This window comes from Micromonospora sp. GCM10011542 (genome assembly GCF_042650685.1).
Classification (GTDB): domain Bacteria; phylum Actinomycetota; class Actinomycetes; order Mycobacteriales; family Micromonosporaceae; genus Micromonospora.
The window spans coordinates 1-53,340 of record NZ_JBHSBO010000011.1; the positions used below are offsets into that span (position 1 = coordinate 1).

Here is a 53,340-nt window from a genome sequence, read left to right on the forward strand (position 1 = left end):
CGCTCGGGCAGGCCGGCCTTCTTCGTCGCCGCGATGATCGCCTTGACATTGGCCGTCTGCTCATCGTTCAGGTCGATGCGCGACTGCTTGCCCTGGGTGCCGTGCGGGATCAGCTTGCCGGCATCGGGCTTGTCGGACTTGTCGGCCTGCACCACCGCGACCGGCTTGGCATCCACCACCGGGGTGGCGGCGTGCGCGGCGACGGGGCCGGCGAAGATCCCACCGGCGAAGGCGAGACCAGCAACGGACAGCATGCCCTTACGGATGATCGTGTTCATGGGGGTAGCTCCTTCGGGGGTAGGAAACACCATGGCCGGGGGAACGGCTCGTGGTGTCAGCACCTCGTCGGGCGCCATACACAAGTTCAAGGGGAAGTTTGTGACCTGCGGGCCACGGGCCGGGGGGCCTCTCGTGGCGCCGGGTCTGTGTGTAACGACCGCCGGGCCGGAGTCATTCCGGGGGCGGGCCCATCCGCGAACACCCCGGTGAGGCGGGTGCTGGTGCGGTCGTTCGGGGATGTGTAACGGCCGGGCGGCGGCTGGCATTCCGGCCGGAGGGCCGGGTGCGGCGGGCCGGCTGGGGGGCCGGCGGTGCTGCGATCGTCAGGGTATGTAACGACGGCGAGCCGGCCCCGATTCCGCCACGGGGATGCCGCCGGTCACAGGTCAGACCACCCTAAATCCGACAACCGTCACCACACCGGCCGCGCCGCGAGGCGTCAGTCGGCCACGAACCGCATGATCCACTCGACATCGCCGATATCGGGGTATCCGCACGGCCCGGGACACGCCGACATCGCCGATACCGAGTGGATCACCCGAACTCCACGGGCCTGGGACGCCACAGCGACGGCTTTCCGCGCGTTCCGGGCGGCGCTCAGCCACCGACAGGGGTGGGGCCCGCCGTGCCCGGCGCAGGGATCAAGCCTGACCGCCCGGAGCCGGGCACGGCGGGCCCCACCCCACCCACCACGCACCGCAACCACTCGGGCGAAACGACAGGCCCACCCACCCACGAAAACAGCGCAACCGACGAACGACCGACCCAGGCACATGGGCGCCCGGCATTCAACCCGGCAAGCCCGGCAAACGGGACCGGACCTTGGTCGCGCACCCCTCCAGCACCAACCGCGCATCCAGCCCCAGACTCTCGATGGCGACCAGCGCGGTGAAGGCGACGTCGGCCAACTCCGCCGCGACGTCCTCGCGGGTGTGGGTGACGCCCTTGCGCGGGTTCTGCCCGAGCAGGCCGATCCAGGCGGCGGATGCCTCCCCCGCCTCCTCGGTCAGCTTGAGGATTCGGCAGGTCAGTTCCGTCTGCCCGGTGCCGTTGGCGGCGTCCAGCCAGCCTCGGGAGGCCCGGGCCGCCGCCCAGATCGACTCGTCCACGGCGACCAGTCAACCCCACCGGGTTGGCGAGCGGTGAACCGGACGGGCGCGACCGCCCGTACTCAGGGTCGTCCTGGCGGCAACGGTGCCGCCGGGAGACGGAAGGGACGTGCCGGCATGTCGGGGACCGTCGAGACGGTGTTCGCTGATGTGGTTGCCCGCAATCCGGGTGAGCCGGAGTTCCACCAGGCAGTGCGGGAGGTGCTGGAGAGCATCGGGCCGGCGCTGGCCCGGCACCCCGAGTACGCCGAGACGCGGATCGTCGAGCGGATCTGCGAACCGGAACGGCAGGTGATCTTCCGGGTGCCGTGGGAGGACGACCGCGGTCGGGTACGGGTGAACCGCGGCTTCCGGGTGGAGTTCAACAGCGCGCTCGGGCCGTTCAAGGGTGGGCTGCGCTTCCACCCGTCGGTGTACCTGGGCATCGTGAAGTTCCTCGGGTTCGAGCAGATCTTCAAGAACGCGTTGACCGGGCTGCCCATCGGTGGCGGCAAGGGCGGCGCCGACTTCGACCCGAAGGGGTGCTCGGAGCGGGAGGTGATGCGCTTCTGTCAGAGCTTCATGACGGAGCTGTACCGGCACATCGGCGCGCAGACGGACGTGCCGGCCGGGGACATCGGTGTGGGTGGTCGGGAAATCGGCTACCTGTTCGGGCAGTACAAGCGGATCACCAACCGGTACGAGTCGGGGGTACTGACCGGCAAGGGCCTGGCGTACGGGGGTGCGCAGGCACGACGGGAGGCGACCGGGTACGGGGCGGTGTTCTTCGCCGAGGAGATGCTGCGGCAGACCGGCGACAGCCTGGAGGGCAAGCGGGTGGTCGTCTCCGGCTCGGGCAACGTGGCGATCTACGCGATCGAGAAGGCGCACCAGCTCGGCGGGACGGTGGTGGCCTGCTCCGACTCGGACGGATACGTGCTGGACGAGAAGGGCATCGACCTGGCGCTGCTACGGGAGTTGAAGGAGGAGCGGCGGGGTCGGCTGGACGACTACCCGCGGCATCTGCCGCACGCGGTGGCGGTGTCCGGTCGTACCGTCTGGGAGGTGCCGTGCGACCTGGCGCTGCCGTGCGCGACGCAGAACGAGATCGGCGGCGCGGAGGCCGCGGCGTTGGTGGCCGGCGGCTGCGTCGCGGTGGTGGAGGGGGCGAACATGCCGACGACGCCGGAGGCGGTGCGGATCCTCGGCCGGGCCGGGGTGCGGTTCGCGCCGGGCAAGGCGGCCAACGCCGGCGGGGTGGCGGTAAGCGCGCTGGAGATGCAGCAGAACGCCAGCCGCGACTCGTGGACGTTCGCCCAGTCGGAGCAGCGGCTGCGGGAAACCATGCGCGACATCCACGCCCGCTGCTGGACGACGGCCGAGGAGTACGGGCTGCCCGGCGACTACGTGGCCGGGGCGAACATCAACGGGTTCCGCCGGGTGGCGGAGGCGATGCTGGCACACGGTCTGGTCTGACCGGCAGGTCAGCCACCACCTGACCGACCGGTCAGCCGACCCATTGACACTGGTCGACGGCAGTCCTAGGTTCAGGACGCTACCGGCCGGTAGGCATCCGTCCCGCCTGGTCGCCCCCGATGGGGTGACATCCGTCCGAGGGGGAGCATCGATGCTGTCCTCACCCGCCCGTACCCTGCGCCGGCTGCTCGCCGCCACGTCGGCCCTGACCCTCGCGGTCGGGCTGACCGCCGCGCCGGCTGCCGCCGCCGACCGCGACCCGGGCGGCGGCCAGCCGCTTCCCGGGTACACCATCGACAATCCGCCGCTGGCGCCGCTGCTGGTCGGCGGCAAGCCCACGACGGTACGCCAGGGCGTGCACCGCCACGCCGGGTACATCATCGAGACGCCGCCCCGGTGGAACGGTGAGCTGGTGATGTGGGCCCATGGCTACCGGGGCCAGGGCACGGTGCTGTCGCCGGAGCCGCCCGGCTTCGGGCTGCGCCAGCGACTGTTGGAGCAGGGGTACGCCTGGGCGTCCTCGTCGTACGACCGCAACGGCTTCGACATCCGCTCCGGCGTGCTGGGCACCAAGGATCTGGCCGACCACTTCGGCCGGACGGTGCGCCGACCGCACCGCACCTATCTGGCCGGGGTGTCGATGGGCGGCTACATCATCGCCCGTTCACTGGAGCAGTATCCCGGCTACTACGACGGCGCGCTGCCGATGTGCGGGGTGCTCGGCGACCAGACGCTGCTGGACTTCTACCTGGACTACAACCTGGTCGCGCAGGCGCTGGCCGGGGTGCGGGCCTATCCGACGCCGGCCGACTACCTGACCAACGCGGTGCCCCGGATCCAGGTGGCGCTCGGCCTGGCCGGTCTCACCCCCACCGGTCCGGACACCACGAACGAGCGCGGCAAGCAGCTGCGCGAGATCACCATCAACCGTTCCGGCGGGCCCCGGCCGGGCGCGAACGCGGCCTTCGCGGTCTGGAAGGACTTCCTCTTCTCGATCAGCACCACCAGCGGCGGCGACTCCCCCGCCCAGCGGCCCGGCCAGCTCGCGACAAACCTGTTCACCCGCTACAGCCCGAACAGCCCAGTGAACGTCAACGCCGCCGTGCAGCGGGTGGCACCGGAGAACATCTGGCAGCGGATCTCGCCGACGCTGACCGAGGTGCCGCGGATCGCCGGGCGCCCCACCGCGCCGGTGGTCAGCCTGCACGATCTGGGTGACCTGTTCGTGCCGTTCAGCATGGAGCAGGCGTACGCCACCGACGTGGCCCGGCACGGCCGCAGCCGGCTGGTGGTGCAGCGGGCGATCCGGGCGGCGCAGCACTGCGAGTTCAGCGCGGGCGAGGCCGGCGCCGCCTGGGACGATCTGGTGTCGTGGGTACGCACCGGAGCCCGCCCGGCCGGCGACACGGTCACCGATCCGAAGGTCGTGGCCGCCGCCGACTACGGCTGCCGGTTCAGCGACCCGGCCGCGTACGCCGTGGGCACCGGCACCCGCCGCCTCTACCCGGCCTGCTGACGTAACCCGGACAGAACGAAACGGCCGGCCCCGCGCGGGGCCGGCCGTTCGTCATGGTGTCACCAGAGCTGCTGGACGATGTCCGCCGCCTGCTCCTCCCACTGCGCGTACGCGTACGGGTAGGCGGAGACCTGGACGGTCTGCGCGGCGGTGGTCAGCGGCAGGTCCTGCCAGCCGCCGATGTTCTTGAGTGCGTTGAAGAACGCCGTGGCGGCGTACTCCGGGTCGGTGATCTGCTCGGGGGTGCCCCAACCCGACGACGGACGCTGCTGGAACAGGCCCTGCGAGTCGTGGTCGTTGTAGGCGCCGAGGTGGCCGAGGTTGTACAGCTTCGACTCCTGCAGCGAGGTGGCGACGCCGATCACCGCGCCACGGTCACCGACGCCGGTCTTCTTGGCGGCGTCGACGATGGCCCGGGCGTTGGCGAGCTGCGCGTCGTCGAGCGGGATGCGCGACTGGGCGCCCTCGATGCCGTGCGGGATCAGCTCGTCGCGGCTCGGCTTGCCGGCCGGCGGCTTGCCCGTGCGGGAGCCGGTGGTCAGGCCGGATTCGACCGGCTGCGGCTTGTCCGAGTCGGCCCTGGCCTTGCCGGTGGCGAGGTCGATGGCGGCGACTGCGCCCTCGTGCGGGCCGGTCGTGACCGGCGCGGCGACCGCGCTCGGCCCGAATGCGAGGCCGCCGAGCGCGACCACACCCACCGCGCTCAGCACGGTCTTGCGGTACGAGTCCTTCGCGATGGCGGGGAGCCATCGAGTGAAGTCGACCTTCACGATGGTTGCCCTTTCGATCGTGCGAAGCGCTCCGGGGTGAGCACTCCTCGGGAGATGTCCGCGGAAAAAGGTTTGGAGTCCGGCGGTACGGGGGACACAACCAGCTTGGCGTGTCGGGCATTCCGGAAATGCCCGGACCCCGGCGAGCTGCGGTCCCGGTCACCCGGCGGCCCGGACAGTCAATGTCCGCCCGGTACGAACCGGGCAATCGACACGAACGGCCGACAGGTCAGGCGGGCCAGCAGTCGGCATGAGCGCGACAGCTGGCACGAAACCGGATGGTCGGCACGATCCGGGGGACACGACGTGCCGTTGTACCGAGGCCGGCCCTGCGTGCGAACCCCTCGGTGGGCGGGCGCGCGTCGTCGGGGTGGAACGACGCGGCGGCCCGCGATCATTCCGGGGGGGGCTGACGGCGCGCCCGCCCTCGGCGGGATGGTTGCGGGGTCAGGCTGAGCGTGGTGCGCCGAAGTGCACCAGGACGTGCCAAAGCTGCTTGAGGTGCTGAAGGGTGTCGGCCGTCGGACCCCGGTCCGCCCAGCGGTCCGGTTCGGCGACGACCGAGGCGGCCGCCCGGCCGATCAGGGCGGCGTCGACCGGCTCGCCGGGCCGGGCGAACTCGGCGTGCACCCGGGCGGCCAGCTCGGGGATCGCCGGGCCGCGGAATTCCGGGTCGATCCGGTCCGGCGGTAGGGCGAAGCCGCCGTGGCGCAGCAGCGGAAAGCCGTACCGACGGGCGATGCGCTCCAGCGACGCGCCGACCGGCGTACCGACGAAGGACGGGTCGATGACCAGCGCCTCGACGTCCCGGGACAGGTCGAGTGTGCCGTGGACCTGCGCTTCGACGTAGTCGTCCAGTGCCCGACCCGCCCCTGAGGCCGGAACGGGCGACAGCAGGGCCTCCGCGAGGGCGGCGATGTCCGTGCCGGCTCGGCCGAGGCAGACGCCGGTGGTGGCGGTGCCGGCCAGCAGGCCGGCGAGCACCGCCTCGAACGCGTCGATGGTGCCGACGACCTGAGGGCCCAGGTGGCTGTCGCCGAGGCAGAACGTCGCGCGGGCCAGCACCGACGGGCGCAGCCGCAGGTGGCACGAACCGAAGCGGGGGCAGGCGCCGTCCGGGTGGTCGAGCAGGTTCAGGCCGCCGTAGGTGGGCCGGTCCGCCGGCAGCACCTCCGGACGCTGGTAGGCACCGCCGAACAGTCGCCCCTCCCAGCGATCCCGGTCGCCTCCGGGGTACGGCGTGAGTTTCCCGTTGGAGATGCCGGTGACGAACTGACTGCGGTACACGCCGTCTTCGGCGAGGGCATCCGCGACGGTCCGTCCGTCGGCGCACGGCCGGTCGGGGTGGAAGTTGACGGTGAGCCGGCCGTGCCGGGCGATCGCGGCGAGCAGCCCGTGCGGCGGGTGCTCGACTCCGGCCGCGGCCAGCGCGCCGCTGATGGAGGCGAGTGCGGCGGGACGCTCAGCGAGCGCCACCGACCGGACGTGCGCCACCGCCGCCGCCTGCGCCGGGCGGAGCCGTGCGGTCAACTCAGCCTGCACCGTCATCTCCGGTACCCGGATCCGTCCCGCGTGGCCCGTTCGTCCGGCGTGCGCAGTTCCTCGAAGATGGTGATCTGGAGGTCGGCCGGCGCGTCCAGGCGGGAGTTGAGCGACTGCCAGGGGGTGTGCGTGGGCGGCGCGATCTCGGCCGCCCCGGCGGCGACCAGCCGGGCGGTGGTGGCTCGGGCGTCGTCCACCTCGAAGGCCACCCGGATCCGCGGGGCGACCTGCCGGCCCCACCTCGACCTCGTCGATCATCCGCTTCTGCGCCGGATTGGCGATCTCCAGCGTGGCGCGGCCGGCGTCCAGGATCACCACCCCGGGCGTCGCCGTCGCCGGAGAACGCCGCCTGTTCGGGCAGGCCGAGCGCGTCCCGGAAGAACGCGACGGCGGCCTCGTGGTCCTCCGCCTCCACCACGAGGCGGAGCTGACGGACGACAGGTGCGTGATCCTCGGCGGTCATGCGCGGGAGGATGCTAACGCGATCCGGCCGCGTGCCGCGCCCGGGTTTAGAGTCGGACGGTCCAGAGGGGAGTGATTGTGGTCGACGCACATGACGGGTACCTGCTGCGCCCGGTCGGGCGGGTCGCCTCGCCGCTGACCGACGCGGCCACCGCGCCACGGCAGGGAGACGAGGGCGCACCGGACGCCTGGCTGGTCTTCGATCCGGAGGTCGAGCCGGCGCTGCGCGACCTGCGGGTCGGTGCGGAGCTGCTGGTGCTGACCTGGCTGGACCGCGCCCGGCGGGACGTGCTGGTGGTGCACCCGCGCGGCGAGCTGTCCCAGCCGGAGACCGGCGTGTTCAACACCCGCTCCCCGCACCGGCCCAACCCGATCGGGTTGCACCGGGTGCGGGTACTGGCGGTGGACGGAGTGCGGGTCCGGGTGGCCGACCTGGAGGCGCTCGACGGCACCCCGGTGCTGGACGTCAAGCCGGTGCTGGGCGGGCCCGGGGAACGCTGACCCGCGCGGGTTCAGTGCCCGCGGGCGATCCACTCGTCGAGGTGCGGGGCCTCCGCGCCGATGGTCGTGTCGTCGCCGTGCCCGGTGTGCACCACCGTCTCCGGCGGCAGGGTGAGCAGCCGGGTGCGGATGGACCTGACGATGGTGTCGAAGTCGCTGTACGAGCGCCCGGTGGCGCCCGGCCCGCCGGCGAAGAGGGTGTCGCCGGTGAACACCACGCCCAACTCGGGCGCGGAGAAGCTGCACGCACCGGGGCTGTGCCCGGGGGTGTGCAGCACCAACAGTTCGGTGCCGGCCACCTCGATGCGCTGCCCGTCGTGCAGCTCACCGTTGGGCGGCAACTCGGGGTGCACCAGGTCCCAGAGCACCCGGTCGGCGGCGTGCAGCAGCACCGGTGCTCCGGTGGCCCGGGCCAGCGCGGGCGCCACCCGGACGTGGTCGTCGTGGGCGTGGGTGGCCAGGATCGCCCGGACCCGGCGCTCGCCCACGACAGCCAGGATCGCGTCCACGTCGTGCGGCGCGTCCAGCACCACACACTCGTGGTCGTCACCGACCACCCAGACGTTGTTGTCGACGTCGAAGGTCTGTCCGTCCAGCGAGAACGTGCCGGAGGTGACGGCGTGGTCGACCCGGGCGGTCACGGGAACACCACCACCGAGCGGAGCACGTCGCCGCGGTGCATCCGGGCGAACGCCTCCTCCACCTGGTCCAGCGCGATCTCCTCGGTGACGAACGCGTCCAGGTCCAGCCGACCCTGCAGGTAGAGCTCGGTCAGCATGGGGAAGTCGCGGCTGGGCAGGCAGTCGCCGTACCAGCTGGACTTGAGCGCGCCACCGCGACCGAAGACGTCCAGCAGCGGCAGCTCGACGGTCATCTCCGGCGTCGGCACGCCCACCAGCACCACGGTGCCGGCCAGGTCACGGGCGTAGAACGCCTGCTTCCACGTCTCCGGCCGACCCACGGCGTCGATCACCACGTCGGCGCCGAAGCCACCCGTGGCGGCGCGGATCGCCTCGACCGGGTCCGCATCGGAGGCGTTCACCGTGTGGGTGGCGCCGAAGCGGCGGGCCCAGTCCAGCTTGCGGGAGTCGGTGTCCACCGCGATGATCGTCGTCGCCCCGGCCAGGGCCGCACCGGCGACCGCGGCGTCCCCGACCCCGCCGCAGCCGATCACCGCGACCGAGTCGCCCCGGGTGACGCCGCCGGTGTTCATGGCCGCGCCCAGGCCGGCCATCACCCCGCAGCCCAGCAGCCCCACGGCGGCCGGCCGGGCGGCCGGGTCGACCTTGGTGCACTGTCCGGCGTGGACGAGTGTCTTCTCCGCGAACGCGCCGATGCCCAGCGCCGGAGCAAGCTCCGTGCCGTCGGTGAGGGTCATCTTCTGCGCGGCGTTGTGCGTGGCGAAGCAGTACCAGGGACGACCGCGCCGGCAGGCCCGGCAGACGCCGCAGACGGCCCGCCAGTTGAGCACCACGAAGTCGCCCGGTGCGACACCGGTGACGCCCTCGCCCACCTGCTCGACGATGCCCGCGGCCTCGTGCCCGAGCAGGAACGGGTAGTCGTCGTTGATGCCGCCCTCGCGGTAGTGCAGGTCGGTGTGGCAGACCCCGCACGACTGGATCCGGACGATCGCCTCACCCGGACCCGGATCGGGCACCACGATGGTCGTCAGCTCGACCGGCGCGCCCTTGCTGCGGGAGATGACTCCCCGGACTTCCTGGCTCACGATCGCCTCCTGCTTCACGTCCCACTGCGGCCGGGGCGCGGCCGGGCGGCGCGAGCGACCCGGCGGACGCCCCCGGCGAACCTACCGCGATCACCAGCGCCGGCCCAGTCGGGCGGATGGCGGGTTAGCACCGGCGTTGGCGGGTACCCGGGCCGTCCGACCACCGTCCACCGGGAGTGATCATGAAACTCGCGCACCTTCCGCTGCGGGTCAGCATCGGCGCGTTCTTCCTGAACTCGGGTCTGAGCAAACGGAACCTGGAGGGCGAGGCGGCGCAGGGCATGCACGGGATGGCCGTCGGCGCCATGCCGCAGCTCAGTCAGCTGGACCCGGCGCGCTTCGCCAAGCTGCTGTCGTACTCCGAGATCGCCATCGGGGCGGCGCTGCTGGTTCCGTTCGTTCCGGCCACGGTGGCCGGGCTCGGCCTGGCCGCCTTCGGCGCCGGCCTGGTGCAGCTGTACGTGAAGACGCCGGGGATGCGTGAGGCGGGCAGCCTGCGTCCGACCCAGCAGGGCGTCGGGCTGGCCAAGGACGTCTGGCTGCTCGGCGCGGGGCTGACCCTGGTCCTGGAGGGTCTCACCCACGGACGCCGGCTGGGCTGAGCCCCCCGACGCTCGCACGATCACCGCGGCAGGCGTACGGAGGCGCTGCCGGGGTAGCAGGCCGCCATGAGTGACGTGACCGTGGTGGTGGCCACCCGCAACCGACGCGAGCAGCTGCTGAGCACGCTGGGCCGGCACACCGCCCCGGTGATCCTGGTGGACAACGGCTCCGACGACGGCACCCCGGCGGCGGTGGCCCGGGCCTTCCCGGCCGTACGGGTGGTGCGGCTGGGCGGGAACGCCGGCGCGGGCGCGGCCCGCAACATCGGCGTGCACCTGGCCGAGACGCCGTTCGTGGCGTTCGCCGACGACGACTCGTACTGGGCGCCGGGCGCGCTGGACCGGGCCGTGGCACTCCTGCGCCGCCACCCGCGCACCGGGCTGCTGGCCGGGCGGGTGCTCGTCGGGCGTGAGCAGCGGCTGGACCCGACCTCCGCCGCGATGGCCGGCGCTCCGCTGGGCACTGCGCCCGGCGCGCCGGGCCCCGCGGTGCTGGGCTTTCTGGCCTGCGCGGTGGTGCTGCGCCGACGGGCGTTCGAGGAGGTGGGCGGCTTCGCCGAGCGGCTGCGCACGTACGGCGAGGAGGCGCTGCTGGCGATGGACCTGGCGGCGGCGGGCTGGCTGCTGGCGTACGTCGACGAGGTGGTGGCCCACCACCTGCCGCTGCCCACGGGGCGGGACCGGCGGGCCCGGCAGCGGATGGAGGCGCGCAACCGGCTGCTCACCGCGCTGCTGCGCCGCCCGGCCGGGGTGGTGCTGCGCACGGCGGCCGACGCGGTGCGCGACGGCGCGGGCCGCGGCGGGCTGCTCGACGCCGGCCGGGAGCTCAGGTGGGCGCTGCGCCAGCGGCGTCGGCTGCCGGCCGAGGTGGAGGCGGCCCTGCGTACCCTGGCCCGCCACGACGACGACCTGTTTGTCGCGTCGTCGGGCCCGGCCCGGGTGGCCGCCGCCCGCTGACCGGCCACACCGCGCGACGATCATCCGCGGAACGGGCATCGGGGTCGTTATCGTGTGGGCGACCCGAGGAGCAGCGTTGACCCAGTCCCGTTCCGTGCGGCCCTTCTATCGGCGGATGATCGCCCGCCGTCGTGACGAGCCGCACCGTGGGGCCACCTCCCTGGAGCTCTTCTTCGACCTGTGCTTCGTGGTCGCGGTGGCGCAGGCGGCCGGCAACCTGCACCACGACGTCTCCGAGGGCCACCTCGGGCACGCGGTGACCAGCTACCTGACGGTGTTCTTCGCCATCTGGTGGTCGTGGATGAACTTCACCTGGTTCTCCTCGGCGTACGACACCGACGACGACGTCTACCGCATCACCACGCTGGTGCAGATCGCCGGAGCGCTGATCATCGCGGCCGGGGTGCCGCGGGCGTTCACCGAGGCCGACTTCGGCGTGATCACCTACGGGTACGTGGTGATGCGGCTTGCGACGGTCGCGAACTGGAGCCGGGCCGCCGCCGGCGACCCGGCGCACCGCTCGGCGGCCCGCCGCTATGCGATCGGCGTCGCCGTGGTGCAGCTCGGCTGGCTGCTGCGGCTGACCCTGCCCGAGGGCTGGGGCACCGCGGCGTTGCCACTGCTGATCGTGGCCGACCTGCTGGTGCCGGCGGTCGCCGAGCGGCCGGGCATGACCCCGTGGCACCCCGGGCACATCGCCGAGCGGTACGGGCTGTTCACCCTCATCGTGCTGGGCGAGGCGGTGCTGGCCACGTCGGTGGCGATCCAGACCGGGGTGGACGCCGGTGACCGGGGGCTCTGGTCGCTCGCGGCGGCCGGCCTGGTGATCGTCTTCGCGCTCTGGTGGCTCTACTTCGACCGACCGATCGAGGCGCCGAACGGGCTGCGCCACGCGCTGATCTGGGGCTACGGGCACTACCTGATCTTCGCGGGGATCGCCGCGCTGGGCGCCGGCCTGGTCGTGCAGGTGGACCACGAACGGCACACCGGGCACATCTCCGGGGTGACCGCCGGCTACGCGGTGGCCGTCCCGCTCGCCGTCTTCCTGCTCGCCGTCTGGGTGCTGCAGGTGAGCCACCAGCAGCGCGGCGCGGTGGTCGTCGCCTTCCCGGTGGTGGCGGCGCTGACGCTGCTCGCCCCGCTCGGCCCGGTGCCGGTGCATCTGATCGCGCTGCTGCTCTTCGCCCTGGTGACCCTCACCGTGCTGCGGCGCCGGCGCGACATCCGTCAGCCGGCCGGTCCCCAGCAGACGCGCGGCACGTCCACCGGCCGGCCCTGAGCCCGGGGGTTCCGCCTTACGCCAGGGTCCGGAACCGGACCCGACGAGCCGGCCTGCCGCTGGGCGGAACGCCGCCGGAGTCGGCAGAATTGGGCCATGCATCGCCGCCGCTGGCTGCTCGCCGATCAGCTCGGGCCGCACTTCCTCGACGACCCCGATCAGCCGGTGCTGCTGGTGGAGACCCGGGAGTGGTTCCGGCAGCGGCCGATGCACCGGCAGAAGGCCCACCTGATCCTCTCCGCGCTGCGACACCGGGCAGTCGAGTTGGGTGACCGGGCGCTGCTGCTGCGCACCGCGACGTTCCGGGAAGCGCTGGCGCAGGTCGCCGAGCCGGTGGAGGTCTGCCACCCACCGTCGCGGGCTGCGCTGCGGTTCGCCCGGTCTGTGCCCGGGCTGACCGTGCTGCCACCGCGCGGCTTCATCACCGACCACGCCGACTTCGCCGCCTGGGCCGACCGCACCCGGCGTGGTCCACTGCGGATGAACGACTTCTACCGTCACGCCCGCCGCCAGCACGGGGTGCTGGTGACCTCGTCGGGTGGGGTCGCCCCGCCGCGCCGGCCCGCCGCCGCAGCGCCGACGGCGCCACCTGCTCCCCCGGCGATCGTCGAGGACGACATCGACGCCGAGGTGCGCCTCGACCTGGACCGGTGGGCGGCCGACGGGGTGCGGTTCGTGGGCCGGGACGGCCCCCGGCGGTACCCGGCCACGCACGCCGAGGCGCAGGCTCGGCTGACCCACTTCCTGACCCACCGGCTGCCCGAGTACGGCCGGTACGCCGACGTGATGAGTGCCGACGACCCGCTGCTCGCGCACGGGGTGCTCTCCTCGTCGTTCAACCTCGGCCTGCTCGACCCGGAGCCCGCCGTGCGCGCCGCCGAGCAGGCGTGGCGCACCGGCGCGGCGCCGCGTACGGCGGTGGAGCCGTTCGTCCGGGGGCTGCTCGGCTGGCGGGAGTTCCTCTGGCAGCTGTACTGGTACTTCGAGCCGCGGTTCCGGGGGGCGAACTGGCTGGCCGCCAACGAGCCGATGCCGGAATGGTTCGCCGAGCTGGACGCGGACGCGGTCGAGGCCCATTGCCTGGCCGACGTGCTCGCCGCCGTCCGGGATCGGGCGTGGACGCACCACACCCCCCGACTGCTGGTGCTGGGCAACTACGGGTTGCAGCGCGGTTGGCGTCCGGCCGAGCTGGCGGACTGGTTCCAGCGGTGCTTCGTCGACGGCACCGACTGGGTGATGAACGCGACGGTCATCGGGATGAGCCAGTACGCCGACCTGGGCCGGGTGGACACGCGGCCGTACGCGGTGGACGGCGCCGACATCGACGAGATCAGCGACTACTGCACCGGCTGCCGCTACTCGCCGGAGCGGGCGCTGGGCGACCTGGCCTGCCCGTACACCGGGGGGTTCGAAAGTTTCCTGTACCGCAACCGGGAGCGGCTGGTGGCCGACCCTCGGCTCGCCGCCGAGCTGACCCGCCGCGACGAGCCGGAGCACCGGGAGGCGGTGCTGGCCCAGGAGGAGAAGCGGGGCAGCACCGCGCCCTGATCGCTAGCCGGCGGCGGTGGGGGTCGACCAGAAGTCGCGCAGCAGCCGGTCGAACTCCTCGACCCGCTCCACCTGCGGTAGGTGGCCGCAGTCGCGGAACAGGTGGGTGCGGGCGCGGGGCAGCCGCGCGCGGGCCGCGTCCAGGTGCACCGCCGGCAGGATCAGGTCCCGGTCGCCCCAGACGATTAGCGTGGGCAGCTCCAACCGGGCCACCTCGGCGAGCAGGTCCTCGCGCCACCCGGCGGCGACCCCGCGAAAGGTGCCGAGGTTGCGCGCGGTCTCCAGCATGACCCGGGCCGCGTGCGGCTGGCGGGCCACGGCGAGGGCGTGGGTGATCCGCTCGGCGGTGACGTACGCCGGGTCGTGGAACAACGCCCGCTCGACGCGACGGGCCCTGGCCCGGCTGGGCCGCAGCATGAGCCGACCCAGCGGGCGCAGTGTGAGCAGCCGCAGCGCGATGGTCACCTCGCGGCCGAACCCGGCGCTGTTGACCAGTGCGAGGCTGGCCACCCGGTGCGGCGCGCGCGCGGCGTAGCGCATCGCGATCGCGCCGCCGAGTGAGTTGCCGACCAGGTGCACGGGCGCGTCGACGCCGACCGCGTCGAGGTAGTGCCCGACGAAGTCACCCAGCGCCGGCAGCGTGTGCGGCGCCGCCATGGGTAGCGAGCCGCCGTAGCCGGGCAGGTCGACGCTGTGCACGCGGAACCGGTCGGCGAGCCGGTCGTGCAGCTCGGTGAAGTCGCGCAGGGTCCGGCCGATGCCGTGCAACAGCAGCACGGGCGGCCCGTCGCCGTCGACCCGGTGGTGCACCCGCCGGCCGCCGACGGTCACGTGCCGCCGACCGGGCGGCGCGCTCATGCCGCCTCCCGCGCCCCGTCGATGGTCGGGACGGCGACGCCCGGCACGGTGCTGGGCGGCACCGGCTGCACGACGCCCCGGTTCAGACCGGTGACCAGCAGCCGGTTGTACGAGGCCGGCACGACCCGGGCGAGCAGGTCGGGCAGCTTCGCCGACCAGCCGATCAGCACCCGGCCGCGACGCCGGTGCACGCCGCGCAGGATCACCTCGGCGGCGCGGGTCGGCGGGATGGTGAGCAGCTTCTCGAACTGGGCCCGGCCGGCCTCGTACTCCTCGCGGGAGACGCCGCTGCCCACCCGGGCGTTCTCGGTGATCCGGGTGCGGATGCCACCGGGGTGCACCGAGGTGACTCCGATGCCGTCGTCGACCAACTCGTGGCGCAGCGCCTCGGTGAAGCCGCGCACGGCGAACTTGCTCGCCGAGTACGCGGTCTGCCCGGCCGGCGCGATCAGGCCGAAGAGGCTGGAGAGGTTGACCAGGTGCGCGCCCGGCTCGGCCTTCAGGTTGGGCAGCAGCGCGTGGGTCAGCTGCACCACGGCCCGGAAGTTGACGTCGATGACCCAGCTGAACTCGTCGAGCGTGACCTGGTCGAACCGGCCGCCCAGGCCGACGCCGGCGTTGTTGACCAGCAGCCGGATCCGCGGGTGCCGCTGGCCGATCTCGGCGGCGACCCGGGCGGTCGCCGCCGCGTCGGCGAGGTCGACCACGTGGCTGTGCAGGTGCCGGTCGGGGTGCGCGGCGCGGATGGCGGCGGTGACGGTGTCCAGCCGGGCGGCGTCGCGGTCCAGCAGGACCAGGTGGCTGCCCCGGCGGGCCAGCGCGTGCGCCAGCGCCTCGCCGATGCCGCTGGCTGCGCCGGTGACCACGGCCGTCCCGCCGACGAAGTCGAATCTCTGCACGATGGGTGCTCCTTTCCAGGCGGGTCGTCGGGGGGTGGGTCGGGTGCGACGGGTCAGCCGACCGGGGTGTCGGCCGGCCGGTCGGGCACACCCGCCGCCGTCCCGACCGGCGGCGGAGCGCCGGCGCGGGAGAAGCGCACGCCCTCGTCGGTGAGCCGGCCGTGCCGCATCAGCAGCACGTCGCGGGCGTAGTTCTGGTACAGCCGCCACGGTGCCCGGGCGCCCTGCTTGGGCAGCGCGTCGACGCTGCGCAGCACGTACCCGGACTTGAGGTCGATGATCGGCACCAGCTCGCCGGACGGCGGCGGTTGCGGCGTGACGATCTGCGCTCCGGTGCGGTCGAGGTGGCGCAGCAGCCGGCAGACGTACGTGGCCACCAGGTCTGCCTTGAGCGTCCACGAGGCGTTGGTGTAGCCGATCGTCATGGCGAAGTTCGGCACCCCGGAGAGCATCATGCCCTTGTAGGCGACCGTGCCGGCCAGGTCGACCTCGGCGCCGTCGACGGTCAGCGTCATCCCGCCCAGAGCCAGCAGGTTGAGGCCGGTGGCGGTGACCACGATGTCGGCCGGCAGTTCGTCGCCGGAGGTCAGCCGGATGCCGTGCTCGGTGAAGGTGTCGATGGTGTCGGTGACCACCGAGGCGCGGCCCGCCTGCACGGCGGTGAAGAGGTCACCGTCGGGCACCACGCAGAGCCGCTGGTCCCACGGGTCGTAGCGGGGCGAGAAGTGCCGGTCGATGTCGTAGCCGACGGGCAGCCGGCCCTGGGCGGCGCGGCGCAGCAGCCGGCGGACCAGGCCGGGCGCGCGGCGGCTGAGCTGGAAGTTGAGGGTGGACAGCAGCACGTTCTTCCACCGGACCACGGGATACGCGGCCTTCGTCGGCAGCCAGCGCCGCAACGCGTCGGCCAGCACGTCGCGCGAGGGCAGCGCCATGACGTACGTGGGTGAGCGCTGCAGCATGGTCACGTGGGCGGCCCGCTCGGCCATCGCCGGGACGAGGGTGACCGCCGTGGCGCCACTGCCGATGACCACGACCCGCTTGCCGGTGTGGTCGAGGTCCGCCGGCCAGTGCTGCGGGTGCACCAGCCGACCGGCGAAGTCCTCGACGCCGGGGAACTGCGGGGTGTAGCCCTCGTCGTAGCGGTAGTAGCCGGAGCAGACGAAGAGGAAGGAGCAGGTCAGCACCACGGTCTCGGCGGTGTCGCCGCGCCGGGCGTGCACCGTCCAGCGCGCGGTGGCGCTGTCCCATTCGGCGGCGACGACCCGGTGGTGGAAACAGATGTGCCGCTCGACGTCGTACTCGCGGGCGGTCTCCCGGACGTACGCGCGGATGGCGTCGCCGTCGGCGATGGCCTTCGCGTCGGTCCACGGCTTGAAGGAGTAGCCGAGGGTGAACATGTCGGAGTCGGAGCGCACCCCGGGATAGCGGAACAGGTCCCAGGTGCCACCGATGGCGTCGCGCGCCTCCAGCACCGCGTACGTCGTGCCGGGGCGCTCGCGTTGCAGGTGGCAGGCGGCGCCGATGCCGGACAGCCCGGCCCCGACGATGAGCACGTCGACGTGGTCGCCGGCCATGGCAATCCTCCATCCCGGGGCGGTGGACGGACACTATCCATCGCCGTCGAGGTCAGTCAACACCCTGTCGACTGACCTCGACACACTGTCGAGCTCGGGTAGCATCAGCGTCCATGACGAGCGCCCGTACCGGCACCGGAAGCGCGACCCCGCGCGGACGGCGGGCCGCGCGCTCCACCGGCGACGACCGGGAGCTGGCGATCCTGACCACCGCGGAGGGGCTGCTCCAGCGGCGGGCGTTCGCTGACATCTCGATCGACGACCTGGCCCGCGGTGCGGGCATCTCCCGGCCGACGTTCTACTTCTACTTCCCGTCCAAGGACGCGGTGCTGCTGACCCTGCTGGACCGGGTCACCGAGGAGGCCGACGCGGCCGCCGGCGACGTGCTGGAACGGCTCGCCGAGGACCCGCGGGCCCGGTGGCGGGAGCTGATCGACCGGTTCCACCGCACGTTCGGCGCGCACCGGGCGGTGGTGCTCGCCTGCGCCCAGGTGCGCGGCACCAACGCGGAGGTCCGCCGGCTCTGGGCGGCGGTGCTGGAACGCTGGGTGCAGGCCATCGAGACGGCGATCGAGGCGGAACGGCGGCGCGGCGCGGCCCCGGACGGCCTGCCCGCCCGGGACCTCGCCATCGCACTCAACTCGATGAACGAGCGCGTCTGGTACGCCACCTTCGCCGGCGACGGGCCGGCGGTCGCCGAACGCGACGTGGTGGACGTGCTGCTCGACCTCTGGCTGGCCGGCATCTACCGCGACACCACTCCTCCACCCTCGACCTGACCGGCGGCCCGCCGGCGCGCGGCGGCCAACTCGGCGGTGAGCCGTTCGACCATCCGGTCGAAGTCCACCCTGGACAGCACCGGCCCATTCTCCTTCCGGAGACCCATCGTCCGGGACCGCAACTGCACCGGCGTCTCCACCCGGCCGTCGAGCGTGCGCACCCAGCAGGCCGCACGCACCGTGGGCCCGCCCAGGAGGCGGGCGGCGCGTACCTCGAACCCGGTCACCTCGGCCCAGGGCAGGGTGCGGGTCCGGAAGACGTGCCGCAGCCTGACACCGCGATCGTTGACGTACACGCCGGTCAGGTGCAGCCGGACGACGAAGGTCAGCCACACCGCCAGGAAGCCCAGCCCGGCGGCGATCTGCGCCGCGTCACGGAGACCAGGCGCTCCCGCACCCAGCCTCTGCACGATCACGGCGACCAGTGTCACGGCGAACGCCCCGCCGACGGCGAGCATGAAGGCGGTGAACACCTGGCGGAACTGCCAAGGGTCCACCCGCCACGATCTCCGCACGTGCGCCAGGCTAGTCGGCGGATGCTCGCGTGAACGTCATGATCCAGTTGGTCTCCCAGGTGCGCTCCCCGTCGACCGAGAACGCCTGCTCCCAGCGGGCCGTGGTCGCGCTGATGTCCGACCAGATGAACCGGCACCGGACCGGACGCCCCTCGTGCTGGTCGTCGGCGTAGAAGCGGCCGACGCCGTCGACGAAGCGGCCCACCATCGGCGGCTGCTCCAGCTCGCCGCGATCGCTGTTCATCCAGTAGATCGACCACTCCTGGCGGGTCGGGTCGAAGATCCTTATCGTGGCGCCGGCCGAGCCCTTCGTCGGAAAGGTGATCTCGTCGAAGTGGCCGCCACCGCCGAAGAAGCCGTGCGCGGTCGACACCCCCGGAAACTCCTCCCACTCGTCGGAGCCGACCAACCGCTCGCGCAGCCGCCGGTTGACCACGTTCCAGGTGCCCACAAAGAAGTCGAAGTCGCCCATCAGCGGCCCACCGGCCCTTCCGCTCGCGTGTCCGTCAGGTAACCGCTCAGGTCCGGTCGCTCCGGGGCGAGCACGTGCTCGACCCAGGCGGCCCGCTCGTGCTCCAGCACCGCCAACTCCCAGACGCACCCGGCCCACGGCCGGTCCAGCTCGACGAAGTGTGTCGGGTCGTCGTCCGGGCAGTCCAGAGCGGGCTGCCCGGCCGCGGCGCTGCGGACCCGCACCACGTTGTCCCACACCCAGGTGTACGCCAGAAGGTACGCGCCGGTGTCCGCGCCCCGGTGCAGCACCACCCAGCCGGCGGCCGGGGTGCCGTCGCCGGTGTCGGGCAGCAGCGCGGGTAACAGGTCGTATGCCGCCTTTTCCACCTCCGGCTCGATCGGCCGTTCCGGCTGGTCGATGTGGTAGCGCTTGAGCTGCCGACCGTCCACCGTGACCGGTCCGGGCGTCCGGAGATCCTTGTCGCGAAATGCCATGCCGGGACGGTACGGCCGCTCCCCTGACAGCTAGTGTCAGCGAAGTGCGGGCCAGTCGACTGCTCTCCCTCCTGCTGCTGATCCAGTCGCACGGCCGGCTGACCGCGGCGCAGCTCGCCGAGCGGCTGGAGGTCACCCCGCGCACGATCTACCGGGACGTGGAGTCGCTGCACGCCGCCGGCATCCCGCTCTACGGCGAGGCCGGGCACGCCGGCGGCTACCGGCTGGTCGACGGCTGGCGGACCCGGCTGACCGGGCTGACCACCGAGGAGGCCGACCGGCTCTTCCTGGCCGGGCTGCCCGGCCCCGCCGACGAGCTGGGCTACGGCGACGTGGTGGCCGCGCTGCGACTGAAGCTGCACGCCGCCCTGCCCGCGCCGCTGGCCGACCGGGCCACCCAGCTGCAGCAACGCTTCCACCTCGACACGCCGGGCTGGTACGCCGACGGCGACACCTCCCCCGAGCTGACCCGTACCGCCGAGGCGGTCTGGCGGCAACGCCGCGTCGAGGTGGCCTACCGCAGTTGGAGCGGCGAGGTGGCGACCCGGGTGCTGGAGCCGTACGGCCTGGTGCTCAAGGGCGGCCGGTGGTACGTGGTGGCCGACCGACCCGGCCGGGGCGCCCCGGCGACCTACCGGGTCAACCAGATCCTCGCGCTCACCCCGCTCGACGAGGAGTTCGAGCGCCCGGCCGACTTCGACCTGCCGGCCTGGTGGCGCGCGCACGTGGTGGAGTTCCGGGCCCGGCTGCACCGCGACGAGGCGACGGTGCGGCTCTCCCCGGCCGGCCGACAGCGGCTGCGCGAGATCGGCAGCGACCCGGTGGTGGCCGCGGTGGACGCCAGCGCCGGGCCGCCGGACGCGCGCGGCTGGGTGACCGCCGTGCTGCCGATCGAGTCGCTCACCCACGCCCACGGGGACCTGCTGCGCCTCGGTGCGGAGGTGGAGGTGCTGACTCCGCCGGCGCTGCGCGAACGGCTGGCCGCCACCGCCGCCGAGTTGGCCGCGCTGTACGGGTAGCGCCCATCTCGTTATCCACAGTGGAAGGCCACGGGGCATCGACTGTCGGCACGGTGTGCCACCCTGGGATGGATTCCGACCGTCACCGGAGGTGAGGGCCACGCTACGGCTACGCGCACTGGTCGCCGTCCCCGGCACCGGGCCGGTGACCCTCGACGTACCCGCAGGCGCGCTGGCCGCCCTGGTGGCGCCGCCCCGAATCGGCACCGCGGTGGCCCGGGTGCTGGCCGGCCTGGCCGCCCCGGTCGCCGGGCGGGTGCTGGTCGGTGACCGCGACGTCACCGCCCTGCCGCCGGCGCGCCGGCAGATCGGGTACGTGCCGGCCGGCGGCGCTCTGCTCCCCCAGCTCACCGTGCGGCGCAACATCGAGTACGGCCAGCGCAAGCGTGAGCGGGTGCACGAGGTCGCCGACGACTGGACGGCCACCGTCGTCGACCGACTGGAGCTGGCGCCGACGCTCACCCTGCTGCCGCACCTGCTCTCCGACGCCCAGCGGTTCCGGGTCGCGCTGGCCCGGGCGGCGGCCTGCCTGCCCGAGGTGCTCGTCGTCGACCTGCCCGGCGGCCTGACGGGTGGCAGCCGCCTCGGTGACCTGATGCCCCGGCTCTCCCCGCCGGACGCCCCCGGGGTGGCGGTGCTGGTCTGCACCGCCGAGCCGGCCACGCTGGCCGAGATCCCGCACCGCCACGAGCTGGTCACCGAACCCGACGGGGTGTCGCGGTGACGCCGCCCGGGCGCCTCAGCCGGCGTACGCTGCTGCGCGCCGCCGCCGCGAGCGCCGCCGCGGCCACGGCCGGCTGCTCCGGCGGGGAGCGGTCGGTGCAGGTGGCCGTGGTCTGGAGCAGCGCCGAGCTGGACCGGTTCCGGGAGGTCGTCGCCGGTTACGACGCGCCGGTGCAGGTGGTCAGCGCCGGCAACGACATCGACGCGTTCCTGCGCGCGCGGCACCTCGCCGGCACGAGCCCCGACGTGGCGATCCTGCCCCGCCCGGGCCTGGTCACCGAGTACGCCCGACGGGGCTGGTTGAGCCCGGTGCGCCCGTCGTCCGGCTACGCGGTGCCCAGCGGGCTGAGCGACCTGCTGATGACCGGCGGTCGGCGCTACGGCGTCTGGGTCAAGGCGGCGCACAAGTCGCTGGTCTGGCACCTGCCGTCGGCGCTGCCCGAGCCGCCCCGCAGCTGGGACGAGCTGGTCGCGCTGACCCGCCGGCTCGGCGCGCTCGCCCGGCGCGGCACCGGTCCGGCACCACTGGCCATCGGCGCGGCCGACGGCTGGGTGCTCACCGACTGGTTCGAGAACGTGCTGGCCGACGTGGCGCCGCCCGGCGGCTACGCCGCGCTGGCCGGGCCGGACGCCGACTGGCAGGGGCCGGCCGTGCGCGACGCCCTCGACCGGCTCGCCGAGCTGTGGAGCGTCGACGGCGCCTTTCCCGGCGGCGGCCGCCGCGCCCTGCTCACCCAGTACGAGGAGTCGGTGATCCAGGTGGTGCACGCCCGGCGTGCGGTGATGGTCTTCGAGGGCGACTTCACCGACGACGTGGTGGGCAGGTTCCGTCGCGGCCCGGAGGTGCCGGCCACCTTCCCGTTCCCGGGTGAGCGGCCGGGCGACGGTCCGCTGGTCGTCGGCGGCGACGCGGCGGTGGTGTTCGCCGGCGCCCAGGGCGGCGTACGGCTGGTCGAGTGGCTCACCGAGGCGGCCAGCTTCCAGCCCTGGCTGCGCGCCGGCGGCTACCTGTCACCGAACACCGCCATCGCGCTGGACAGCTACACCGACCCGGTCCGCCGTCGGCTCGCCGAGGAGATGCGCGCGCCCGGCACGCTGCACTTCGACCTCTCCGACCAGCTGCCCGGCCCGTTCACCGGCTCCGACGGGGTGGGCATCTGGCGGATCATGCAGGACTTCTTCGCCGACGTCACCGACGGGGTGCGTGCCGACGAGGCGATCCGCCGGGCCAGCGGCCAGCTCGCCGCGGAGGGGCGCAACGCGGGGGGCGGCCGATGAGCCAGGCCCGGGTGCTCGGCGAGCTGGCGGTGCTCGACGACGTGGGCCCACCCCGGCGCGGCCGGGCCTATCCGGCGGCGGGGGCCACCTCGGCGCTGCTGCTGCCGGCGGCGGTGCTGCTCGGCGGGCTGGTGCTCTGGCCGGTGCTGCGTACCGTGCACGCCAGCGTCACCACCGACGGCCGCTGGGTCGGGGCGGCGCACTTCCGCACCGCGCTCGCCGCACCGGGCACCGGGGCGGTGGTCGGGCGCACGGTGCTCTGGGCGCTGCTGGTGCCGGCGGTGGTGACCGCGCTGGGCTACCTGCTCGCCGCCGCGTCCCGGCGCTCCCAGGAGGGCGGCCTGGTCCGGCTGATCCTGCTGGTGCCGGTGGCGTTGCCGCTGGTCGTCACCGGGGTCACCTTCCGGCTGATGTACGACCCGGACCCGAGCCGGGGGCTGGCCACCCTCGTCGCGGCGCGGCTGACCGGCCGGGCCGCCGACGACGCCCCGCAGCTGCTCGGGCCGGGCCTGGTCACCGTGGCGCTGATGTCGGCGTTCGTCTGGGCCTGGGTGGGGCTGGCCGTGCTGGTCTTCCGGGCCGCGCTGGACGCGGTGCCGCCGAGCCTCGCCGACGCGGTGCGCGCCTACGGCGGGGGTCGCCGGCACGTGCTGTGGGACGCGCAGTGGCGGCCGCTGCTGCTGCGTACGGTGGCGGTGGTCTTCGCCCTGGTGGCCCTGGGCACCAGCCGCACCTTCGACCTGATCCTGGTGATGACCCCCGGCTCGGTCCGCGACGAGGCCGCGGTGCTGGCGCTGCGGGTCTGGCAGACCTCGGGTGGCACCACCACCGGCGAGGGCGCCGCGCTCGGTGTGGTCTGGCTGGTGGCGGTGGTGGTCGGGATGCTGGTGGCGGCGCTCTTCGTCCGGCAGGCGTTCCCACCCCCGCGCGCCGAGGCGCAACCGACACCGGATCCGGTGGCCCCGCCGCGGCGGGTGTTCCGGCTGCTCGCCGCGATCGCCGCGGTGGCCTGGCTGGTGCCGCTGGTGGTGCTGCTCGCCACGTCGGCGCACCGGCCGGTGGACGCCGCCGCGCGGGGCTGGTGGTCGACCACACCGGACGTGGGCTCGTACGGCGCGGTGGTCACCGGCAGCGAGCTGTGGCGGGCGCTGGCGTTCACGCTGCTGCTGGCCACCGTGGTGACCGCAACGGTGCTGGTGGTGGCGTTGCTGGCCGCGTACCCGCTGGCGTGGCTGACCGGGCCCGCCGCGCAGGCGACCGGGCTGCTTCTGATGGCGGCGAGCATCGTGCCGGTGCAGGTCATCGCCGGGCCGGTCAACGAGGTGCTGGGCGTGGTGCTCTCCTCCGGCACCGCACGCGGGCTGGCCCTGGTGCATGTGGCGCTGGGGGTGCCGTTCGCGGTGCTGGTGCTGCGCAACGCGTTCGCCGACCTGCCCGCCGAGCAGGTACGCGGCGCGCGGCTGGGCGGGCGCCGCTGGTGGGGCACCCTGCGACGGCTGGCCCGGCACAACCTGCCGGCGGTGGTCGCGGTCTCGGTGCTGGAGTTCGTCCAGGTCTGGAACGACCTGGTGGTAGGGCTGCTGTTCAGCGGCCCGGAGGCGGCGCCGCTGGGGCTGTTCCTGGCCGGGCAGACCCGCGGCTTCGTGGCCAACAGTGGGGTTCTCGCCGCCGGGTCGGTGCTCGCCTCGGTGCTGCCGGTGCTGCTGGTGGTGCTCTCCCGGCGGCAGCTCGTCGCCGGGCTGGTCTCCGGTGGTGTCCGGTGACCGGCCCGAGCGGCGGGGGCCGTGCGCCCCGCTGGCCGGTGCTGGTGTCGGTCGGCACCGCGGTCGGTGGGGTGCTGGGCAACCTGATCAGCAACCTGGCCGGCAACCTGCTCTCCGACCTGGCGGTCAGTGTGCTCGGCCGGGCGAGCATCGCGCTGCTGGTCGGCGGCGTGCTGGGTCTCCTGGTGTTCGCGGTGCGCCGGCGGCGGGCCGGGCGGGAGGTCGGGCCCGAGCCGACGGAGGTCGTCGCCACACCGGCCACCGGCGCACCGACCCTGCCCTATCCGGCCGAGTTCACCGGCCGCGACGACGACCTCGACGCGGTGGTCGCGCTGCTCGCGCGGGAGCACGCGGTGGCGGTGCTGGGCCGGCGGGCGGTCGGCACCTCCGCCTGCGCGGTGCAGGCGGCGAACCTGTCCCGGGACGACTTCCCCGACGGTCAGTACTACCTAGATCTGCGCCGCGGCGGCCGGCCCCGATCGGCCCGGCAGGTGCTCACCGCGCTGGCCCGCATCCTGGGCACCACGCCGCCGGTTTCCGGCCGGCCGGACGCGCTCGCCGCGGCGGCCGACGCGCTGCGCGGCCAGCTCGACGGCCGCAAGATCCTGCTGGTGCTGGACAACGTCGACCGTCCCGAGCAGGTCCGCCCGCTGCTGCCACCCACCGCGCGGACGTGCCGGCTGCTGCTCGCCGGCGGTCCCGCGCTGACCGGGCTGGAGGGGGTGGTCGCGCACTGGATCGCCGAGCCCGGCCCGGCCGAGGCGGTGGAGCTCTTCGCCGCTGCCGGCGGGGCCGCGCCGGCCGCCCGACTGCGCCGGGCCGACCCGCGCGCCGACCCGGCGGTACGCGACATCGTCGAGCTGTGTGGCCGACAGCCCCGCACCGTCCGGGCCCTCGGCTACCGCACGGCGCAGCACGGGTGGCGGCACGCCGACGTGCTGGAGGCGCTGCGCCGGGCCGTGCAAACGCCCCCGCACCAGCGGTTCGGCGTCTCGCCGGCGGCCCGGCTGGTCACCGAACGGGACACGGCGTACCGGGCGCTGAGCAGGCCGGCGCGCCGGCTGTACCGGCTGATGTCGCTGACGCCCGCCCCGGTGGACCGGCCGACCATCGCGGCGCTGGCCGGGCGGCACCCGGAGCGGATCTCCGCGTTGCTGGACGAGCTGGCCGCCGCGGGGTTCGTGGTCGGCGCCTCCGGTGACCGGTACGAGATCCGTCCGCTGCTGGCCGGCTACGCCCGGCTGCACCTGCGCGACGCCGAGCCGGTCCGGGCCCGGGTCGCGGCGCAGGCCCGGCTGACCCGGCACCTGGCCCGCAGGGCCGAACGGCACGCCGCCAACCTCGCCGTGCTCGGCTCCCCGCCGGACCGCGAGTGGTCGCTGCCGCTCGACGACGACCCGTACGGCTGGTTCGACCTGCACCAGGAGCTGCTGCTGGCGGTGGTGCGGGTGCCGGCCGGCGCGGCCGAGACGCTGCCCCGGCGGGTACGTCGCTGGTGGTTCCGGCTGGCCGTGGCGCTGTGCGGGTGGCTCGCCCACGCCGAGCGGTTGGACGAGTGGGAGCAGGTCTGCCGCACGGTGCTGGCCACGCCGACCGCCGACGACCGGCCGGAGATCGCCGGCTGGGCGCACAACGAGCTGGGCGTGCTGCGCCGCCGCCGACACGACCCGCAGGGAGCCGCCGCCGCGCTGACCCTGGCGGTGGCCGAACGTGGCCGCCGGGGCACCGCCCAGGCCCGGATGAACCTGGGGCTGGCCCTGCTCGACCTGGGGCAGCTCGACGACGCGGTGGAGCACCTGGAGCTGTCCCGACGGCACCGCTCCGGCGCGGACCGGGCCGGGCACGCCCTCACCGACCTGGGGCTCGGCGCGGCCCAGCTGGCCCGGGGCGAGCTGGAGACCGCGCACCACCACCTGGTCCGGGCGGCCAACACGTTCCGGTCGCTGGGTGACGCGCGGGGGTACGCGGCGGCGCTGACCGACCTGGTGCTGGTGCACGCCGGCCTCGGCGAGCACCTGGACGCGGCGCAGGCGGGGCGGGCGGCGCTGCGCGAGTACGAGGCCGTCAGCGACCCGACCAGCCGGGCGGCGGCGCTGCTCAACGCCGGTGCGACGCTGCTCACCAGCGCGCCCGGGCAGGCACGGGCGGCGTACGAGCTGCTGGCCGAGAGCCGGCGGCTGCGCGAGGACGCCCGACCCACCCCGGGGCTGGGGCGCACCCTGCTCTACCTGGGTGACGCGGCGGCCGCGCTGGGCGACCGCGACGAGGCGCTGCGGCACTGGGCGGACGCGGCGGGGGTGTGCGAGGAGGTCGGCGACACCGACGGGGAGTCCGCCGCCGAGCACCGCCTGGACGACCCGGACGACCCGCTGGTGACCGGGACCCACCCGCCGGCCCGCAGTGGGCCGCCGCTCTAGCGACGATCGTGTCCGTGGCGCGCCTCGGCCGTGGCCGGCGGCCGATCGTCCTGCTGCGGCGCAGGCGGACGGTGGGCCGCGCCGAGCGCGCAGGCCAGGCAGACCATGGCTGCGGCGAGCAGCGTCGGGCGGGCGCCGAGGTGGACGGCGGCGGAACCGAGCGGGATCGCCAGGGCGAGCGGTCCGAACATCGCGGTGTTGGCGGTCGCGGCCACCCGGCCGAGCAATGCCGTCGACGTGTGCGTCTGCACCGCGGTCACCGCGGCCACCAGGGTCCAGGGCAGGCCGATGCCGGCGAGCACCGCGGCGACAACCGAGCCGGGCCACCAGGGCAGGCAGCGCAGCAGGCAGTTGACGGCGAACAGCAGCGCACCGGCGACGCCGACGGTGACCGGACTCCAGCGGGCGAGGCACCGGCCCACGACGAGACCGCCGATGACGGATCCGGCCCCCTGTGCGCTGAGCAGCAGGCCGAGGAAGGTCGACGGCAGGTCGAGTGCGGTCGTGACGATCTCGTAGGTGGCCGCGGTCGTGAAGCCCGACATGGCTATCGACCCGGCGGCGAGCGCCACGGTGACCCGCATGGTGCGGTGCCCGGTCAGGACGGCGAATCCGGCGCGGAAGCCGTGCTGCCGCGCGGGCTCCGGGTCGGGCGCTGTCCGCTTCAGGTGCACGGCGGCGTACAGGATGGCCACCAGGACCGGCATCGCCGCGCTGAGCACGGCGACGGCGTGGCCGCCGCGCCACGCGTACAGGCCGGCCCCGGCCGCGGGAGCGACGAGCTTCATGCCTTCCTGGGCGCTGGACCGCCAGCCGTTGACGGCACCGAGTTCCGATGGCGACAGCGCCGAGGGCAGCAGCGCCGTTTCGCCCGCGTCGATCAGCACGTAGCCGACGCCATAGGCGCAGGACACGACGAAGATGAGCCAGACCTGGCCGGGCCCGCGTACGGTCAGCAGGCTCAGCAGGACGGTGGTCAGGGCGAGGTTGACGGCCATCACCAGGGGGCGGCGGGGTGCCCGGTCGAGCAGGCCGCCGAGCCACGGCCCAGCCAGCACCGGGACGTACACGCAGAGGCCGGCGAGGGCCGCGAGGCTGGTGGAGCCGGTGAGGTCGAGGATCCAGATGCCGGCCACCAGGGCCATGGCGCTGCTGCCAAAGCCGGACAGCAGCGAGATCGCGACGAACAGGCTGGCGTTGCGGCGCACGGACCCTCCGAGGTTGAGCCGGGATGGCTCAAATCCTCAAGATTGCGCGGAGCCCAGGCAAGAGTGACGGGGCGTGTCAATCTTCTGTTGACAGCAGGGTGTCCAGGCGCGCCGCGACGGCCTGCACCGGCGCCGGCAGCCGGGCCCGGCCCGCCTCGGCGAGGTCGGTGGCGAGGTGGGCGGCCAACGCGTACAGGGGACCCGGCTCGGCGTCGAGGGCGCTCTGCGCGGTGCTGCGTACGAGAGCCGCCCGCTGGAACCGCCCGTCCCACCGCCGATCCGCCTCGATCCACCGCTGGAGATCGGCGACGGCACCCCGTAACGCCGCGACCCGTGCGGGGTACCCCAGGTCGAGTTCGCGCCGCCGCGATCGTCGTGCGGCGGCGAGGCGTTGCCGGCGCTGCTCCGCAGCCTGTCGGCTGCCCAGGCCCAGCGCGGCCGCAACCTGCGCCCACGTCGCGCCGGCATGCCGCGCCCGGTCGATCAGCTCCAGCTCCCGCTCGTCGAGGCGGGCGCGGGCGGCGGCGACGTCGGCCAGCTCGGGCAGCTCGGGCAGCACGTGTCAACGCTACATTGACACGCCGCACGGGCCGGGCCGAGCGGTGGGGCGGGGCGGGCGGCGAGCCCATCATCAACTCCAGGTCGCGGACATGGGGGCATCTCTCCTCCCCGGACACCGCCACATCGGCGACCCGGAGTGGATCGTCCGACGAAGGGCCGAGCCGCGAAGCGCAAAGGGGAATCGGGCCGACCCTGTGGCACGGGGACACTCCGAGATCAAGCAAGACGCGTTGATCAAGCCGGCCAGCGGGCGGCGGGCCGGCGTCGCGGGTGACCGGTCTGACCGACGGGTCGGGCGGTGCCGATCCGTCCGGCCGGTCTGAAAGAGTGTGTGACCGTGGATGCGCTCTCGGTGCGGGGACTAAGCCGCAGCTTCGGCAACCTGCTCGTACTCGACGACGTCAGCTTCACGCTCGCGCCGGGCCGGATCGCGGTGGTGCTCGGCCCCAACGGCAGCGGTAAGACCACCCTGCTGCGCTGCGTGGTCGGGGCTGACCGGCCGGACGCCGGTGAGGTGCTGGTGCAGGGGCGACGGGCCGACGAGACCGATCCGGAGATCCGTGCGCTGGTGGCGGCGGCCCTGGACGACATCGACTTCTTCCCGGACCTGTCCGTGGTCGAGCATCTGGAGTTGCTGGCGTACGCCCACGGCGGCGGCGTCGAACCGGTCGCCGAGGTCCTCGCCGAGCTGGGGCTGGAGCAGGCGCGCGACCAACTGCCGGTGACCCTGTCCAGCGGCCAGCGCCGCCGGCTGGCGCTGGCGTCCTGCTTCGTCCGGCCGCGCCGGGTGCTGATCCTGGACGAGCCGGAGCAGCGCCTGGACGTACGCGGGCGGGAGTGGCTGGCCGACCGGCTGCGCCGCGAGCGGGCGGCCGGCACGGCCGTGCTGCTGGCCTCGCACGACCCGGAACTGATCGACGCGGTCGTCGACGAGCGGATCGAGATCGGCCGGTGACCGCTCCCCCGGCCACCGTCGCCGACACCCCGGCCGGGGTGCCCACCGCCCGGCAGCTGCGGTCGCAGCTGCGCCGCGCCCGCCGCCGGCACCACCCGCACTCCCTGGGCGACGTGCTCGGCGACGCCTACGTCATCGTCCTGTTCACCGCCATGTACAGCTGGTTCCTGGTGGACGCCGGCCGCCGGATGCTGGACTCCCCCACCGTCGGGTCGGCCGAGCCGGGGGTGCGGTGGTGGCTGGCGCTCGCCGCGCTGCTGGCCGGTGCCGGGCTGGCCTGGCAGGGCCTGCGCGCGCTCGGTCCGCTGCTGGTGACGCCGGCCACGCAGAGCTGGCTGACCAGCGCGCCGGTGAGCCGGCGGGCCTGGCTGGCGCCACGGCTGGCACTCCTGCTCACCGCGGGCGCGGGCGGCACCGCGCTGCTCGGCGGGGCGTTGGCGCTGCTCGGCGACGTCACCGACCCGACGGCCCTGGGTTGGGCGGCGCTCGCCGGCGCGGGCTGGGGCACGGCCGGGGTGGCACTCAGCGTGATCGCCCAGGGCAGCCGGGTGGGACGCCGCTGGCCGGCGCTGCCCGGCCCGGTGACCATGCTCGCGGCCGCCGCCGTCACGGTGCTGGTGGTGATCGTGGGCCGCACGGGCGGCCGGCTGCCCCACCCGCCGGCCGCGCCCACCGCCGCCCTGGTCGCGGTCGGCGTGCCGCTCGCGGTCGCGCTGACCATCCTTGCCGTACGCGCGCTGCCCCGGGTGGACCGGGCCACGCTGACCACCGGCGCCCAGTTCGCCAACGCCGCCGCCACCGCCGCCGTGCTGCTGGACCCCACCATGCTGGCCGGTCTGGTGGAGAGCCGGCGCTGGCGTCGGATCGGCCGGGTGCACAGCCGCCGCTACCTGCCCGGGCCACGCTGGTGGGTGCTGCTCCAGGCCGAGGCGCGCCGGCTGCGCCGCCATCCCAACGGCCTGCTCATCTGGGCGGCGCTGGTCCTGGCCCAGTACGCCGTGGCGCTCGCGCTGCCCGGCCTGGCCGGCCCGATCCAGGTGATCCTCGGCTACGCTGCCACCGACCGGCTGACCGGCGGCCTGCGCGCGATCAGCCGGTCAGCCGGGCTGCGCCGGTCGCTCGGCGGCTCCGACAACGCGCTGCGCGGCGTCCACATCGTGCTGCCCGCGCTCGGTGCGGCGCTGTGGTGGGCGCTGACCCTGCCCACCGCCGCCGGCGGTCCGCCCTGGTTGGCGCCGATGCTGGCCGTGGGCGTGGTCGCTGCCGCCTTCCGCACCGCCACCCGCCCGCCGGTGGACTACGGCGGCGCGACGGTGAACACGCCGTTCGGGATGATCCCGGTGGACCTGCTGCGGCAGGGGCTGCGCGGGCCGGCGCTGGTCGCCGTGCTGCTGCTGATCCGGCTGCTGCTGTCCTGACCCGGGCGGACCCGCCCGGGTCAGCCCGGCCCGAGCGGGCGCGGCTCAGCCGTCCAGCCGGCGGACCATGTTCATGATGGTCTCCACCTGGACGCCGCCCTTGATCGGGTAGTTGGTCGCGCCGAGGTAGCCCCACCAGTCCCAGCAGCCGTTCGGATTGCTGCCGGCGGTGCTCGCCTGCGGATAGAGGACGATCAGGTTGTTGGTGTCGGCGTACTGGTTGAGGTTGGCCCGGTCGACGAAGGCGGTGCCGACCGAGCCGTAGCCCTGCAGGCAGCCGTGCAGCGCGACCAGCAGTCGGCACGACTGGCCGTTCGCGCAGGACGACGGGACGTAGGCGAAGCCATTGGCCCCCATGCTCAACCCGGCGGCCCATCCGTTGACCGCGAAGGTGTCCTGGCTGAACCGGATGAGCGTGCCGCCGAGCGGGCCGGTGTTCGGCGCGCTCACGGCACCGAGCAGCTTGCGCAGCAGGGCGTTCTGCGGATCGGTGCCGCAGTTGTTGAGGAACGGCGACGCGGTCACGGTGCAGCCCTGCGTCCCGTACGGGGTGACCCAGGAGTGGCCGGCCGCCGAGGCACTGTCGTACTGCACGCTGGCCCCGAAGTGCTGGTAGTAACGGACCAGGTCGTCGGTGACGGACTTCTTGACGGTGGTGTCGTTGTTGCCGTGGAAGACGTACACCGGGTCGCCGGACAGGTTGCCGACCGGGTCGACCCAGCCGTAGGACGCCCAGGTTCGGGTGTACGTCTGGAGGGCGGTCAGGTTCGTCGGGTACTGGTTGTCGCCGCAGCCGTAGAGCGCTTGGGCGACGTTGTTCTGCGCGCAGTAGTACGGCCCGGCGGCGAAGATGGCCGCACCCCGGATCCGGGAGGAGTACGCGACGTGCAGCTGGGTGGCCATGTAGCCACCGGAGGAGACGCCCGCGACGTAGACGCCGGAGACGTTGTAGGCGCGCAGCGACCCGGCGACCGGGGCCTTGGTCGACGGCGTGGCGGCCTGGGCGGGAGCCGCGGTGGTGAGGATCAGCAGGAGGACGGCGGCCAGGGCGGTGGCGGCTTTCAGCGGTGTGCTCATGGACGCTCCTTGCGAGCGCGGGCGGTGGTGCCGGCGTGCGCAGACGCTATCGTGACATTGACCACAGGAGATATGAGCGGGACGCACACGTCGGGCGGTGTCGATGTGTACCCCTGGCCCATCCCCGGCCGCGCCTAGACCGAACGCAGGGCGGCGGCGATCGTCGCGACGCCCTCCTCGATGTCCGACCCGGAGTTGGCGGCGTAGCCGAGCACCAGCCCCGGCCGGTACGGCCGCTGGCAGTGCCAGGACAGCGGCTGCACCTTCATTCCCCGCGCCAGCGTCGCCGCCGCCAGCTCGGTGTCCGCCACGGCATCGTCGAAGGTGATCATCAGGTGCAGGCCGGCGCGCCGGGTCGACCGTGCCCTCGAAGCGGGGCGCCGCGGCGGTGGGCACGGCCGCGCGTGCGGTCGTGGACCACCCGTCGGCCAGCTCGCCGCCAGGGCGTCGACCAGCCGGGTGACGTCCGGGCCGGCGCCCGGGTGCAGCGCCTCGGCGCGTGCGCCGCAGGGACGGCATGATCGCGGCGGTGTCCCGGCACCTGCCCGGCGCGACCGTGCACGGGGCGGCGCGCGCTGAACCGGTGCGCCCCGGTCAGCCGGTGTCGCCCCGGCCCGGGCCGGGCCGGGTCAGAGGGTGTCGCCCGGGCCGAGGTGGCGGTAGCCGGGGACCGTCTCCGTGAACCAGCCGGCCACGCTCTCCAGGCCGCGTTCGTTGAGCTGCGCGTCGTGGATCGGGTACGCCCGGCGGGCGCCCACCGCCCGGGCGAACCGGATCGCCTCGTCGAGGCGCAACCAGGACCCGTGCGCCGGAAGCAGCAGCGTGTGCACCGGCTCGTCCGGCACGTGGAGCGCGTCGCCCGGGTGGTAGAGGCCGTCGCCGATCAGGTAGCCGAGGTTGGGGCAGTCGGGCTGGCCCTCGTGGATGGCGGCGTGCCGGCCGCCGTGCGCGGTGACCTCGATGCCGGCTGCGGTGAAGCGCTCCCCCGCGCGTACCCGGGTGACCGGCAGCGGGGCGAGGTCGGGCAGCCGGGCGCCCTCCGGGGCGTACACCGGGACGCCGAGGCCGGCCAGGCGCAGCACGTCGACGTGGTCGGTGTGCTCGTGGGTGACCAGCACGGCGTCCGCGCCGACCAGGGCACCCGGTTCGCTCCACGTGCCCGGGTCGACGACCAGCACCTGACCGTCGTGCTCGACCCGTACGCAGGAGTGGGTGAACCGGGTGATCCGCATCGGCCGACCGTACATCGATCAGTCGTGACCGGTGTGTCCGGCGGAGGCCGGCGGCCGGCCCGGCGCCTGACCCGGCTCCACCACCACGAACTGGCCCATCATGCCGCTGTCCTCGTGCCAGAGCAGGTGGCAGTGGAACATGTACGGCAGGTTCGGGTCGGTGTGGTCGGTGAACCGCAGCGCGATCCGCATCGGCCGGTCCGGCGCCAGGTAGATGGTGTCCTTCCACCCTGCCAGCTCGGGCGGCGGGGCGGCGCCGTCCACCGAAAGCACCTGGAACTGCACGTCGTGGACGTGGAAGTTGTGCGGGGTGCCGTCGGTGTTGACCACCTCCCAGACCTCGGTGGTGTCCCGGGTGGCCGCGAAGTCGATCCGGTCCATCTCCATCGACCGGCCGTTGATGCCCCGGCCCTGGAACTCCAGCCTCCGGGTGGTGGCCGCGGTGGCCGGGTCGAGTCGGTCCATGGGCACCAGCGTGTCGGGCACCGGAGGGGCGGGGGTGAGGGTGTCGGCGGCGCGCAGTTGCAGCACGTCGAAGCGGTCGGTGCCGCCGGACGAGCGGCGGGCCAGCGCCCCCACGCCCAGGTCGGGTGGGGTGCTGCGCAGGGTCACCCGCTCGCCGGGGCGGACGTCCACCACGATCTCGGCCCGTTCCCCGGGGGAGAGCCGCACCCGGGTCAGCCGGGCGGTGCGGGCCAGCAGCCCGCCGTCGGTGCCGATCAGCGCAAAGGGCCGTTCGTCGGAGAGCCCGAAGTCGTACGTGCGGGCGGTGGAGGCGTTGAGCAGCCGTAGCCGGATCCGTTCGGTGCGCACGTCCAGGTAGGGGCCGACGGTGCCATTGACCAGCAGGGTGTCGCCGAGCACGCCGATGCTGGCGATCGCGTTGCGGGTCTTGCGGAACTCGCCGCTGCGGGAGAAGGAGCGGTCCTGCACGATGACTGGCACGTCGTCCACACCGTAGGCGCGGGGCAGGGGCAGCGCCGCCTCGCGGCCGTCGTCGACGATGAACATGCCGGCCAGGCCCTGGTAGACCTGCTCCTCGGTGACACCGTGCGGGTGCGGGTGGTACCAGAGGGTGGCCGCCGGCTGGTCCACCTGCCAGGTGGGCGACCAGGTCGCGCCGGGACGCACCGGCTGGTGCGGGCCGCCGTCCATGCGGGCCGGCAGGTGCATGCCGTGCCAGTGCACGTTGGTCTCCTCGCCCAGTTTGTTGACCACGTTCACCCGCACCTGCTCGCCGCGCCGGGCGCGCAGCGTCGGGCCGAGGAAGTCGCCGTCGAAGCCGGCGGTGCGGGTCATCCTGCCGTCGCCGTGGAAGTCTCGCTGACCCTCCCGGGCGAGCAGGTCGAAGACTCGCCGCCCCCGCTCGTCGACCCGCGACTCGGCCAACGGGGGCACGGCCAGCGGACGAACGAAGTCGACCTCGCCGACGGTGTCGGTGGCGCGGGTCAGCGCCCAGGTGCCCACGGCGGCGCCGCCCCCGCAGAGCACCAGCACGCCGGCGAGTACGCCGATGAGCACCCGGACCAGGCGCCGTCGTCGAGTCGGCACGGAAACCACCTCCAGAAGAGTTGCTACATGTAGCCTCTCTTCTTATTGCGGTGCGGGCCAGCCGATCCCGCCGGTTTCCGGGACCGGTCCGGGATGTCCCTGAGGGCGGGTCCGGGGCCACGTCGCACCGACCGGGTGGCTCCCCCGAACCGGTCCGGAACCGCAACGCCCGGCACCACGCTTTCCGGGCGGGCATGATCGAAGGCATGGAACGGTCGACGCGGCGGGGGCACCGGAGCGTGCCGCACACCGCCGACGTGCGGATCGAGGCGTGGGCGCCGGACCGGGAGGGCTGCCTCGCCGAGGCCGTCGCCGCCCTGGTCGACACGTTCGCCGACACGGCCGGCGCCGGTTCGCGGGCTCCCACCGAGTTCCAGGTGCCACCCGGCGACGACGAGGAACTGCTGGTCGGTGTCCTGGATGAAGTGATCTTCCGGCTGGACACCGAGGGCACGGTGCCGCTGGAGTGCGACGTGCGCGCCGCCGAGGACGGCGGCCTGCGGGTGCGCTGGCAGTCGACCGGCACCGACGCGGTGGAACTCGTCGGCGCGGTGCCCAAGGCGGTGTCACTGCACGCGCTGCACATCGGCCGGGACGCGTCCGGCTGGTCCTGCGCGGTCACCCTGGACGTCTGACCGGCTCCGCGAACCGGCCCGACCGCTCAGCCCTTGACCACGCCCAGCGGCGCGAGCCGGGCCACCAGCCGGCACAGCCCCGCGCCCCGCGACGCCTCCACCACCGCCGCGACGTCCTTGTAGGCGTCCGGCATCTCCTCGGCCAGCCCCTTCCAGGACGCGCCGCGCACGGCGATGCCCCGGGCCGCCAACTGGCCGCGCACGTCCTGACCGCGGACCGCCCGGGTGGCCTGGCCGCGACTGCGGGTACGGCCGGCGCCGTGGCAGGTGGACGCGAACGCGGGATTGCCGGCCACGCCGCTGAGCACGTACGACCCGGTGCCCATCGAACCGGGGATCAGCACCGGCTGCCCCACGTCGCGCAGGTCGGCGGGTAGGTCGGCATGACCGGGCGGCAGTGCCCGGGTGGCGCCCTTGCGGTGCACGCAGAGCTGTCGGGAGTCGCCGTCCGACCCGTGTTCCTCGATCCTGGCGAGGTTGTGCGACACGTCGTACACCAGATCCAGACCGGTCCCGGCGACCCGGGTGAAGACCTGGCGGGCGGACTCGGTGAGCAGCTGGCGGTTGGCCCGCGCGTAGTTCGCCGCCGCGGCCATCGCGCCCAGGTACGCCTGCCCCTGCGGGGAGGTCACCGGCGCGCAGGCGAGCTGCCGGTCCGGCACCTGGATGCCGTGCCCGGGCATCGACTTCTCCATGATCCGGACGTGGTCGGTGCAGATCTGGTGGCCCAGCCCCCGGGAACCGCAGTGGATCATCACGCAGACCTGCCCGAGGCGCAGCCCGAACGCGGCCGCGACCGACTCGTCGTAGACCTCGTCGACCGCCTGCACCTCCAGGAAGTGGTTGCCCGAGCCGAGGCTGCCGACCTGGCCCTGGCCGCGCTGCACCGCCCGATCGCTGACCTGCGCCGGGTCGGCGTCGGCCACCGCCCCGCCGTCCTCGCAGCGGTCCAGGTCCCGGGGCACCCCGTGGCCGCGCTCGACCGCGTAGCGGGAGCCGCCGCGCAGCACGGCGTCCAGCTCGGCGCGGTCGGCGAGATGCCAGACCGCGCCCCGGCCCATGCCGCGCGGGACGGCCGGGTCCAAGCCGTCCATCAGCGGTTCGATGACCCGGGCCAGCTCCGAGCGGTCCAGCTCGGCGGTGAGCAGCCGTACCCCGCAGGAGATGTCGAAGCCGACCCCGCCCGGCGAGACCACGCCGCCGGCCGCGATGTCGGTGGCGGCGACGCCGCCGATCGGAAATCCGTAGCCCCAGTGCACGTCGGGCATGGCGTACGACGCGTCGACGATGCCGGGCAGGGTCGCCACGTTGGCCACCTGGTCCAGGGACCGGTCCGCCCCGACGTCCGGCAGCAGTTCGGGCACTGCGAAGACCACCCCGGGCACCCGCATCGGTGCCTCCTGGTCGATCCGGAACCGGTACGGCGACTCCTGGACCAACTCCATGCGGCCGGCTACCCGCCACGCCGGCCGCTACACCTGCGGCGGTTGGGCCGGGCCGCCCCGGGTAGTGCGGGAGGATGCCACAGCGATACGACAACTATCCGAGGATCGCCGTCGTCACCGGCGCGGACTCCGGCATCGGCAAGGCGTGCGCGGTCGTCCTCGCCGAGGCCGGCTTCGACATCGGCATCACCTGGCACAGCGACTCCGACGGCGCCGAGAGGACCGCCGGCGAGGTCCGCTCCACCGGCCGGCGCTGCGAGGTCGCCGAGCTGGACCTGACCCGGCTGCCCGACGCGGCGGCCGTGGTCGACGAGCTGGCCGACCGACTCGGCGGCCTCGGGGTGCTGGTCAACAACGCGGGCACCGGCATCGCGACGCCGTTCGTCGACACCGGCTGGGAGCACTGGCGCGAGGTCCTCGCCGTCGACCTGGACGGGCCGTTCCTCTGCGGGCAGCGGGCCGCCCGGCGGATGCGCGCCACCGGCGCCGGTGGGCGGATCATCAACATCACCAGCGTGCACGAGCACGCGCCCCGGATCGGCTCCGCCGCGTACTGCGCCGCGAAGGGTGGGCTGGGGCTGCTGACCCGGGTGATGGCGCAGGAGCTGGCCGCCGACGGGATCACCGTCAACGCGGTCGCCCCGGGCGAAATCTCCACGCCGATGACCGGCCAGGAGGACGTCGACCCGTTCACGCAGGAGCGGCCGGGCGTACCCGTGGGGCGGCCCGGCGACGCGCGGGAGGTCGCGGCGGTGGTGGCGCTGCTCGCCTCCCCCGCCGCCGCCTACGTCACCGGGGCGTCCTGGCCGGTCGACGGCGGCATGCTGCTGATGGGCCCGCAGGCCGCCGCGCTCACCTCGAACGACTGGCGCTCGGTCTGAGCGGCGTCACACCGCCCGCGCCCTGGACATCCGCAGGACGTAGACGAACTGCGCGGCGAAGGCCAGCACCGCGACCACCACCCCGGCCGGGATCGTCACGCCGTGCCCGACCCCGGCGAGGGCGAGCAGCAGCGTGACGCCGAGCCCGAGCAGCAGCGCGTTGACCGCCCCCACCAGCGCGGCCGTGGTGAGCAGGTACTCCCACGGCCCGGGCCGGGCGCCCACCGACGCCCAGGCCGTGTCCATGGCGCCTTCGCGCACCACCGCGTCGGAGAAGAACTCGTGCTCCGCGGCGAACCGGTGGTGGTAGTAGGCCCGGATGCGCTGGATCCGCTGCAGGGCCAGCGAGTTCTCCACCATCGTCTCCACCAGCCGCAGGAACGTCAGCAACCCGATGACCACCAGGGTGGGCAGGACCGCACCCAGGTACGGCCGGACCAGCGTCGCCTCGCTGGCCACGAAGCCGAGCCCGATCAGCGCGGCCGACAGCACCGACAGGAAGACCGTCGCCCGGCCGGTGGACTCGGCGACCGTACCGGTCCGGGAGGTCTGCAACGCGAAGTGCTCGGTGGTCAGAGCGGAGAGCAGCGCCTGTTCCCGCTCGCTGTCGTCCATTCCACCCGACCCTCCGTTGTCGCCCGAGCCCGTTACCGTCACGATACGAGCGGCGGAGGTGACCCGGCCGCGGAAAGACGGAGGGGGACGCCGATGCCGGGTTGGGGTGGACGGGGCGGCCGGCAGCGACGCGCGTTCGTCGTCGGTGGCGCGCTGCTCGGGGTCGCCACCGTGATGCTGATCGCCGCGTGGCGCAGCACCGGCTTCCTCAGCGACCTGCTGCTCAACCTCGGCGCCAGCGTGGTCCTCGCGGCCATCTCGTACGTCATCTTCGATCCGCTGTTCGAGGAGGCTCGCAAGGCCCGGGTGCAGGAGCACCTCAGCTTCGACCAGCAGGCGTTCGTGACGCGGCTGCACCGTGCCGGACGGCGGGTACGGATCCTGGACACCTGGACGATCCTGCTGGAGCAGCGGCACCGCGAGGAGACCCTGCACGCGGTGCGGTCCGCCCTGGCCAACGGAGCCCAGGTGCAGCTGCTTTTGCTCGACCCCGACTGCACCGCCGCCCAGCAGCGCTCCGAAGAGTTGGAACGGCAGCGGGTGGACGTGCCCCGGCAGATCCGTACGAACCTGCGGCACCTGGCCGCGTTCCAGGAGGCCCTCGACCCGCGGCTGCGGCACCGGTTGCAGGTCCGTGTCTACGACGCCTCCCCGTCGATCCAGCTCTACCAGTGGGACGGCCGAGCGCTGATCTCGTTCTTCCCGATCGGCAAGCTCTCCTTCAACGTGCCGCAGCTGGAGGTCGACATGGACAGCCCCTGGGGCGGGTTCGTGCACGCCCGCTTCGAGGAGCTGTGGGAGCACGGGGAGGCCACCCTGGGCCTGGAGCGGTACTGGTCGATCACGGTCACGCTGCGCCACGACGACTCCGACGTGGTCGAGGTGCAGGTGCCGTACGTGACGGTGGAGGGGCAGCACTACATCGACTGCCGCGCGTTCCGGCTCACCCGGCCGTTGACCGTGCGAGCCCCGCTGCCGCCGCGCACGCCGGGCTCGACGCCGGGGGTGTTCGCGCTGGCCGAGCCGGCCGACGGGGACCGTACGCCGCCGGCCTCGGTGGCCCGGCACTTCGACCAGAAGTACGGGCCCGGTGACGGGAAGCGGGCGCTGCGCCGCCTGGTGCCGCAGCCGCCGGCAGGCACCCGTACCCCCGCACCCCGCTCCACGGCGGTGGTCGACCCGCACGGACGGTGACCCCGGCGGCCCGGGTCGGGGCGAGCGGCGGGACAATGGTGGGCACGCACCGCCGTGTCCACGCAGCGAGGAGGAGAGCTTCCGTGTCGTCCAGCCCCGCCCCACCACCGGCCGCGCCCGGCCGGGACGAGCTGCGCGCGGACTGCTCACGCTGCTTCGGGCTGTGCTGCGTGGTGCCGACCTTCGCGGCGTCGTCGGACTTCGCCATCGACAAGCCGGCCGGGCAGCCCTGCCCGAACCTGCGGGCGGACCACCGCTGCGGCATCCACACCCAGCTGCGCGAGCGGGGCTTCCCGGGCTGCACCGTGTTCGACTGCTTCGGCGCCGGGCAGCAGGTCGCCCAGGTGACCTTCGGCGGGCGCGACTGGCGGGAGGCGCCGGCGACGCTGCCGGCGATGGCCGAGGCGTTCACCGTGCTGCGACCGCTGCACGAGCTGCTCTGGTACCTGACCGAGGCGCTGGCGCTGCACCCGCCGGCGGACCTGCGCGTCGAGCTGGACCGCGCCCGGGCCGAGACGGTCGCACTCGCCGCCGGCGGTCCCGACCAGCTACGGACCGTGGACGTCGCCGCGCACCGCGACCGGGTCAACCCGGTGCTGTCCGCCGCCGCCGACAAGATCCGCACCCGTGGCGGTCGGCCCGGCCCGGACCACCGGGGCGCTCCCCTGCTCGGGGCCGACCTGCGCCGCGCGGACCTGCGCCGGGCCAACCTGCGCGGGGCGCTGCTGGTCGGCGCCGACCTGCGCGGGGTGGACCTGTCCCTGGCCGACGTCACCGGCGCCGACCTGCGCGGCGCCGACCTGCGCGGCGCGGACCTGCGCGACGCTCTCTTCCTGCACCAGTCCCAGCTCGACGCCGCCCGCGGCGACGCGCGCACCGGCCTGCCGGCCGCGCTGAACCGGCCGGCGCACTGGACGGCGCTGCCGCTCACCCCGGTCCGCCAGCCGACCCGGTCCGCCGCCCCCGCCCGGCGCGGCAGACGCCGCTAGCCGCCGTCACCGGCGGCGGACGAGGTTTCGTCGGTGACGACGCCGGGTAGCCACCGCCGACGCGAGACGGCACCGACGGGGGGCACGGCGTGGGGTACCGAAAGCGCGACGGTGAGCAGCCGGCCGACCCGGAGCACGCCGAGGGCGAGGCCGGGCAGGCCCGGCTGGTGCAGGTCGAGGCGGACACCGAGGTCCCGGCGCCGGCCGGCACCGACGTACGACCGGACATCGTGACCGAGGACGACAGCTCGGGCGTCGCCGGCGGCTCCTCCGGCAGCAGCAGCGGCGGATCCAACATGCCCGGGCACCCGGACGCGGCCCGCTGAACGGGCCGACGTTTGCGCCCCGGTCAGCGGGGCACGACTGCGGCATGACCGACGAACAGCGCTACGACCGGGCCAGCACCGACGAACCCGACGGCACGCCCGCGCTCGCGGCGTCGCTGCGGCCGCCGGGTGACTCCCTGCGCAGCACCGACGACACCGGCGACGACTTCGCCGACCTGCCGGCCGAGGACGCCCGGCCCGCCCGGGAGACCAGCCGCGCGGGGTACGACGTCGACGCCGTCTCCGGCGCCGGCGACCCCAACCGCTGATTCGACGCGGGCGGGCGGCCAGCATCCGCCCCGCGGGTCAGCGGCTGGTCAGCGCCGCCGCCCGCGCCTCGGTCATGCCCCGGTTGGCCAGCCCGTCGGCGCGCTCGTTCTCCGGGTGCCCGTTGTGCCCCTTGACCCACAGCCAGGTCACCTGGTGCCGAGCGCAGGCGGCCTCCAGCCGCTGCCACAGGTCGGCGTTCTTCACCGGCTGCTTCGCCGCGGTCAGCCAGCCGTTGCGCTTCCACGAGGCCAGCCAGCTGGTGATGCCGTTGCGCACGTACGTGCTGTCGGTGTGCAGCTCCACGGTGACCGGCCGGGTCAGGCTCTCCAACGCCTGGATGGCCGCCATCAGCTCCATCCGGTTGTTCGTGGTGGGGGTGACCTCGCCGCCGCAGAGTTCCCGCTCGTGGTCGCCGTAGCGCAGCAGCGCTCCCCACCCGCCGGGACCGGGGTTGCCACTGCACGCACCGTCGGTCCAGATCTGTACGAGCCTGCCGGCCGCCGCGTCCACCATGCCCGGCAACCTACCGGGCTCCCGCACCGGAACCCTCGCTCGGGGTGGCCGCCGCGCCGGGCTCGGAGCCGCGTTCCCACAGGCTCTCCTCGGCCCACGCGCCCACGATCACCCGGTCGGGGTCGCGTCGGTTCAGCTGAGCGAGTTCGGCGGCCAGCAGTTGCAGGGCGACGGTGACCGGTAGCTGTGCCAGCATCGGGTGCAGCCCGGTGACGCCCGGGACGGTGCTCACCGGGACGCCCTCCGCGGCGGCGGCGGCGCCGATCGCGGGAACCAGCCCGTCGGCGTCGGCCTCCGGAGCGACCAGGAGCAGCCGGTCGCGGCGCCCGTACGGCACGGCGGCGCCGTGCAGCAACCGTTCCGCGTCGAAGCCCTCGGCCAGCACCCCGGCGGCCTCCCGCAGCTTCAACGCGCCCTCGGCTGCGGTGACGGCGTACGGGCCGGCACCGACCAGCCCCAGCGCGCGTTCGGGCGGGCGCATGGCCCCGGGGTCGTACGTGGCGCACACGGCGCGCACGTGCCGGGCCGCTCGCGCCAGATCAGCGGGGCTGACGTCCGGGCAGCCGAGGTGGTGCGCGAGGCTGGCCAGCACGGCAAGACAGGCCGTATAGCTGGCCGTGTACGTCTCGGACTCCTCCGGCGGGACCGTGACGATCGCCTCCGGCCACCCGGCCCCCTCGCCGGTGATCGTCACCAGCCGGCAGCCGGCCCTCCGGGCCGTCTCCCGCGCCCGGCGGCTGTAGGCCGTCCGACCGGTGTGCGAGATGACCACCGCGGCGTCGTCCGGGAACAGCGTCGGGCCCCCGGTGACGAACTGCTCGGCGGCGAAGCTGTACGCCTCGACGCCGGCGTCGCGCAGCAGGAGCGCGCCCAGGTCGGCGGCGTGCCGGCTGGTGCCGGTGCCGATCAGGAGGACGCGGCGGGCGTCGCGCAACCGTTGCGCCGGCTCGGCGAGGTCCGTCCTGGCCATGTGTTCGATCGCCTCGGCCTGGGTGTGGATGGTCCGTTCCAGCGCGGTCGTCACCGGGCAACCTCCGAGAGCAGTCGCAGATCGGTCATGGTCACGGCACAGTCCACCCCGATCAGCCACGGCGCGTCCAGTGCGACCAGGTGGGCGTGCCATCTGAGATCTTCCATCCGGCCCGCGACCTTGTAGCATGCGGCGGACGACGGCCGGTAGCCGGAGCGCGGCTCTGGTACCCACTCGGTAGGCGACACCGCCGGGTCGGCCCGCTGCGGCGCCGGTCAATCCGGGCCCGAAGTGAGAGAGGACCTGCTCGGCGTGTTCCAGGAACCGGACCAGGCTCGGATGACAGGCGGAAGCCCAGTTGGCGGGGCGTCAGGCGCCGGCCCGCCGGAGGCGTGGGACGCGGAGCTGGCCAAGGCAATGCGGCAGGTCGCCGTGCTGCGCACCGGGTTCTACGTTGTCGTCCTGCTGATCGCGCTCGGTGGCCAGGTGTCCGGGGCGATGGAAGGGCTCGGCATGCCGTGGTACGTCGCCCTTCCCGCGGTTGGGGCGTTGGAGCTGGGCGGCGTCGTGGTGTTGGCGAACGCCGACGTACGCCGTCGACTGGGCGAAGGGGCAATGCTGTCCCGGGTGCTGTCAGCCGGCATCGCCACCGCCGCGGTCGCCTTCAACTGGCTGGCTCACAGCAACCACCTCGAAGGCGGCTTCTACGCGGGCATGTCCCTGCTCGGCTATCTGGTGTGGCTGATGAGCATCGAGAACCAGCGGCGTGACCGGCTGCGCGCCAGGCAGCAACTGCCACCCACGACGCCGGCGTACGAACCGGTCGGGCACTGGTTACGACACCCGTGGCTGACCCGCCGTGCCCGCTCACTGGCCAAGGTCGATCCCAGCCTCGGGCTGTACGGCTCGCTCGACGCCGCCCGCGCGCAGATTCGCGCCGAGCGGCAGCAGGCGGCGCTCAGCAAGGTGTTGCGTCGCAAGATCAGTCGAGCACTGGACGCCACCACCGCGGACATCGCCGTGGCGGTGTACGACCTCGACGAGATCGCGCGGCGGCTGGCCGAGCAGGCGGACTACGACGGGCTCACCGCGCTGATCGCTGCCGACCTGGCACCTGCACGGGTGCTCGCCGGGAACCTGCCGGCTGGCGGCCGCCGTCGACGGTGGCGTCGCACCGGCCAGGCTGACCCCGTCGCACTGGCCGCAGCCGCGCGGCTGCTCGCCGACGCCCCGGAGCGGCTGCTCGCGCAGCACCCCGAGCCGCTCACGGACGCGGCCTCCGCCGCTCCCACGGCGGACGGCGCCTCAGAAGACCCGGGCCCTGTCGCCTCGACCACGGATCAGCCCGACCCGCCTCCCGCCTCCGACTGGGCGGCGCTGCACGCGGAACTCGCCCCGCTCCTGCCGGCGGCTCCGTCGCGCCGAACGCCGCGCAACACAGCAGGCCGGTCGACCACCAGCCGGGCGGAGGCGCCCTCGGCCACGGAGGCGCCACATTCCGCCGCGGAGCCGGCCGACACCACGCCGCAGGCAACGACCCGCCGCCAAGCACCGACACCGCGAACCGCGACGGGACGGGCAGGTGTCGCACGAGTCGACCTGGCGAGCGAGCCTGGGCCGATCGCGGCAGTCACGCGAGAGCTACCGCTGGTGGCGGGGCGGGACCTGCCGGACCTGGTGAACGCCGCAGCAAGCCGAACCACAGCACCCCTCGCGGCCCCCGACGCGGCGGGGAAGGCCGCCGAGCAACGGTCAGCGTCGCGACCGGGGCAGCGCCGGCGGGACGACGCGGACCCGCGACCGACCTCGAAGACCGTCCGACGTCGGTCGAACACCCAGTCGACCCCAACCGAACAGTCCTCAACGGCCTGATCAACACCCGAGTTGCCGCCGATGTCGAGAACCGGTGGCCCGCTCCGTCCCCGTGGTGAACGTGACCAGAATGGGTCGCACCCCGGATCAAGGAGAGACACCATGGCGAAGTACCTGCTGCTCAAGCACTACCGTGGCGCTCCGGCGGCGGTCAACGACGTGCCCATGGACCGGTGGACGCCGGAGGAGATCTCGGCGCACATGCAGTACATGCACGACTTCGCGGCCCGACTCGAGGGGACCGGCGAGTTCGTCGACGGTCAGGCGCTCGCCCCGGAGGGGACGTTCGTCCGGTACGACGGCGAGGGGCGCCCGCCGGTCACCGACGGCCCGTTCGCCGAGACCAAGGACCTCATCGCCGGCTGGATGGTGATCGACGTCGACAGCTACGAGCGGGCCGTCGAGCTGGCCGGGGAGCTGTCGGCCGCCCCGGGGGCGGGCGGGAAGCCGATCCACGAGTGGCTCGAGCTGCGCCCGTTCCTGACCGAGCCGCCCACCATCACCGAGTGACCTCTCGAATGAACGAGGCAACACTCCGGAGCCTCACGCCGAGCGTGCTCGGCATCCTCGTCCGCCGCGGAGCCGACTTCGCGGCGGCCGAGGACGCCGTGCAGGACGCGCTGGTCGAGGCGGTCCGCGTCTGGCCGGCCGACCCGCCGCGGGATCCGAAGGGTTGGCTGGTCGCCGTGGCCTGGCGCCGGTTCCTCGACGCGACCCGGGCCGACGCCGCCCGCCGCCGACGGGAGGACCTCGTCACCGAGGAGCCGGCGCCCGGGCTGGCGCCCGCGGTGGACGACACGCTCCAGCTCTACTTCCTGTGCGCCCATCCGTCGCTGACGCCGTCGTCGGCGGTGGCGCTCACGTTGCGCGCCGTCGGTGGGCTCACCACCCGCCAGATCGCCCAGGCCTACCTGGTGCCCGAGGCGACCATGGCGCAGCGCATCAGCCGGGCCAAGCGCACCGTCTCCGGCGTGCGGTTCGACCAGCCCGGCGACGTCGCCACCGTGCTGCGCGTCCTCTACCTGGTCTTCAACGAGGGCTACTCCGGCGACGTCGACCTCGCCGCCGAGGCCATCCGGCTCACCCGGCAGCTCGCGACCGCCATCGACCACCCTGAGGTGGCGGGGTTGCTCGCCCTCATGCTGCTCCACCACGCCCGGCGTGCCACCCGGACCACGCCCAACGGCGGTCTGGTGCCGCTCGCCGAGCAGGACCGCGCCCGATGGGACACCGGGTCGATCGCCGAGGGCGTCGAGATCCTGCAGGCGGCCCTGGCCCGCGACCGGCTGGGCGAGTTCCAGGCCCAGGCCGCCATCGCGGCACTGCACGCCGACGCGCCCACCGCCGAGGAGACCGACTGGGTGCAGATCGTCGAGTGGTACGACGAGCTCGTCCGCCTGACCGACAGTCCGGTCGTCCGGCTCAACCGTGCGGTGGCCGTCGGCGAGGCCGACGGCCCGCGCGCCGGGCTGGCGGCGCTCGCGGCACTGGACGACGCACTCCCCCGTCACGCGGCGGTGGCGGCGTACCTGCACGAGCGCGACGGCGACCTGGCGACAGCGGCACGGCTGTACGCCGAGGCGGCCCGAAAGGCCCCCAACCTCGCCGAACGCGAGCACCTGACGCGCCAGGCGGCCCGCCTCAACGCCCGCCGCTGACGCTGCGGATCGCGTCGGACCGGTCGAAGCCGCTGACCGGACGGTCCGCTCCAAAGAGCGACGGTAGATACGAGGCTTATGCCAGAATCGTGATCACTGGCGGCGTGGCGGAACCGGTCCGAGCGGCCAGCCATATCGGTGCCGCGTCCCAGTCGACCCCCGCGGGCTGTCGCGCTGCCAACGGTTGCGGACACTGATGCGGCTTCGCCGACGGGGACCATGGGCGGGTCGCCCACGACCGGTCCAGCCCAGGCCTGATCGATGGAGTGCCTATGAACAGCGGGACGGCATCCGGCGACCTGCACGCCGACCTACTCGTGATCGGCTTCGGCAAGGGCGGGAAGACCGTGGCCGCGGTCATGGCCGGTCTCGGCAAGCGGGTCGTGATCGTCGAACGGTCGGATCGGATGTACGGAGGCACCTGCCCCAACGTCGGCTGCATCCCCACGAAGGGGCTCGTCCACCACTCCCGCAAACGGCGGCCAACCGATCCCGCGCAGGAATGGTACGAGCAGTCGGTGCGAAAGGTCCAAGCCGTCCGGGAAACGATGCGCAGCGGCAACTTCGACGCGTTCAACAATACCGACAACGTCTCCGTCGTCACCGGTCCAGCCACCTTCATCGATCCACACACCGTCAACGTGGGCGAAGGCGTCGACCGTCGCGCCATCAGCGCCGACACCATCCTGATCAACACCGGCTCCGAGCCGGTCGTCCCCGACATCCCCGGCCTGCGCGAGAGTACGCACACCACGAGCAGCACCGGTCTGATCGAGAACCCGACCCTGCCCAGCCGACTCGCGATCATCGGCGGTGGCTACCTCGGCCTCGAGTTCGCCTCCATCTACCGGCAGTTCGGCTCGCAGGTCACCGTCTTCGAATCCTCCCCGAAGATCCTCGCGCGCGAGGACGACGACGTCGCCGCTGTCGCCGAGGGCATCCTGATCGGCGAGGGCATCGACATCAAGGCTGGCACGCAGGTCACGGAGATCCGTGACATCGATACCGGCGCCACCGTGATCTACCAGCAGGACGGCCGACAGCAGGGCCTCGACGTCGACACCATTCTCCCCGCCCCCGGTCGCGCGCCGGCCACCCGTGGCCTCAATCTGGACGCCGCCGGCGTGCGGACGACCGAACGAGGGGCAGTCGAGGTCGACCAGCACCTGCGCACCAGTCAGCCGCACATCTACGCCCTCGGCGACGTCAACGGTGGGCAGCAGTTCACCGACATCTCCCTCGACGACAGTCGGATCGTCCTCGACCAACTCACCGGCGCGGGCCGACGCTCGACCTCCAACCGGGTCGCGGTCCCGCACACCCTGTTCATGACCCCGCCCATGGCCACCGTAGGGCTCAGGGAGAAGGACGCCCGCGCCGCGGGCCACCGCGTGCGGATCGCCAGCAAGCCCATCGCCGAGATCATCGGTATGCCCCGCGCACCTGCCGTCGAAGAGACGCGGGGACTCATGAAGTTCGTGATCGACGCCGAGACCGACAAGATTCTCGGCGCCGCCCTGATCAGCATCGACGCACAGGAACTCGTCAACACGGTCGCGCTCGCCATCCGACACGGCATCACCGCTACCGACCTGCGCGACGCCATCTACAGCCACCCCAGCTCGACCGAGGCGTTCAACGACGTCCTGGCCGCCAGTTCGACTGCCGAGCAGCCGCAACCCGCGGCGGGATGACGGCAAGGAGGCGCCGTCAGCGGTGGCAAGGGCATCCTCGCCACCGCCCGGAGCGCGGCCCCGACCGGTTCAGCGTCCCCCGCCGACCGCACCGAACGCGTGGGCCGGGATGACCGGCGGCGCGCCCCGCCGGGACGGGGTCCATCCGGTACGACAGGACCGCGAGGAGGACGCCAGGCTCAACGGCCTCGCCCGCCGGCTGGACAAGCCGATGGGTGTTCTCGGCATCCTGTTCCTGCTGCTGGTGCTCGGTCAGGCCGTCGCACACGACGAACCCCTCACCACGGTGCTCAGCGTCGCCAGTTGGGTGTTGTGAGCGGTGTTCGTCGCCGAGTTCGCGCTGCGGGCGTGGCTCGCCCGCCACCGGGCCCGCGAGTTCTGGAAGCGCAACTGGTGGCAGCTGATCTTCCTCGCCGTACCGTTCCTGCGGTTCGCCCGCGCCGCCACCGCTCTGCGCGCCGCCCGCGGCTCCGGCGTGGTCGCCGCCGCCGTGCGGGGCTCCCGGTCGGCGGGCCGGCTGCTCACCGACCGGCTGGCCTGGCTCGCCGCCGTCACCGTGACGATCATCCTCGCCGCCGCGCAACTGCTGGTCCTCACCCGCTCCTATCCCAGCTACGGGCAGGCCCTGCACGGTGCCGCGCTGACCACCATCAGCGGTGAACCCCTCGACGCCACCGACACGTTCGCCCAGATCCTGGAACTGGTCCTCGCGGCGTACTCCGTGGCGGTCTTCGGCACCCTGGCCGGCGCCCTCGGCGCGTACTTCCTCAGCCGGCAACGCGACGACGACGGGTCGACGCGACCGGACGCCGAAGCCGAGCAGTGAGAGCAACCGCTGCGGCTCGAGCCGCCGTCACCACCCGGCTGACCGCACGGTGTCAGGCCGACCGATCGCATCCGGTGCTAAATAACCGCGCGCGCGGCGGATTCGGGGTCTGCCAGAGTCGATCACCATGGGCGGAGACTGGGACGGCCTGCGGGCCGAGGTACGGCAGAGCATCGGGATGGAGGACCAGCGGGTGCTGATCCGCGACGCCGTGGCCGCGCGGCGCTGAAACCCGTCGGACGCTCTCGTCAGGTCGACCGGTTGCCGGTGCCCGGCGGGGGCGTCGGGGTGGCGACGACGGCGGCCGGGATGGCCGGCGCGGGACGGGTCGGGCGCAGCCGGTCGCGGACCCGGTGCGCCGCGTCGCCGGCGGTGGCGGCGATCATCGGGCGCAGTCGGGTGGAGTTCATCACCGCCACCTCCTCCGCCGGGCTGGTGGTGCCGTCCAGGAAGCGCAGCACCCGCTCGGGCGGATTGCGGTCGAAGAGCCGGTCGAAGAACTCCGGTCCGCCCACCGAGCCGCGGTCCAGTGCGCGCAGCGCCACCGCGTCCATCCAACGGTGCCGGCGGGGGTACGCCGGAGCGGGCACCGGCGCTCGGCCGGCGGCGAGGGCGCGAGCGACCTGGTCGGCCTGGCGGTACATGGCCGAGAAGGTGAACCCGGTGGAAGGGCGGGTCGCACCACCGGCGGTGCCGAGGCGGACCACCCGGGGTGTGGGCCGGGCCGGGAACGGCGCGTCGGTCATCGGGATCACCCCGTTCTCCACCTCCCGCACCCGCAGCCCGTCACCGGGCAGTCCGAGCAGGTCCCGGTAGCCGGTCAGCGCCGCGTCGTACCCGGCATCGGTGAGCAGTTCGGGGCCGAACTCGGTGTACTCGACCAGGGCGTACCGGTCGCTCACCGGCAGCACGTACCCGAAGGAGACACCCCGGCGCGGCTGCGGGGTGCGGAAGTCCATCAGCACCGCACGGTCGGGATCGAACACCGGCCGGTCGGACTCCAGCCACCAGCCGCGGAAGTGCTGCAACCAGGTGGTCCGGCCGGGCCGCGCCGGCGGTCGGGGACGGGAGTCGAGCACCCAGTCAGCCCGCACCGTCGGCCCGTCTCCTCCGGTGCGCACCACGACCCGGTCGCCGTCGTCGTGCACCGCCGCTGCGGGCGCGCCGATCCGGATGGCGCCGAGCCGCCGCTCGGCCTCGGCCGCCCGGTCGTAGACCGGGCCGGAGCGGAGCATCGCGTACCGCAGCGGGGCCAGTTCCAGCACCCGGCGCCGCGCCGGCGTGGCCACCTCGACCCGCTGCCAGCTCGCGCTCAACAGCGGGTCCAGGTCGCTACCCGGATGACCCCAGAACGCCCACGTGCGGTCCTGCCCGCGCCGGCGCACCGGGTCGACGACCGCGATCCGCAGCCCGCGCACCCCGTGCCGGTCCAGCGCGGCGAGCACCAGCGACGCCGCGCCGCCGCCACCGAGCAGCGCGAGGTCGACGTCCAGCGGGGCGGAATCGGTCACCGCACCACGCTGCCACACCGCCCTGCTCCGCCGCGCGCCGCCACCCCCGCGCGGCGCGGCCGTCAGGCCACCGGAAGCGGTCGGTGCTCGGCCGTGTGGGGGTCGGCGTAGGCCCGCGCCACGGTGGCCCGGTCGAAGACCCGCCAGGTGGCGACGGAGACGCCGATCGCCACCACCAGCCCGACCCAGTACGGCGCGGTGATGCCGAACCGGGCGGCGACCACACCGCCGAGCAGCGCACCCACGCAGTTGCCGCCGGCCGCCACGAAGAGCGTGGTGCTGGCCACCCGGCCCTGCAACGCCGGTGGCGTGAGCCGTTGCCGCAGCGAGTTCGCCACGATGTTCCACAGCGCGCCGTGCACACCGAAGGCGAAGAGCGCGAACCCGACCACGGCCGTGCTGCGGGACGCGGCCAGGGCCAGGTGCAGGCCCGCCTCGATCAGCAGGCCGATCCGCACCGTCCAGGTGGCGCTGAAGCGGGCGATGAGCCGGTCACCGACCAGGGCGCCGAGCACCCCACCGGCGGCCAGGCAGGTGAACAGCAGCCCATAGCCGACCGAGCCGAGCCGCAGCCGCTCGTGGGCGAGCAGCACCAGCACCGCGAGCGCGGCGGTCAGGGTCACGTTGAGCAGGCCGATCAGTACGGCCATCGTGCGCAGCAGCCGCTGGTGGGCCAGCCAGCGGAACCCCTCGACGATCTCCGCGCGCACGGAGCGGGTGCGGGTCAGGCCGCCGTCCGGCGCCGTGGCGACCGCGCGGAAGTCGCCGCCGATCAGTGCCACCAGCACCGCGCTGAGGGCGTAGGTGACAGCGTTCACCAGGAACGGGCTGCCCGCCGCGAGTACGAACAGGAAACCGCCCAGCGGTCCGGCGAGCATGCCGTGCATGAGGGTGGTCCCGCCGCCGAGCCAGCCGTTGGCCCGCTCCAGGCGTTCCCGCGAAACCACGGTCGGCAGCATGGCCTGGCTGGCCGCCCGGAACACGATCTCGCCGGTGTTGACCACGAACAGCACCGCGTAGAGCAGCGCCACGCCCGCCTGACCGGTCATGATCGCCGCAGCCAGCACGGCCAGCGCGACCACCCGGACCAGGTCGATCACGATCATCAGGCGGCGCCGGTCCATCCGGTCCACCAGCACCCCGCCGGGCAGGGCGAAGAGCAACCAGGGCAGCCAGGCCACCGCGGAGGCGGCGGCCACCACGAGCGGGTCGTCGGTACGCGAGGCCACGAAGAGCGGCGCGGCGACCGTGGCGAGGCCGCTGCCGAGCGCGGAGAGGGTGCTCGCCGCCCACAGGCGCGCGAACGATGTTCCCAACCCTGTCCCCGCGTCCCTTGTCACGGCCAGCGAACCTACCAGCGCCCGCACCGGACCGCCCCGCTTTGTTCCGCCGGCAGAAGCCCGTGGCCTCAGGCCGGGACGGGCGACGGGCGGTCGGCGTACCGGCGGTAGACCACCTGCCGGCGCAGCGGCCCGGATTCGACCTCCGGGTCGTCGAAGTCCTCGGCCGGATCGTGCGTCATACCGAGGCGGAGCATCACGGCCTGGGAACGCACGTTCGTCGGGGTGGTGATCGCGAGGATCTCCGGCAGGCCGACGGTGTCGAAGCCATACCGGAGGGCGGCCTCGGCCGCTTCGGTGGCGTAGCCGTGACCCCAGGCCTCGCGGGCGAGCCGCCAGCCCACCTCCACCCCGGTGACCGGCACGCCCTCGTCCACCCGGTCCAGCCCGGTGAATCCGATGAACTCGCCGGTGGCACGGACCTCCATCGCCCAGAATCCGTAGCCGTTGCGATCGAGGTCGTCCTGGAACGACCGGACCGACGCGGCGGCCTGGTCGGGGGTCAGCAGCGGCCCCAGGTACGCCCGGACCTCGGGATCGGCGTTCATGGCGGCCCAGGGAGCCAGGTCGGATTCCTGCCAGCCGCGCAGCAGCAGTCGCGGGGTCTCGATCATCGTCACCGCGCGACCCTAGCGCTCGGTCTCTCGGGATGGCGCCCGGTCTACTTGACAGGCAACCGCGGGGCTGCCTAACGTGACAGGCAACCGAGCGGTTGCATTTGGGGGTTGGGCGGGTGGACGACGTGTTCCGAGCGCTGGCCGACCCCAGCCGGCGCCGCCTGCTCGACCGGCTCAACGAGCGCAACGGCCAGACCCTGCGGGAACTCTGCGTCGGCCTGGAGATGAGCCGACAGTCGGTCAGCAAGCACCTGGCGGTGCTGGAGGCGGCCGGGCTCGTCACGGCCGTGCGGCGCGGCCGGGAAAAGCTGCACCACCTCAACGCCGCCCCGGTCAACGCCATCGCCGACCGGTGGCTCAGCCGGTACGACCGTCAACGGGCGGCGGCACTCGCCGACCTGAGCACAGCATTGGAGCGCCAGCCCATGGAGACTCCCTCGTTCGTCTACACCACGTACATCACCACCACGCCCGAGCGGCTCTGGGCGGCGCTCACCGAGCCGGCCTTCACCCGCCGCTACTGGGGCGGCGTCGCGCTCATCTCGGACTGGCAGGTCGGCTCGCCCGTCCTGTGGCAGGACGCGCCGGACGGCGAGCCACGTGAACTCGGCCAGCGGGTGCTCGTCGCCGAGCCGTACCGTCGACTCTCCTACACCTGGCACGGCTTCCAGCCCGAGCACGCCGCCCACTTCGGCTGGTCCGACGAGGAACTGGCTGCCCGGCTGCGCGAGCGCCGATCGAAGGTGACCTTCGAGATCGAGCCCCACGGCCCGGCGGCGGTACGCCTCACCGTCATCCATGACGACTTCTCCCCGGAAAGCGAGATGCACCGGGCGATCAGCGGCCAACTCGAGGGCAGCGGCGGCTGGCCGGAACTGCTGGCCAGCCTCAAGACGCTGGTGGAGACCGGGGAGCCGATGCCGCAGCCGTCCCCCGCGGCCTGAGCGGTCGGTACGCACAGCGCCGCCCCCGGCCCGGGTGGGTCGGGGGCGGCGCTGGGTGTCGGTGTGCAGGTCGCCTCTCGGCGAGTGGCGCGACGCGGCTCCAGCCAAACGGTATTCCGCGACGGCAATATTAGGTGAGGCCCGGGGACACTGAGTCACACCGACACTGTCCACAACCAGCCCCCACCCCACCTTGTTCCCGGCCTGATTCCCCGGCCCGCCCCGCCGGGCACGATGCGCGCGGATCCTGGACAGTCGCCGATCGCCGGGCTGCCCAAAGAGCTCGCGGCTCGTCTGAGATGTGCCGCTGGGCGGCGCGCGGTGTTGGGGTGCGGGCCCGGTCGGGATGCGCCGGTGGCGGGCGTGGCGTGTCGGTGCTGACCAGGCCTGGATGTGCTACTGGCCGGCACCCAGTGTTCGGGTGCCGGCCAGTAGCCCCTGCGGTTCGGTGGTGCTGGTGTGTCAGTTCCAGTGCTTGGCGACCAGGTCGGCGGCCTGCTGCTCCCACTGGGCGTAGGC

Annotated in this window: 53 protein-coding genes and 1 pseudogene; 28 read left to right on the forward strand and 26 right to left on the reverse strand. The window is 73.8% G+C overall.

Features of this window, described 5'->3' with window-relative positions:
* Positions 1-278, reverse strand: a pseudogene (locus ACFOW4_RS03170) (hypothetical protein); the annotation flags it as partial.
* A 789-nt stretch (positions 279-1,067) separates the two neighbouring features.
* Entirely contained in the window at positions 1,068-1,388 is a 321-nt protein-coding gene (locus ACFOW4_RS03175; RefSeq protein ID WP_377524230.1) for a MazG-like family protein, read from the reverse strand.
* Positions 1,389-1,505: 117 nt separating this feature from the next.
* Between ACFOW4_RS03175 and gdhA the strand changes: the two genes are divergently transcribed.
* A complete protein-coding gene (gene gdhA / locus ACFOW4_RS03180; RefSeq protein WP_377524231.1) occupies positions 1,506-2,843 on the forward strand; it encodes an NADP-specific glutamate dehydrogenase in 1,338 nt (445 codons plus the stop codon).
* A 151-nt stretch (positions 2,844-2,994) separates the two neighbouring features.
* Positions 2,995-4,359: a hypothetical protein gene (locus ACFOW4_RS03185; RefSeq protein WP_377524233.1), complete on the forward strand. Its 1,365-nt coding sequence runs from the start codon at positions 2,995-2,997 to the stop codon at positions 4,357-4,359.
* A 59-nt stretch (positions 4,360-4,418) separates the two neighbouring features.
* On the opposite strand, the gene ACFOW4_RS03190 is transcribed toward ACFOW4_RS03185, so the two are convergent.
* The 3 genes from ACFOW4_RS03190 to ACFOW4_RS03200 form a co-directional block, all read right to left on the reverse strand.
* Positions 4,419-5,129, reverse strand: coding sequence for a hypothetical protein (locus ACFOW4_RS03190; protein ID WP_377524234.1), 711 nt, complete (start codon positions 5,127-5,129; stop codon positions 4,419-4,421).
* Between the two features lie 447 nt (positions 5,130-5,576).
* Positions 5,577-6,677 carry a DUF3626 domain-containing protein gene (locus ACFOW4_RS03195; RefSeq protein ID WP_377524237.1) on the reverse strand — a complete coding sequence of 367 codons (1,101 nt, stop codon included), beginning with the start codon at positions 6,675-6,677 and terminating at the stop codon, positions 5,577-5,579.
* A complete protein-coding gene (locus tag ACFOW4_RS03200) occupies positions 6,674-6,880 on the reverse strand; it encodes a VOC family protein (RefSeq protein WP_377524239.1) in 207 nt (68 codons plus the stop codon). The genes ACFOW4_RS03195 and ACFOW4_RS03200 overlap by 4 nt, the downstream gene beginning before the upstream one ends.
* A 331-nt stretch (positions 6,881-7,211) precedes the next feature.
* On the opposite strand from ACFOW4_RS03200, the gene tsaA reads away from it, so the two are divergent.
* Positions 7,212-7,634, forward strand: coding sequence for a tRNA (N6-threonylcarbamoyladenosine(37)-N6)-methyltransferase TrmO (gene tsaA / locus ACFOW4_RS03205; protein WP_377524240.1), 423 nt, complete (start codon positions 7,212-7,214; stop codon positions 7,632-7,634).
* An 11-nt stretch (positions 7,635-7,645) separates the two neighbouring features.
* On the opposite strand, the gene ACFOW4_RS03210 is transcribed toward tsaA, so the two are convergent.
* Positions 7,646-8,275, reverse strand: coding sequence for an MBL fold metallo-hydrolase (locus tag ACFOW4_RS03210; protein WP_377524243.1), 630 nt, complete (start codon positions 8,273-8,275; stop codon positions 7,646-7,648).
* Positions 8,272-9,360 (reverse strand): S-(hydroxymethyl)mycothiol dehydrogenase, encoded by a 1,089-nt coding sequence (locus ACFOW4_RS03215; RefSeq protein ID WP_377524244.1) that lies wholly within the window; start codon positions 9,358-9,360, stop codon positions 8,272-8,274. The genes ACFOW4_RS03210 and ACFOW4_RS03215 overlap by 4 nt, the downstream gene beginning before the upstream one ends.
* Before the next feature lie 182 nt (positions 9,361-9,542).
* Between ACFOW4_RS03215 and ACFOW4_RS03220 the strand changes: the two genes are divergently transcribed.
* The 4 genes from ACFOW4_RS03220 to ACFOW4_RS03235 all read left to right on the forward strand — a co-directional run bounded on the left by ACFOW4_RS03220 (position 9,543) and on the right by ACFOW4_RS03235 (position 13,746).
* On the forward strand, positions 9,543-9,962 hold the full coding sequence (locus tag ACFOW4_RS03220; RefSeq protein ID WP_377524246.1) for a hypothetical protein: 420 nt from the start codon (positions 9,543-9,545) through the stop codon (positions 9,960-9,962).
* 66 nt (positions 9,963-10,028) lie between these two features.
* Positions 10,029-10,919: a glycosyltransferase family 2 protein gene (locus ACFOW4_RS03225; RefSeq protein WP_377524247.1), complete on the forward strand. Its 891-nt coding sequence runs from the start codon at positions 10,029-10,031 to the stop codon at positions 10,917-10,919.
* A gap of 76 nt (positions 10,920-10,995) precedes the next feature.
* Entirely contained in the window at positions 10,996-12,198 is a 1,203-nt protein-coding gene (locus tag ACFOW4_RS03230; RefSeq protein WP_377524249.1) for a low temperature requirement protein A, read from the forward strand.
* Positions 12,199-12,294: 96 nt separating this feature from the next.
* Positions 12,295-13,746, forward strand: coding sequence for a cryptochrome/photolyase family protein (locus ACFOW4_RS03235; protein WP_377524250.1), 1,452 nt, complete (start codon positions 12,295-12,297; stop codon positions 13,744-13,746).
* A gap of 3 nt (positions 13,747-13,749) precedes the next feature.
* Here the strand turns inward: ACFOW4_RS03235 and ACFOW4_RS03240 are convergent, their stop codons facing one another.
* Genes ACFOW4_RS03240 through ACFOW4_RS03250 form a run of 3 tightly spaced genes read right to left on the reverse strand, consistent with a single transcriptional unit; the run spans position 13,750 to position 17,077 of the window.
* Complete coding sequence (locus ACFOW4_RS03240) at positions 13,750-14,604, reverse strand: alpha/beta fold hydrolase (protein WP_377524251.1); 855 nt, start codon at positions 14,602-14,604, stop codon at positions 13,750-13,752.
* Positions 14,601-15,503, reverse strand: a complete 903-nt coding sequence (locus tag ACFOW4_RS03245; protein ID WP_377524253.1) for an SDR family NAD(P)-dependent oxidoreductase — start codon at positions 15,501-15,503, stop codon at positions 14,601-14,603. The genes ACFOW4_RS03240 and ACFOW4_RS03245 overlap by 4 nt, the downstream gene beginning before the upstream one ends.
* 53 nt (positions 15,504-15,556) lie before the next feature.
* Entirely contained in the window at positions 15,557-17,077 is a 1,521-nt protein-coding gene (locus tag ACFOW4_RS03250; protein ID WP_377524256.1) for a flavin-containing monooxygenase, read from the reverse strand.
* A 113-nt stretch (positions 17,078-17,190) separates the two neighbouring features.
* On the opposite strand from ACFOW4_RS03250, the gene ACFOW4_RS03255 reads away from it, so the two are divergent.
* Positions 17,191-17,856, forward strand: coding sequence for a TetR/AcrR family transcriptional regulator (locus ACFOW4_RS03255; RefSeq protein WP_377524257.1), 666 nt, complete (start codon positions 17,191-17,193; stop codon positions 17,854-17,856).
* On the opposite strand, the gene ACFOW4_RS03260 is transcribed toward ACFOW4_RS03255, so the two are convergent.
* From ACFOW4_RS03260 to ACFOW4_RS03270, 3 genes are read right to left on the reverse strand one after another with little or no spacing between them, the layout of a single operon-like run.
* The gene (locus ACFOW4_RS03260; protein ID WP_377524259.1) at positions 17,823-18,371 is read right to left on the reverse strand and encodes a PH domain-containing protein; all 549 of its coding nucleotides are present in this window, start codon (positions 18,369-18,371) and stop codon (positions 17,823-17,825) included. The two genes, ACFOW4_RS03255 and ACFOW4_RS03260, sit on opposite strands and share 34 nt — an antisense overlap.
* A gap of 10 nt (positions 18,372-18,381) precedes the next feature.
* Entirely contained in the window at positions 18,382-18,843 is a 462-nt protein-coding gene (locus tag ACFOW4_RS03265) for a hypothetical protein (RefSeq protein ID WP_377524260.1), read from the reverse strand.
* Positions 18,843-19,319, reverse strand: coding sequence for a hypothetical protein (locus tag ACFOW4_RS03270; RefSeq protein WP_377524262.1), 477 nt, complete (start codon positions 19,317-19,319; stop codon positions 18,843-18,845). Before ACFOW4_RS03270 ends, ACFOW4_RS03265 begins: the two co-directional genes overlap by 1 nt.
* A 44-nt stretch (positions 19,320-19,363) precedes the next feature.
* On the opposite strand from ACFOW4_RS03270, the gene ACFOW4_RS03275 reads away from it, so the two are divergent.
* The 5 genes from ACFOW4_RS03275 (at position 19,364) to ACFOW4_RS03295 (ending at position 26,519) form a co-directional block, all read left to right on the forward strand.
* Positions 19,364-20,338, forward strand: coding sequence for a helix-turn-helix transcriptional regulator (locus ACFOW4_RS03275; RefSeq protein WP_377524263.1), 975 nt, complete (start codon positions 19,364-19,366; stop codon positions 20,336-20,338).
* 91 nt (positions 20,339-20,429) lie between these two features.
* Positions 20,430-21,062: an ATP-binding cassette domain-containing protein gene (locus ACFOW4_RS03280; protein ID WP_377524265.1), complete on the forward strand. Its 633-nt coding sequence runs from the start codon at positions 20,430-20,432 to the stop codon at positions 21,060-21,062.
* The gene (locus tag ACFOW4_RS03285; RefSeq protein WP_377524266.1) at positions 21,059-22,339 is read left to right on the forward strand and encodes an ABC transporter substrate-binding protein; all 1,281 of its coding nucleotides are present in this window, start codon (positions 21,059-21,061) and stop codon (positions 22,337-22,339) included. Before ACFOW4_RS03280 ends, ACFOW4_RS03285 begins: the two co-directional genes overlap by 4 nt.
* The gene (locus ACFOW4_RS03290; protein ID WP_377524268.1) at positions 22,336-24,102 is read left to right on the forward strand and encodes an ABC transporter permease subunit; all 1,767 of its coding nucleotides are present in this window, start codon (positions 22,336-22,338) and stop codon (positions 24,100-24,102) included. Before ACFOW4_RS03285 ends, ACFOW4_RS03290 begins: the two co-directional genes overlap by 4 nt.
* On the forward strand, positions 24,099-26,519 hold the full coding sequence (locus ACFOW4_RS03295; RefSeq protein ID WP_377524269.1) for a hypothetical protein: 2,421 nt from the start codon (positions 24,099-24,101) through the stop codon (positions 26,517-26,519). Before ACFOW4_RS03290 ends, ACFOW4_RS03295 begins: the two co-directional genes overlap by 4 nt.
* Here the strand turns inward: ACFOW4_RS03295 and ACFOW4_RS03300 are convergent.
* The gene (locus tag ACFOW4_RS03300) at positions 26,516-27,727 is read right to left on the reverse strand and encodes an MFS transporter (protein WP_377524271.1); all 1,212 of its coding nucleotides are present in this window, start codon (positions 27,725-27,727) and stop codon (positions 26,516-26,518) included. The genes ACFOW4_RS03295 and ACFOW4_RS03300 overlap by 4 nt on opposite strands.
* 76 nt (positions 27,728-27,803) lie before the next feature.
* The gene (locus tag ACFOW4_RS03305; RefSeq protein ID WP_377524319.1) at positions 27,804-28,283 is read right to left on the reverse strand and encodes a hypothetical protein; all 480 of its coding nucleotides are present in this window, start codon (positions 28,281-28,283) and stop codon (positions 27,804-27,806) included.
* Between the two features lie 342 nt (positions 28,284-28,625).
* Between ACFOW4_RS03305 and ACFOW4_RS03310 the strand changes: the two genes are divergently transcribed.
* Together ACFOW4_RS03310 and ACFOW4_RS03315 are read left to right on the forward strand one after the other, a co-directional pair.
* The gene (locus ACFOW4_RS03310; RefSeq protein WP_377524273.1) at positions 28,626-29,243 is read left to right on the forward strand and encodes an ATP-binding cassette domain-containing protein; all 618 of its coding nucleotides are present in this window, start codon (positions 28,626-28,628) and stop codon (positions 29,241-29,243) included.
* Entirely contained in the window at positions 29,240-30,661 is a 1,422-nt protein-coding gene (locus ACFOW4_RS03315; RefSeq protein WP_377524276.1) for a DUF6297 family protein, read from the forward strand. The genes ACFOW4_RS03310 and ACFOW4_RS03315 overlap by 4 nt, the downstream gene beginning before the upstream one ends.
* A 45-nt stretch (positions 30,662-30,706) precedes the next feature.
* Here ACFOW4_RS03315 and ACFOW4_RS03320 read toward each other — a convergent pair whose 3' ends face one another.
* The 4 genes from ACFOW4_RS03320 to ACFOW4_RS03335 form a co-directional block, all read right to left on the reverse strand.
* Positions 30,707-31,738: a poly(3-hydroxybutyrate) depolymerase gene (locus ACFOW4_RS03320; protein ID WP_377524277.1), complete on the reverse strand. Its 1,032-nt coding sequence runs from the start codon at positions 31,736-31,738 to the stop codon at positions 30,707-30,709.
* A gap of 134 nt (positions 31,739-31,872) precedes the next feature.
* Entirely contained in the window at positions 31,873-32,070 is a 198-nt protein-coding gene (locus ACFOW4_RS03325) for a hypothetical protein (RefSeq protein ID WP_377524280.1), read from the reverse strand.
* A 297-nt stretch (positions 32,071-32,367) separates the two neighbouring features.
* Positions 32,368-32,970, reverse strand: coding sequence for an MBL fold metallo-hydrolase (locus ACFOW4_RS03330; RefSeq protein ID WP_377524282.1), 603 nt, complete (start codon positions 32,968-32,970; stop codon positions 32,368-32,370).
* 18 nt (positions 32,971-32,988) lie between these two features.
* Positions 32,989-34,521, reverse strand: coding sequence for a multicopper oxidase family protein (locus ACFOW4_RS03335; protein ID WP_377524285.1), 1,533 nt, complete (start codon positions 34,519-34,521; stop codon positions 32,989-32,991).
* Positions 34,522-34,727: 206 nt separating this feature from the next.
* Here ACFOW4_RS03335 and ACFOW4_RS03340 point away from each other — a divergent pair, with 206 nt between their 5' ends.
* Complete coding sequence (locus tag ACFOW4_RS03340; RefSeq protein ID WP_377524286.1) at positions 34,728-35,156, forward strand: archease; 429 nt, start codon at positions 34,728-34,730, stop codon at positions 35,154-35,156.
* A 26-nt stretch (positions 35,157-35,182) separates the two neighbouring features.
* On the opposite strand, the gene ACFOW4_RS03345 is transcribed toward ACFOW4_RS03340, so the two are convergent.
* Entirely contained in the window at positions 35,183-36,601 is a 1,419-nt protein-coding gene (locus ACFOW4_RS03345) for an RtcB family protein (RefSeq protein WP_377524288.1), read from the reverse strand.
* A gap of 74 nt (positions 36,602-36,675) precedes the next feature.
* Between ACFOW4_RS03345 and ACFOW4_RS03350 the strand changes: the two genes are divergently transcribed.
* On the forward strand, positions 36,676-37,482 hold the full coding sequence (locus tag ACFOW4_RS03350) for an SDR family oxidoreductase (protein WP_377524290.1): 807 nt from the start codon (positions 36,676-36,678) through the stop codon (positions 37,480-37,482).
* Between the two features lie 6 nt (positions 37,483-37,488).
* Here ACFOW4_RS03350 and ACFOW4_RS03355 read toward each other — a convergent pair whose 3' ends face one another.
* Complete coding sequence (locus tag ACFOW4_RS03355; RefSeq protein WP_377524292.1) at positions 37,489-38,097, reverse strand: hypothetical protein; 609 nt, start codon at positions 38,095-38,097, stop codon at positions 37,489-37,491.
* 93 nt (positions 38,098-38,190) lie between these two features.
* On the opposite strand from ACFOW4_RS03355, the gene ACFOW4_RS03360 reads away from it, so the two are divergent.
* The 4 genes from ACFOW4_RS03360 to ACFOW4_RS03375 all read left to right on the forward strand — a co-directional run bounded on the left by ACFOW4_RS03360 (position 38,191) and on the right by ACFOW4_RS03375 (position 40,875).
* Positions 38,191-39,291: a DUF5919 domain-containing protein gene (locus tag ACFOW4_RS03360; protein WP_377524294.1), complete on the forward strand. Its 1,101-nt coding sequence runs from the start codon at positions 38,191-38,193 to the stop codon at positions 39,289-39,291.
* Between the two features lie 83 nt (positions 39,292-39,374).
* The gene (locus tag ACFOW4_RS03365; RefSeq protein WP_377524296.1) at positions 39,375-40,280 is read left to right on the forward strand and encodes a pentapeptide repeat-containing protein; all 906 of its coding nucleotides are present in this window, start codon (positions 39,375-39,377) and stop codon (positions 40,278-40,280) included.
* A gap of 89 nt (positions 40,281-40,369) precedes the next feature.
* A complete protein-coding gene (locus tag ACFOW4_RS03370) occupies positions 40,370-40,606 on the forward strand; it encodes a preprotein translocase YidC (protein WP_377524297.1) in 237 nt (78 codons plus the stop codon).
* Positions 40,607-40,650: 44 nt separating this feature from the next.
* Positions 40,651-40,875: a hypothetical protein gene (locus ACFOW4_RS03375; protein WP_377524299.1), complete on the forward strand. Its 225-nt coding sequence runs from the start codon at positions 40,651-40,653 to the stop codon at positions 40,873-40,875.
* Between the two features lie 37 nt (positions 40,876-40,912).
* On the opposite strand, the gene rnhA is transcribed toward ACFOW4_RS03375, so the two are convergent.
* Positions 40,913-41,389, reverse strand: a complete 477-nt coding sequence (rnhA, locus tag ACFOW4_RS03380; RefSeq protein WP_377524301.1) for a ribonuclease HI — start codon at positions 41,387-41,389, stop codon at positions 40,913-40,915.
* Positions 41,390-41,399: 10 nt separating this feature from the next.
* Entirely contained in the window at positions 41,400-42,413 is a 1,014-nt protein-coding gene (locus ACFOW4_RS03385; RefSeq protein ID WP_377524303.1) for an SIS domain-containing protein, read from the reverse strand.
* Between the two features lie 285 nt (positions 42,414-42,698).
* Here ACFOW4_RS03385 and ACFOW4_RS03390 point away from each other — a divergent pair, with 285 nt between their 5' ends.
* From ACFOW4_RS03390 to ACFOW4_RS03415, 6 genes are all read left to right on the forward strand, one after another.
* Positions 42,699-44,231 (forward strand): hypothetical protein, encoded by a 1,533-nt coding sequence (locus ACFOW4_RS03390; RefSeq protein WP_377524304.1) that lies wholly within the window; start codon positions 42,699-42,701, stop codon positions 44,229-44,231.
* A 102-nt stretch (positions 44,232-44,333) separates the two neighbouring features.
* A complete protein-coding gene (locus tag ACFOW4_RS03395; RefSeq protein ID WP_377524307.1) occupies positions 44,334-44,741 on the forward strand; it encodes a YciI family protein in 408 nt (135 codons plus the stop codon).
* A gap of 8 nt (positions 44,742-44,749) precedes the next feature.
* Positions 44,750-45,889: an RNA polymerase sigma factor gene (locus tag ACFOW4_RS03400; RefSeq protein ID WP_377524320.1), complete on the forward strand. Its 1,140-nt coding sequence runs from the start codon at positions 44,750-44,752 to the stop codon at positions 45,887-45,889.
* A gap of 272 nt (positions 45,890-46,161) precedes the next feature.
* The gene (locus tag ACFOW4_RS03405) at positions 46,162-47,583 is read left to right on the forward strand and encodes an FAD-dependent oxidoreductase (RefSeq protein WP_377524310.1); all 1,422 of its coding nucleotides are present in this window, start codon (positions 46,162-46,164) and stop codon (positions 47,581-47,583) included.
* A 109-nt stretch (positions 47,584-47,692) separates the two neighbouring features.
* Positions 47,693-47,899: a hypothetical protein gene (locus tag ACFOW4_RS03410; RefSeq protein ID WP_377524311.1), complete on the forward strand. Its 207-nt coding sequence runs from the start codon at positions 47,693-47,695 to the stop codon at positions 47,897-47,899.
* A gap of 3 nt (positions 47,900-47,902) precedes the next feature.
* On the forward strand, positions 47,903-48,409 hold the full coding sequence (locus ACFOW4_RS03415; protein WP_377524313.1) for a hypothetical protein: 507 nt from the start codon (positions 47,903-47,905) through the stop codon (positions 48,407-48,409).
* 248 nt (positions 48,410-48,657) lie between these two features.
* Here ACFOW4_RS03415 and ACFOW4_RS03420 read toward each other — a convergent pair whose 3' ends face one another.
* The 3 genes from ACFOW4_RS03420 to ACFOW4_RS03430 form a co-directional block, all read right to left on the reverse strand.
* Positions 48,658-49,938, reverse strand: coding sequence for a lycopene cyclase family protein (locus ACFOW4_RS03420; RefSeq protein ID WP_377524314.1), 1,281 nt, complete (start codon positions 49,936-49,938; stop codon positions 48,658-48,660).
* A gap of 44 nt (positions 49,939-49,982) precedes the next feature.
* On the reverse strand, positions 49,983-51,236 hold the full coding sequence (locus tag ACFOW4_RS03425; protein ID WP_377524316.1) for an MFS transporter: 1,254 nt from the start codon (positions 51,234-51,236) through the stop codon (positions 49,983-49,985).
* 92 nt (positions 51,237-51,328) lie between these two features.
* Positions 51,329-51,874: a GNAT family N-acetyltransferase gene (locus tag ACFOW4_RS03430; protein WP_377524322.1), complete on the reverse strand. Its 546-nt coding sequence runs from the start codon at positions 51,872-51,874 to the stop codon at positions 51,329-51,331.
* Between the two features lie 119 nt (positions 51,875-51,993).
* Here ACFOW4_RS03430 and ACFOW4_RS03435 point away from each other — a divergent pair, with 119 nt between their 5' ends.
* Positions 51,994-52,821 carry an ArsR/SmtB family transcription factor gene (locus tag ACFOW4_RS03435; RefSeq protein WP_377524317.1) on the forward strand — a complete coding sequence of 276 codons (828 nt, stop codon included), beginning with the start codon at positions 51,994-51,996 and terminating at the stop codon, positions 52,819-52,821.
* Positions 52,822-53,340 lie beyond the last annotated feature (519 nt).

What these genes read in the sequence shown, in the direction of transcription:
- gdhA (WP_377524231.1), top strand. Translation starts at nt 1,506, where the DNA reads ATGTCGGGGACCGTCGAGACGGTGTTCGCTGATGTGGTTGCCCGCAAT.
- ACFOW4_RS03185 (WP_377524233.1), top strand. Translation starts at nt 2,995, where the DNA reads ATGCTGTCCTCACCCGCCCGTACCCTGCGCCGGCTGCTCGCCGCCACG.
- ACFOW4_RS03195 (WP_377524237.1), bottom strand. Translation starts at nt 6,677, where the DNA reads ATGACGGTGCAGGCTGAGTTGACCGCACGGCTCCGCCCGGCGCAGGCG.
- ACFOW4_RS03220 (WP_377524246.1), top strand. Translation starts at nt 9,543, where the DNA reads ATGAAACTCGCGCACCTTCCGCTGCGGGTCAGCATCGGCGCGTTCTTC.
- ACFOW4_RS03225 (WP_377524247.1), top strand. Translation starts at nt 10,029, where the DNA reads ATGAGTGACGTGACCGTGGTGGTGGCCACCCGCAACCGACGCGAGCAG.
- ACFOW4_RS03235 (WP_377524250.1), top strand. Translation starts at nt 12,295, where the DNA reads ATGCATCGCCGCCGCTGGCTGCTCGCCGATCAGCTCGGGCCGCACTTC.
- ACFOW4_RS03240 (WP_377524251.1), bottom strand. Translation starts at nt 14,604, where the DNA reads ATGAGCGCGCCGCCCGGTCGGCGGCACGTGACCGTCGGCGGCCGGCGG.
- ACFOW4_RS03250 (WP_377524256.1), bottom strand. Translation starts at nt 17,077, where the DNA reads ATGGCCGGCGACCACGTCGACGTGCTCATCGTCGGGGCCGGGCTGTCC.
- ACFOW4_RS03255 (WP_377524257.1), top strand. Translation starts at nt 17,191, where the DNA reads ATGACGAGCGCCCGTACCGGCACCGGAAGCGCGACCCCGCGCGGACGG.
- ACFOW4_RS03265 (WP_377524260.1), bottom strand. Translation starts at nt 18,843, where the DNA reads ATGGGCGACTTCGACTTCTTTGTGGGCACCTGGAACGTGGTCAACCGG.
- ACFOW4_RS03270 (WP_377524262.1), bottom strand. Translation starts at nt 19,319, where the DNA reads ATGGCATTTCGCGACAAGGATCTCCGGACGCCCGGACCGGTCACGGTG.
- ACFOW4_RS03290 (WP_377524268.1), top strand. Translation starts at nt 22,336, where the DNA reads ATGAGCCAGGCCCGGGTGCTCGGCGAGCTGGCGGTGCTCGACGACGTG.
- ACFOW4_RS03320 (WP_377524277.1), bottom strand. Translation starts at nt 31,738, where the DNA reads ATGAGCACACCGCTGAAAGCCGCCACCGCCCTGGCCGCCGTCCTCCTG.
- ACFOW4_RS03325 (WP_377524280.1), bottom strand. Translation starts at nt 32,070, where the DNA reads ATGATCACCTTCGACGATGCCGTGGCGGACACCGAGCTGGCGGCGGCG.
- ACFOW4_RS03330 (WP_377524282.1), bottom strand. Translation starts at nt 32,970, where the DNA reads ATGCGGATCACCCGGTTCACCCACTCCTGCGTACGGGTCGAGCACGAC.
- ACFOW4_RS03340 (WP_377524286.1), top strand. Translation starts at nt 34,728, where the DNA reads ATGGAACGGTCGACGCGGCGGGGGCACCGGAGCGTGCCGCACACCGCC.
- ACFOW4_RS03345 (WP_377524288.1), bottom strand. Translation starts at nt 36,601, where the DNA reads ATGGAGTTGGTCCAGGAGTCGCCGTACCGGTTCCGGATCGACCAGGAG.
- ACFOW4_RS03350 (WP_377524290.1), top strand. Translation starts at nt 36,676, where the DNA reads ATGCCACAGCGATACGACAACTATCCGAGGATCGCCGTCGTCACCGGC.
- ACFOW4_RS03355 (WP_377524292.1), bottom strand. Translation starts at nt 38,097, where the DNA reads ATGGACGACAGCGAGCGGGAACAGGCGCTGCTCTCCGCTCTGACCACC.
- ACFOW4_RS03360 (WP_377524294.1), top strand. Translation starts at nt 38,191, where the DNA reads ATGCCGGGTTGGGGTGGACGGGGCGGCCGGCAGCGACGCGCGTTCGTC.
- ACFOW4_RS03375 (WP_377524299.1), top strand. Translation starts at nt 40,651, where the DNA reads ATGACCGACGAACAGCGCTACGACCGGGCCAGCACCGACGAACCCGAC.
- rnhA (WP_377524301.1), bottom strand. Translation starts at nt 41,389, where the DNA reads ATGGTGGACGCGGCGGCCGGCAGGCTCGTACAGATCTGGACCGACGGT.
- ACFOW4_RS03390 (WP_377524304.1), top strand. Translation starts at nt 42,699, where the DNA reads ATGACAGGCGGAAGCCCAGTTGGCGGGGCGTCAGGCGCCGGCCCGCCG.
- ACFOW4_RS03395 (WP_377524307.1), top strand. Translation starts at nt 44,334, where the DNA reads ATGGCGAAGTACCTGCTGCTCAAGCACTACCGTGGCGCTCCGGCGGCG.
- ACFOW4_RS03400 (WP_377524320.1), top strand. Translation starts at nt 44,750, where the DNA reads ATGAACGAGGCAACACTCCGGAGCCTCACGCCGAGCGTGCTCGGCATC.
- ACFOW4_RS03405 (WP_377524310.1), top strand. Translation starts at nt 46,162, where the DNA reads ATGAACAGCGGGACGGCATCCGGCGACCTGCACGCCGACCTACTCGTG.
- ACFOW4_RS03410 (WP_377524311.1), top strand. Translation starts at nt 47,693, where the DNA reads ATGACCGGCGGCGCGCCCCGCCGGGACGGGGTCCATCCGGTACGACAG.
- ACFOW4_RS03430 (WP_377524322.1), bottom strand. Translation starts at nt 51,874, where the DNA reads ATGATCGAGACCCCGCGACTGCTGCTGCGCGGCTGGCAGGAATCCGAC.